The sequence below is a fragment of the Zobellia sp. OII3 genome, from assembly GCF_002211465.1.
Taxonomy (GTDB): domain Bacteria; phylum Bacteroidota; class Bacteroidia; order Flavobacteriales; family Flavobacteriaceae; genus Zobellia; species Zobellia galactanivorans.
The window spans coordinates 115343-173013 of record NZ_MWRZ01000007.1; the positions used below are offsets into that span (position 1 = coordinate 115343).

Consider the following 57671-nt stretch of genomic DNA (forward strand, 5'->3'; position numbering starts at 1 on the left):
TTTTCTTTGATGTCGTTGTAGACATCGGGTTCCGTATACTTAAGACTAAGGTCCTCAAGTTCCGTCTTTATATTGTAAAGTCCGATACGATGGGCCAAAGGGGCATAGATGTACAGGGTTTCCGAGGCCATCTGCACCTGTTTGTGCTCGGGCATGGCATCCATGGTGAGCATGTTGTGGTAGCGATCGGCGATTTTAATGATGATGACACGCACATCGTCGTTGAGGGTCAGCAACATCTTCCGGAAGTTTTCCGCCTGTTGCGAGGTGTTCATGTCCTTTTTAAGGTGGGCGATCTTGGTGAGTCCGTCAACTATACGGGCGACTACCTTGCCGAACATGCGCTCAATGTCATCTAGCGTATACTCCGAATCTTCTACAACATCGTGTAAAAGGGCCGAAGCAATGGAAGTGGCATCGAGGCCGATTTCCGAAGCCACTATTTTGGCCACGGCGATCGGATGGAATATATAGGCTTCCCCAGATTTTCTACGTTGGTTTTTGTGGGCGTCTACCGCTATTTCAAAGGCAGAGCGAATCAGTGTCTTATCGTCGTCCGATAAGTGTTGATAGCTTATGCGTAGCAATTCTTTATATTGCTTGGCTATCTGTTTGTTTTCTTTTTCTATAGCTTCCTGCGTCATAGTCAAATAAAAATAGCACAATCTTAGCAGCCTTACAACAAAAATTATACCTCTTTTTAAGCTGCGGACAATGTGTCCTTATATTGTAACGGCCATCATCCAGACTATCGTTTTAGGTTTTGAATGCGTTGCAGAAGGGTAGGGTGCGAATAATGCATAAAAACAAAGGCCGGATGGGGCGTAAGGTTGCTCAGACTGTTTTTGGATAACTTTTTTAAGGAGGTGATCAGGGGGGTGGCGGCATAGGTAGCCTTGGCATAATCGTCGGCCTGATACTCGAATTTTCTTGAAAAATGGTTCATAATTAAACCAGTGATTTCTGAGATAGGACTGTAGAGAATGGCAAAACCGATCAGGGCGGCATGAAAACTGGGCCGTGATACGCCAATGGCCATAGATACATCGGGGTTGTTGACGAATAGTGATAGTACGAACAAGGTAAGTCCGGTTAGCAAAATTGAAGCTATAAGGTTGAAAATGATATGCTTTTTTTTGTAATGACCGACTTCGTGTGCCAAAACGGCAACAATTTCTTCCTCCTCCAAGTCCTTGATCAGGGTGTCGTAAAGGGTGACCCGTTTTTCCTTACCAAAACCAGAAAAATAGGCATTGGCCTTGGTAGATCGTTTTGATCCGTCTATCACAAAGATGTTGTTGAGTTCAAAACCGACATTTTTGGCAAAGGATTCTATCTTGGTTTTGAGGCTTCCGTCTTCAAGCGGGGTCTGTTTGTTAAAGAGCGGTACGATCAGCTTGCTGTAGAAGAGATTCATGAATACCGTAAAAAGCGTTATGAGCGCCCAGGCATAGATCCAAAAGCTGGTGCCCGTCCATTGAAAGAACCAAATGATAACGGACAGTAGGAGCCCCCCTACCACCACGGTCATTGCCCATCCCTTTATCTTATCTAAAAAGAACGTACCCTTGGTGGTTTTGTTGAACCCGAATTTCTCTTCGATAACGAAGGTCGAATAATACGAAAGGGGAAGGGTTACCACATCGCTTCCTATCATGATGACACCAAAGAACAAAAGAGCCATGGGAATAGCTTGGTCGGTAATGGTGCGTACCCATTGGTCTATCCATTCAAATCCCCCAAAAATCAAAAAGCCTATGGTCAAAAGAAACGAGAAACTAGAAGTAATAAGTCCAAAACGATAGTTGGTCTTTTTATAGGCCTGTGATTTTTTGTATTCGGTTTCGTCGAATACGTCGTTGAGTTCTTCCGGTATGGGGTCGTTGTAGCGTTTGGAGTTTAAATAGTCCAGTACGGTCTCAATAATGAATTGAAGTACGAGAATGGTGATTATAATATAAAACAGCATGCTCATTGGATAGTGGTTTTTGGTAAAATGGTGTAGGTCTCCTAAAGAATAAAACAGGGATTATTTAAAATTCCGTTGTCTTTTTGCTTCAAAGATAAGAATAGCGGCCGAGACCGATACGTTCATAGAATCGATTTCACCCTGCATGGGTATGATGATGTTCTGTTTTGAGCTGTTGAGCCATTCTTCTGAGAGTCCGTCCGCTTCGGTGCCGACAACAATGGCCGACCCTGGCTTGAAATCGGTTTCGGTATAGGTTTCGGAGGCCGAAAGGGCCGCACAGTAAATATTGATGTTTTGGGCCTTGAGAAAATCGATGACCTCCGTGCTGCTGCCCATGGCTATGTTGTTCGTAAAAACGCAGCCCACACTGGAACGTATTATATTAGGGTTGTAGAGGTCGGTCTTAGGGTTGGCAATGAGCACGGCGTCAAGATTTGCAGCATCGGCGGTACGCAACAGTGCCCCTATGTTTCCGGGTTTTTCAGGTGCTTCCGCAACAAGGATCAAGGGGTTTTTCTTGCCTAGATTTAATTCACTTAACAGGGTAGGCTTACTTTGGGCAATGGCCAAGATACCTTCGGTAGTTTGCCTATAGGCCAACTTTTGATACACTTCCTTGCTGATCTCGATATAATCGGGTGTCGACGAACTACTTTCAAAAAGCGATAAGGTTTCTTTGAAGTCGATCAGCTCGGGTTGAAAAAGCACCGTATCAAAGTGGTAGCCCCCTTTCAGGGCCAATTGTATTTCCCTTTGGCCCTCCACAATAAAAAGTCCGGTTTTCTTCCGTTCCCTAGACTTTTCCTTTAAAAGCAGTATTTTCTTGACCAGCGTATTTTGAACGCTCGAGATTTGCTTAGATTTGTGCATACCGCAAATGTAAATAAAAGAGCCTTTGTGCGACCTATAGAGCTAAAACTAAAACAAACAGATGAAGCGAATTTTAACGATTGTATTGATTTTGGGACTATCGAGCTGTAAAGAGGTGGCCAAGAGTGAAAAAAAGGTAGAAACGGATGTAAAAACGGAGACGGTTGTAGCGAATGAGAGGTATCCGGAAGCCTTGGTCAAGGTGTTTGACGCCCATGGGGGATTGAAAAACTGGAAGGGCAAACGCACTTTGAGCTTTAGCCTGCCGAAGCCTAAATCGGTAGAGGTGCACACGGTAGATCTATATTCGAGAAGGGATAAGGTCGAAATTCCCCCGGTAACAATGGGTTTCGATGGGGGTGCGGTTTGGTTGCTCGACGAACAGGATTCCTATAAAGGCAATCCCGCACTATATCATAACCTGATGTTCTATTTTTATGCCATGCCCTTTGTTTTTTCCGATTCGGGAATCAACTATAAACCCGCCGAGGATTTAGTGTATGAAGGTAAGAGCTATCCGGGAATCCATATCAGTTACAACGATGGGGTCGGGGCTTCTTCAAAAGACGATTATTACTTGCACTACGATCCCGAAACCTATAAAATGGCTTGGTTGGGGTATACCTTTACCTTCGGTAGCAATGAAAAATCTGAAAATGTGCGTTGGATACATTACAATGATTGGATAGAGGTAGAGGGTATACAATTGCCGAAATCTATGACATGGCACAATTATGAGGGCCGTACGATCAAAGAGGCGAAAGAGCCTACCGTTTTTGAGAATATTAGTTTGGAAGAGACATCAAGGCCCGATTCGTTTTACGCGAAACCTGAAAATGCCAAAGTCGTCTTAAAGGACTAAGGAATGCTGTTTTTTTAAGTAAATTGTATCTTTAAACTTTTATTTGAATATGGAAGTATTGTTATTCGGGATTGCCAAGGATATTGTAGGTACGTCGTCATTTCGTTTTGAAGGGGGCGATGTCGTGCCACAATCGGTTTTAGAATTAAAGGAAAGGCTCAGTGAGACCTTTCCCGAGTTTGATAATCTCTCTTCTTTGGCAGTGGCCGTAAATAGTGAATATGCCGATGATAGCAAGGGCTTGAACCTTGGTGATGAAATAGCTATAATTCCCCCCGTAAGCGGCGGATGATCTTGAAATATGGTTGTAGAAATTGTAGATGAAATTGACCCTGGGCAGGTATATGCCGAGCTTTCACACCCCAATAGCGGAGGTATTTGTGTTTTTGTAGGGGCCGTTAGGGAATTCACCAATAACGAGGAGGTAACGGCACTTGAGTTTGAGGCCTACAAAAGCATGGCCCTCAAGGAAATGGGGAAAATAGCTGGCGAAGCGACCCAAAAATGGGAGCTGAACAAGGTGGTCATCCGTCATGCCGTAGGAAAAAAAGAGGTAGAGGAACCCGTTGTGGTAGTAGGGGCTTCGTCGGCACACCGCGAGGCCTGTTTCGAGGCCTGTCGCTATTTAATAGACACCTTAAAGGAACGGGTGCCGATTTGGAAGAAGGAAATTTTTAAGAATAAGACGGTTTGGGTTTCGGCCCATCCATAAATAGAAGGAAAAGTCGGGTTTTGTAAAAACGACTGGGGCGATAACGGTTGAATAAACCGAAACGAGAACGATAGATGTATGTTGATAGACAATCATAATAGAACCATTAATTACGTTCGCTTGGCAGTGACCGATCGTTGCAATTTGCGATGTAATTACTGTATGCCTGCCGAGGGGATCAATTTTGCCAAGAACGATAAGCTCTTCACTATTGATGAGCTTTCTAGATTGAGTGAGATCCTGGTGTCACAGGGCGTCGATAAAATACGGATTACGGGAGGGGAACCTTTTGTCAGAAAAGACCTGATGGTGCTCATGCGCCATTTGTCCCAACTCGAAGGGCTTAACGATATTTCCGTGACTACGAACGCTACTTTGATCGGCCCCTACATTGATGAACTCAAGGAATTGGGCGTAAAAAACATCAATGTTAGTATGGATGCCATCAACCGTGAGACCTTTGAAAAAATCACCCGTCGCGACCATTATGATACCGTACATAACAATATCATTAGACTGATTACCGAAGGTTTTAACGTAAGGATCAATTTCATTGCCTTGGAAGGACAGAATACCGAAGACATATTGCCGATGCTGGAGCTTACCAAGCATTATAAGGTTTCGGTACGCTTCCTTGAGGAAATGCCCTTTAATGGAGGAAGTAAGACCTTTGAAAGTATTGCGTGGGACTATAAGCGGATTTTGGCCTATGTAAAAGAACGCCATCCCGATTATTACGAGTTGCCATCGCCCAAAACATCAACATCCATCAATTATAAAATTCCGGTTTTTAAAGGAACCTTCGGGGTTATTCCTTCCTTTAGTAGAACGTTTTGCGGTTCGTGTAATCGTCTGAGAATTTCGGCTACGGGAGATGTCATTACCTGTCTGTATGCGCAACCGAGCATGAACATACGCGATATTTTACGGGGGGAAGGGTCAACGGAAAAAATAAAGGAAAGTATTTTGAAGGCCATAGGAAGCCGTTCTAAAACGGGCTTCGAGGCGCAACAAAAGTACAAAGGCGTTTTCGCCAATTCAATGACTTCAATAGGAGGCTAATTTCATGGAAAAAAAACTCTCACATATTGATGCCTCGGGTAACGCGGCAATGGTAGACGTATCCGAAAAAAAAGTAACGGCACGAATGGCAAGGGCCTCGGGCCAAGTAGAATTTCCCAAGGAGGTTTTTGAGACCTTGGCGGCCCAAGATTTTCTGGGTAAAAAGGGAAGCATTATCCAAACAGCGGTCATTGCCGGTATTCAGGCCGTAAAAAAAACGTCAGAGCTTATTCCGCTTTGCCATCAGATCAACCTGTCAAAAGTACAGATCGATATTGTGCCCCAAGGGCAGGCTTTAGAAATTAGCTGTACCGTAAAATGTACCGAAAAAACGGGAGTTGAAATGGAGGCGCTTACAGGGGTTTCGGTTAGTGCATTGACCATTTACGATATGTGCAAGGCCTTGTCACACGATATACGCATTACCAATGTTCAGTTAGAAGAAAAAACAGGAGGAAAGAATGATTATAGGTCCTAAAATATACGGTTTGGTGCTGGCCGGAGGAAAAAGTACCCGCATGGGAAAAGACAAGGGTTTGATTCCCTATCACGGTATGCCACAACGCGATTATCTCTATAAGCTGCTGGGCAGGGTTTGTGAAAAGACCTTTTTAAGTATCAGGCCGGAACAAGCTCAAGAGATAGCCGAAGACCTTGAAGTGGTTATTGACGAAAACAAGTATAGAGGGCCGTATAACGGACTCCTATCCGCGCATTTACAGCACCCTGATGTGGCTTGGTTGGTGTTGGCCTGCGACCTTCCCTTGATCGACCTTAAGGCCTTACAGGAATTGATTGCAGCTCGCGACCCGAATATGGTGGCGACTTCATTTGCCCAAAAAGAAAACCCTTTGCCCGAACCGCTCTGCGCTATTTGGGAACCCAAGGCTTTTAAGGAAAGCTTGGCCTATCTAGAAAGTGGAAACGGGACCTGTCCTAGAAAATATTTGATTAACAGCGAGGTGAAATTGGTTTTTCCCGATAACCCGAATGTGCTTTTGAATGCCAATTCAGAGGAAGAATATAAGGAAGCTATCGTAAAACTGGCGGTGGAATGAATGCGGAACGCTACGACCGACAAACGATTCTAAAAGAGTTTGGTATGGAGGCCCAGCTGAAATTACAGTCGGCCAAAGTACTGGTGATAGGCGCGGGCGGACTCGGAGTACCCGTGCTTACCTATCTTAACGCTATGGGGATAGGTACTTTGGGCATTGTAGACAATGATGTGGTATCACTTTCAAACTTGCACAGACAAGTACTGTATTCTGAAAAAGATGTGAATACGCCTAAAGTTGCTACTGCTGTTCATAAGCTAAAAGCGCAGAATTCGGAGACCGAAATAATTTCGTACGAAACTTTTTTGACCCAAGGGAATGCGCTTGAAATTATAGCGGATTATGATGTGGTCGTCGACGCTTCCGATAATTTTCCTACCCGATATTTGGTAAACGATGCTTGTGTTATTTTAGGAAAACCCTTTGTTTACGGTGCCTTGCACAGCTTTGAAGGCCAGGTAAGCGTTTTTAATTTTAAAGGGGGGCCAACCTATCGCTGTCTTTTTCCTGAAATGCCGAAGGCCGATGAGGTGCCCAACTGTGATGAAAATGGGGTTTTGGGTATTGTACCCGGAATCATCGGTAATTTTCAAGCCTTGGAAACCGTAAAAATGATAACGGGAATAGGGGGGACCCTTTCGGGGAAATTGTTGCTCTTTGATGGGTTGTTGAACAATTTTCAGAAAATTCGGTTTACGGTAAACCCCGAAAACCTAAAGATAAAAGCACTTCGTGAAAGCTATGATTTTGACTGTGGCCTGCCCATGGCATCCATTACTCCTGAAGCTTTCCAACAGCTCGTTGAAAAGGGCGAAGTAGAGCTTATAGATGTCCGTACTCCAAAGGAATTCGAAAGGAAGCACTTGTCTTTCGCTAAAAACATCCCACTTTCCGAACTTGATGAACGGCATGGTGAAATTTTAACCGATGGGCCGATCTATGTAGTCTGTCAATCTGGGGTGCGAAGCCGAAAAGCCGTGGAAAAACTCAAGGGAATCTACGCTAAGGCCCATTTGATCAATGTTGAAGGAGGAATGAACCAAATTACAAGGCATGCTCTTAAGTACTGAAAACTTGGTGCTCTTGTGTTTGGGTTTCTTTATTGTGGCCACCCTATACTCTTCGGTGGGTTTTGGGGGCGGATCTAGTTATTTGGCTTTGTTGACACTCTTTTTGGGCGGTTTTTTTGCTATTCGTTCCATCGCCTTGATCTGTAATCTGGTGGTGGTTTCCGGCAGTACCTATTTGTACTTCAAGAACGGCCATGCCAAGTTAAAGGATTTCTTGCCCTTTGTTTTGGCTAGTATTCCCATGGCATTTATAGGGGCTTCTTTTCGTTTGGAAGAACATGTTTTTTTTCTGTTGCTAGGCTTCTCCTTAGTGACTTCGGCCATTTTTCTGGCCTTGCAGACCTTTTCAAAAAGGGACCCCTCTGAAAAGGTGGCGGACTACCCGAAGTGGATGACCTATTTGCTGGGAGGTGGTATCGGTCTTTTGTCAGGACTCGTAGGTATTGGCGGGGGTATTTTTTTGGCGCCCATCCTCAACCATCTGAAATGGGACAAGTCTATTAAAATTGCGGCATTGGCCAGTTTTTTTATTTTGGTGAATTCAATTTCGGGACTTGCCGGTCTGGTTCAAGGGGGGATGTTAGACCTTCCTTGGAAGGAAACTCTGGCCCTTGTGGTATCGGTTCTTGTCGGTGGTCAACTTGGAATTCGCATCAGCTTAAAACGATTTACCCCTAAAGGAATCAAAAGAATTACCGCCTTATTGGTTTTTGTTGTAGGGGTTCGTATTTTGCTCAAATATATTCCTCAGGTATTCTGAACAAATAGTTTTTAAAAAGTAATAGCATTGAAGATTCTTTTGAACCCGGCCTATGTTCCGGATATAGCAAGTTTTTCGGTAATTGCCCAACACGAGGTTTGTTGGGAAATGGAAGATAATTTTCAGAAACAGACCTACCGTAACCGGGCCTACATTTGTAATGATTTGGGAAGACATATGCTCAGCATATCCATTCGCCATGTTGGGGGAAGCCAAGGCAGGCAGAAATACAAAGACGTTAAACTAGAAAACACGTATCAGTGGCAACGTCAGCATTGGAGAACCTTGCAAACCGCGTACAGAACCTCGCCCTTTTTTGAATTCTACGAAGATGAAATTGCGCCGCTTTACGAAAGGCCGTACGAGTATTTGTTAGACTTCAATCTTTTGAGCATACAGACCGTATGCGATTGCCTTCAGTTGGATATGCCCGAAGAAAAGACGGTTACGTACGAAACCACACCGGTAAGCATGGTAGACGGTCGATTTCTTGTGAATGCAAAAAAAAAGCTGGATTTCGCTCCCGAAACGTATACGCAAGTCTTTTCCGATAGAAATAGTTTTGTGGCCAATACCAGTATACTCGATTTGTTGTTTAATGAGGGAACCAATGCCTTGAGCTATTTAAAGGCGCAGGACTTAAGCTTTCTAAATGCTTAGGTTATTCTTGCACTATGGGATCCATTTTTTGGTTCCCGTTCTGGTAGGATGGTATTTCTATAAGGAATACCGAACGAAGGCCATATTTATACTATTGGCGGGTATAATTATCGATGTTGACCATTTGTTGGCAAACCCCACCTTTGATCCCGATCGTTGTAGTATCGGCTTTCATCCCTTACACAGTTATTGGGCCATAGCCTTATATTTTGGATTGCTGTATTTTAAAAAGACGAGAATTTTCGGCTGGGCCTTGTTGATACATATCTTGGCCGACGCTACCGATTGTTTCTTACTCTTTCAATCGGAATGAGGCCATAACCGGAAAGTGGTCCGAATACTTGTTGTCGTAGTTTTTGTGGGCCATAACTTCAAAGTTGGCATCGGCCATGATAAAGTCGATGCGAATAGGAATCTTTAAAAAATTGTACGTACGTCCGTAACCCGAGCCTTTTGCTATAAAGGTATCTTGCATATCGCCCTTGATGGTATGGTAGACCGAAGAGAATTGAGTGTTATTGAAGTCGCCGCAAACCAAGGTTTTATAGGGACTTTTGGACTTGTGTTCGGCTATGATCTGTGCTTGGTGCTGTTGGCGCTTGAAGGCGTTGGTTACCCTTCGGTACAAGCGATCTGAAGATTGCGAGCGCAACACGCCCGTGCCAGGGGTAATGCCCAATGACTGCATGTGTAGGTTGTAGAGCCGTATCGTGTCTTTTTTATAGAGGATGTCGGCATAGGAACCATTATTGATACTGTTCGGAAAATTAATGATTTCCGCATTGATTATAGGATATTTTGAAAATATGGCCATGTGCACCTTTCCACCTGTCGGGATTCGTTTTAGGAAGTGATAAGGGTAGTCTAAATAATCTACCTGCATATCATGGCCTACCTCTTGAAAACTGATGATGTCGGGCTTCTCTTGTTTGACCAAATTTTCGATCTCTTGCGGGATGTTGTCGTTGTCTAAAAAATGATATCGGTTGAAAGCCCGTACGTTATAAGTCATTACCTTTAGTTCGTCTTCTTGAAAATCAACTGATTTTGGGGCGATTTTGATAAAAGTGCCCAAGGTAAAATAGCCAAAGACCAAAACGAACAATGAGGTAAGCGCTTGCCATTTTTGGTTTAACAACCAGTAGAGAAAAAAGAGTCCGTTGACGACCACCAAAGCGGGCACGCCCAAACTCAAAATCGACAAAAACGGAAAAAGTTCAAGGGAAATGTAGGGTACCCCACAGGCCGCTAGAAGTACTAGGGCAAAAATTAGATTAAAGAAGTAAGCGATTTTATTGAAAAATGAAAGTCCCTTCATAAGCTAATCTTCCTTGCCGGCCTTGAAAAGAAAGTCCTTTTCCGCTTTAGAAAGACTTTCGTAACCCGACTTGCTGATCTTGTCTAAAATAGCATCTATCTTTTTTTGATGGGCCTGTTTGTCGTAATTGGCTTTTGAAGTTGTTGTGGTCGATTGCCTATTCTTGTAAACCGTTTTCAAGGGGGCTTTCTTTTCGGTTTTTTTGAAAAGGTTGGCTATGCCATCTACCATTTTTGAAAAACCTTCGCCGATGTCCTTTCCATTGTATAGCTGTTTGGCGTACATATAACCTAGAAGGGCACCGCCCAAATGCGCTATGCGTCCCCCAACATTGCCTCCCATGGGAATCTGTACCAAATCCATCAGAACAACGAACAGACCTATTTGCCAGAGTTTTACGTTAAAGAAAATAAGACGGACTTCTTGATTGGGTATGTAGGTGCACACAAATATAAGCACGGCCATGACCCCGGCGGATGCCCCAATAAGGGAAGCGTTAACGCCTATTAGTGTTGGGAAAATGTTATAGCTTAAGAGAAATAGGAGTCCACCTAAAATAACGCCCAAAAAATAGATGTTCAAGAATCGCCTGCCGTCAAAAAGGTTAAGTAAAATACGGCCCGCCACGTAGAGCACGTACATATTCCAGATAATATGGAAAATTCCACCGTGCAAAAAAGAGTAGGTCACAATGGACCAAGGCTGCATTAAGAAGTCGAAGAAATCTTTGGGCAGGGCGAACCATTCTTCAAACCTAGGGCTAATAAGCGCCGAAATAAGCCCCATAACGATAAAAACGATAACGTTAATTACTATGAGCTTTTCGGAAACGCTCAATCGGGCATACTGATATTTTAAGTCTCCGTTCGTCATCTTAGTTCCAGCGGTTGTTGTTAAACTGATTTTTTTTCCAATACCACATCATTAAAAAGCCGAATAAAGCACCGCCAATGTGGGCGAAATGGGCAATGCCTTGACCGAAAAGACTATATCCGGTCACTCCTGAAAATAAGTCCAATCCTATTAAAACGGGAATAAAGTATTTCGCTTTAATGGGGATGGGAAGGAAAATCAAGAAAAGCTCACTATTGGGGAACATCATTCCAAAGGCTACCAAAACGCCATAGATGGCCCCAGAGGCCCCTACGGCAGGAGTGCTATAGGCCGATAAGAAATTGTCTATGGTACTTTTTGATGCAATATTGTACCAATCGGGACTGTACTGGCCCGAAGAGATAATCTCCATGACGTTGGCTTCGGTCATACCACTATTTACCAAGGCTTGCATGCCTTCGCTAAAATAGTAATAATTGACCCCTGTATGGATCAGTGCCGAACCAAGGCCTGCGGAAAAATAGAAAAATAGAAACTTGTTACGCCCCCATAATTGTTCTAGGGGAGTACCAAAGGCCCATAAGGCGTACATGTTAAATGCAATGTGGGTGAAGCCACCATGCATGAACATGTGTGTAATGATTTGATAGATTTCAAAGTGCTCGTTCTTGGGAAACCACAAGGAAAACCATTGGTACATTTGGTCGCCGTACATAGAGGTAGCCACAAAAAACAGAATGTTGATTATGAGCAAATGCTTTATGGCTTCTGTAAGTCTTCCCATTTATATGAATTTTTTGTCGATGTCATTTTCGGTAATGGTAATATATACCGGTTTATTAAACGGACTTACCATAGATTCCTTACAGGCAAACAGGTCGTTTACCAAGGCAATTTGCGAGGCGTTGTCCAATGTTTCCCCGGTTTTGACCGCCAAAGTCTTTGCCAAGGTTTTTGAAAGTATGTCCGTATGCGAAAAACTATCGTCGGTCACCTCTTGTTGGTAATCCGATATCAGTTGGTCCAATATCATGCCAACTTCGCTTTCGGCCACTAATAGGGGTACTCCGGTAACCGTAATCGATTCACCTTCTATATTTTCGAAAATGAAGCCGATCGAGACCAAAATATCCTGAATTTCTTTAAGGGCATTGATTTCAGACTTTGAAAAAGAAAGGTGAAGTGGGAATAACAACTGCTGGCTTACTCCTTGTTTTACCGTACTGTTCTTTAAGAATTTTTCGTAGAGGACCCTTTGGTGTGCCCGACTTTGGTCTATGACCACCATTCCTGATTTTATCGTCGTTACAATGTACTTTCTTCTGATTTGGAAGGTGGTGGTAACCGCCTCTGTGGTTTCTTTTTCACCTTCAAAGATAGAGCCTGTAATCGTATCGGATTCAAAGCTGATACTACCGGGTTCGTCATCGGCGCCCATTTTTGACTCGAGGCCAACGTATAGGCTTTCCCAATTGCCGGAACTTGGCTTTTGATAGCTTCTTGAAGCGGGGGACGGTGATGGGCTTTTGGACTCTTGAAAAGGATTGAAGCCTGCATCTACAGTCACCTTGGGAGGCACGGCGGATTTGTTCTTGAACTCGTATGGGGTCTGTAAATTCGGGTCGTGCTCGAAGTCTAGGGCAGGGGCCACGTTAAATTGGCCCAAGCTGTGCTTTACCGTAGACCGTAAAATGGCGTACAGGCTGTGCTCGTCGTCAAATTTGACCTCCGTTTTGGTCGGGTGTATGTTGATATCTATAGAGCCCGGATCCACTTCTAAATAAAGAAAATAACCAGGGTAAGAGTCCGATTTTATCAGTCCTTCAAAGGCCGCCACTACGGCATGGTGTAAATACGGACTTTTAATGAATCTGTTGTTGATAAAGAAGAACTGCTCGCCACGGCTTTTTTTGGCGAATTCGGGCTTGGTAATAAACCCTTTTATCTTTACGATCGGGGTTTCTTCTTCTACCGGCACCAATTTCTGGTTGGTACGGCTTCCGAAGATATTCACGATACGCTTTCGGTAATTGTCCGAAGGAAGATTGAAAAGTTCATTCCCGTTATTGTAAAAGTGAAAGGCTATCGAAGGATGGGCCAAGGCCACACGGTGAAATTCGTCGGTGATATGCCTGAGCTCGACTTGATTGCTTTTTAGGAAATTCCGTCGGGCCGGAATGTTGAAAAACAGGTTTTTTACCGCCATAGACGTACCCTTGGGGGTAACGCTGGCTTCTTGAAAAATGATTTTACTGCCTTCAATTTTGATATGGGTACCCAATTCCTCGGTTTCGGGCCTGGTCTGCATTTCTACATGGGCAATCGCCGCAATGGAAGCCAAGGCCTCGCCGCGGAACCCTTTGGTGTTCAGGTTGAAAAGGTCTTCGGCCTTCTGTATTTTTGACGTAGCGTGACGCTCAAAACTCAAGCGTGCATCGGTCGCACTCATGCCCATACCGTCATCAACAACTTGAATGAGGATTTTCCCTCCTTCTTTAATGATGAGTTTTATAGTGGTGGCACCCGCATCAATAGCGTTTTCAAGCAATTCCTTGACCACCGAGGCAGGGCGTTGAACCACTTCACCCGCTGCAATCTGATTGGCAACATGGTCCGGTAAAAGTTTTATGATATCTGCCATTAGTTCGGAAAGAATATAGAAAGGTCAAAATCGATGATAAAAAGTACGATCAGTACTAAAATGGCCAAAATGATGGCCATCCGTATTTTTAGGTTGTTGTCACCTTGGCGTCTCATGTCGGCCATGGCATTACCGAATTTCCCTTTTAGTCCTCTTGGAGCATTGAGCGTACTTCTATATTGATCGAATTTTGGTTCAATTTTGAACGGACTGCCTTTTCCCTTATCGTCAAAATAACGAGGGGCGTATCCAAACTTCTTGTTTCGCTTTAAGCGCGTGAATTTACTTAGCATTCCCATGAACTCCAAAGTTACTTAAAATCAAAAAATATGCCGTCTTGCCAATGCCAAAATTTGTTAACAAGAGCCCGATAAGAGATGAATTAAAGAAAAACGAAGCAATCTACTCCTTGGTTTGCAGTGTTTTAAGTTGTTGCGGTCCGAATAGTTGGAGTTTTAAGATGTTGACCGTGCTAAAATAGGCCGACATACCCACAACGGTATACTTAAAAAGTTTGGGGCGCTTTAAGGCTTACTTGCCTAAGCTGGCCATTTGAATGGCGGCAATGGCGGCTTCGGTACCTTTGTTGCCGTGCTTTCCTCCACTGCGTTCCCGTGCTTGTTGCAAATTGTTGTCGGTCAGCACACAGAAAATTACAGGGGTGTCCAATTGAACGTTCAAATCTTTAATGCCCTGGGCGGTAGCACTACAAACAAAATCGAAGTGCTTGGTTTCGCCTTGAATAACGCTTCCTATGGCAATAACGGCATCGACCTCTTGTGTGGTGGCCATCTTTTTGCAGCCGTAAGTAAGCTCAAAGCTTCCGGGTACATCCCAGCGTAGTATATTCGACTCAAGCGCGCCGCAATCCAAAAGGGCTTCAATAGCCCCGGAGTACAGGCCTTCGGTGATTTCAGTGTTCCATTCTGAAACAACAATCCCAAATCGAAGATGCTTCGCATTTGGGATTTTCGTTTTATCGTAAACCGAAAGGTTCTTATTCGCCGTAGCCATTAATTGGTGGTTTTAGCCATTCCTATGAAAGCATCAACGGTACGGGCTTCATCAGAAGATGAATATTCATCTTTAATTTTCTGAAAGTATTTTAGGGCCTTATCGTTTTGCTTCAATTCAAGTGCCGTAACCCCGGCCTTGTATAAAAACTTAGGTCTGGTGTAATCGTTGTTGCTATGTGCGATCGCTTTGTCGTAATACTCCAAAGCATCTTCGGGTTGTCCCAATTGCATAAAGGCATCACCAAGTCCACCTTTGGCCAAAGCCCCTAGAATATCGTCTTCAGATTTGAAATCCTCAAGGTGCGAAATGGCTTCTTGGTACTTTTGCATGTTCAAATAGGCCATACCTGCGGAATAGTTGGCAAGGTTGGCGGCTTTTGTACCACTGTATTCATTAATGATATCGAGAAAGCCGTATTTGCCCTCTGCGCCGTTCAAGGCGAGGTTGTACAACGAGTCTTTCGCCGTCGGGCTGTTCAATGCCTGGTCAAAGTATTGTTGCGGGTAGTACATTTCATTGGCCGCATTCGACTCTTTTGGTTTTTCTACGAACTGTGCGTAGGCCAAATAGCCAAGAACACTGATTGCTACCACACCAATTACCCCCAAAATATAGTTTTGGTTACTGGCTACCCATGCTTCTGTTTTAGAGGCGCTTTCGTCAAGCGTACTAAAAACTTCTGCAGTTGCGCTTTCCTGTTCTGTAACTTCTTGCTCTTCTGCTTTGTCTTTCGGTTTGAAGCCCCGCTTTTTGTATGTTGCCATTTTATTTTTTATTGGTCGCGCAAAAATAATGGTTTTATCGAAAACCGAAAGGGTATTTATTCGTTATTTTTGATGTTTTCGAAACGAACCCTATTTTAATTCGAAATTTGGCACATGTTTTTACGCAAATTATCCCTTATAAATTACAAAAATTTTGACTCCAAAGATTTTGAGTTCGACTCAAAGATCAACTGTATGGTGGGGCCGAACGGGATAGGGAAGACCAATGTGCTCGATGCAATTTACCATCTTTCCTTCGGTAAAAGTTACTTCAATCCGGTGTCGACACAAAACATTCGTCACGACGAAGATTTTTTCGTAATCGAGGGAGAATTTGAAAAAGAAGACCGTCAAGAGAAAATAGTTTGCAGTTTAAAACGCGGATCTAAAAAAATAATCAAACGAAACGGCAAGGCATATGATCGGTTGTCAGACCATATCGGACTATTGCCGCTGGTAATTATCTCTCCGGCCGATAGGGATCTTATTATTGAAGGGAGCGATACCCGTAGGAAGTTTATTGACGGTGTTATATCGCAATCCGATAAGAACTATCTTCAAGACCTTCTGAAGTACAACAAGGTATTGGCCCAACGGAATTCCCTTTTAAAATATTTTGCGGCCAACCATACGTTTAATAAAGATACCTTATCGGTATATAATGAGCAGTTAAACGATTATGGCAGTAAGATTTTTGAAAAAAGGATAGGCTTCCTTGAGCGTTTTATCCCTATTTTTAAGGAACAGTATGTCGCTATTTCAGGAGGGCACGAAGAGGTCTCCCTACGTTATGAAAGCAAGCTGAAGGATCAAGGCTTGTTGGCACTTCTTGAAAGTAATGTGGAAAAGGACAAGGCCTTGCAGTATACCAGTGTGGGGATCCATAAAGACGACCTAGGTTTTGAGATATCGGGACACCCGATTAAAAAGTTCGGCAGTCAAGGTCAACAAAAATCTTTCTTGATCGCGTTGAAATTCGCGCAATTTCAATTTATAAAGATGCAATCGAAAACGACGCCCGTTTTATTGTTAGACGATATTTTTGATAAATTAGACGAGCATAGGGTGTCACATATTGTAGCTTTGGTGAACAATGAGAATTTTGGACAGATTTTTATAAGCGATACCCATGCCGATAGAACGGAAGATGTAGTAAAACAGATCCATCAGACCTATAAGTTGTTTCGATTGAATGATTAAGGTTAGGGTTATGGGTAAGTTGTAAATATTGATAGCATAGAGATGAAACAATTTTTTTTAATAGGATGTATTTTTTTGTTTTTAGGATGCTCTTCCAGGGTGTCGGTAGATGATTTGGGCAAGCTTAACGGCTATTGGGAAATTACCCGGGTAACTTTTGCAGACGGAAACACCAAGGAGTATAAGGTGAATACCAGTGTAGATTATATCAAGATCGAAGACCGGAAAGGGTTTAGGAAAAAAGTACACCCAAAATTGAACGGTACTTTCGAAACTTCCGATGATGCCGAAAGCTTTACCGTTGTCGAAGAAGAGAAGGGGCTTTCGATTCAGTACAAGACCGAACTTAGTGAGTGGTCGGAGCTATTGACCGAACTAGACGATGATGCCTTTTCGGTAGTCAATCCAGAGGGTATCCGCTACGATTACAAACGATTTGAACCTATTTCAATTCAATAAAAGATGGCAAAGAGAAGAAACGAGAACCTGAACATGAGCGAGGCTTTGCAAGAATTTATAAAGGAAAACCGCTTGCAGAAGGGTATGGACAAGGTAGATGCCCGAGAGGCCTGGCGTAAACTTATGGGTAACGGCGTGAATAATTATACCACCGACATTGAACTACGGGGAGACACCCTTTTTGTGGCGCTATCTTCGTCGGTTCTTCGTGAAGAGCTGAGTTTGGGCAAATCTAAAATCGTAACCATGCTCAATGAAGACTTGGGCAAAAACTTGGTAAAGAAACTCGTATTACGATAAAGGCCCGTAAACATCAAAGAATTGATGCTTCCGGGCCTTATATCGATAAGAAGTGTTCGGTTTTTTAGTAGATTTCCCTTCCTGAAAAATGAAACGAACCTTCTATAGCAGCATTTTCATCGCTATCGGAACCGTGTACGGCATTTTCTGCGATATCGGTAGCGAACAATTTTCTGATAGTACCTTCGGCAGCTTCGGCTGGGTTGGTAGCACCGATCAATGCACGGAAATCTTCAACGGCATTGTCTTTTTCTAAAATGGCCGCAACGATAGGGCCTCGGGTCATAAACTCTACCAATTCGCCAAAGAACGGACGCTCTTTGTGGATTGCATAGAACTCTTGGGCATCACGTATGCTCAATTGCGTATATTTCATGGCGACGATTTTGAAGCCAGCGGAACTTATTTTTTCCAAAATAGCGCCAATATGGCCATTTTCAACCGCATCGGGTTTAATCATCGTAAAAGTTCTGTTCGTTGTCATTTTAAAATTTTTTTGCAAAAATACGTTTTATTCATCAACAGGCAACTTTTAATAGGCTTGATGTAGTTCTCCCAATAGTTTTAGGCCGTCACCGAGCATTTGCATGTGTGTTTCCTTGGTTTTAAAGTTAAATCGGATGAGGCCGAAACTCTTTGTGGAGACGACTTTTCCGACCCTAAACGGATTGGACTCGTTCTTGAATCGGGTATACGAATGTGTAAGTCCACTACTCGTAAAATCGATAAGGGGGTAGGGCAGGCCTTCAATTTCCGTTTTGGAAAATTCCGAAATATGTCGATCTCCGGAGAGGATCATTACTCCTTTGGCCTTAGAATCTGCGATGAGTTTTTTAAGTTGGTCGACCTCATGGGGGAAGTTGCCCCAGGTCTCAAAGCCGTGTTCGTTCGATAGTATTTGTATGCTGCTTACCAGAACGTTGAAATCGGCTGTCGAATCGTGAAGCTCATTGGAAAGCCATGTCCATTGGCGCTCGCCCAAAACCGTGCCATCACCATAGGCGTTCGGTTTGGTGCGTTTCTTGGTCTTGGTGTCTGGCGTTAATGCTGTTCTAAAATATCGGGTGTCGAGTACGATTACTTTTATACTTCCTTGAGGGGTTTTATAGGTGTGTGAAGTATAAACGCCTTCCTGTGTTCTTCTGGGATCATTTTTTTCAACGCCCATAAAGTCTAAAAATTCTTGTTGGCTTTCCTTCTTTTTGTGAAAGTCTACACCGCCGTCGTTAAGTCCGTAATCATGATCGTCCCAAGTACCTATAACGGGAGTGTTTTCCTTTAGTTTCTTGTAGCCTTCTATGGCATTCTGTTGGTCGTACATGGCTCTTAACCGTTGCATGTTGTCGGTATCCGCATAAATATTATCTCCGCCCCAGACCCATACATCAGGTTGGGTTTTTAGGATGTCGTCCCAGAGAAAATTGGTTTCGTCCTGCTTGTTGCAAGAGCCGAAGGCCAAAGTAAAATCGGCCGTAACGGTGCTATCCAAATAGGTTGTGGGCGTGTCTTTTGAGGTGTGGCTTTGTGGTTTACAACCAAGGGTTATAAAAATCAAGCAAAGGGCAATGTACTTGTGGCTCATGGTTTCGTTTTGTACGTTAGCACAAAAATAAGCGATTGTCTTAAAAGGACTACGTTATTAAATTGTATATTTACAAGCATGAATTTGGAGTCTATAAAAGCGGTTAAGCAACTACTTTCCCAACCGCAAAAAATCGTAATCGTACCGCATAAAAATCCCGATGGTGATGCCATTGGTTCAACTTTGGCCCTATGGCATTACTTGGTCGATAGGGGGCAAGAGGCCGTTGTTATCGCGCCCAATGATTACCCAAAGTTTTTAAAATGGATGCCTGGAAACGAGAACATCTTGAATTTTGAAAGGGAAAATAGCCAGGCGAAGGAGAAAATAGCCGAGGCTACCGTAGTTTTTACATTAGATTTTAATCATTTGGGCCGAATAGGGCAGATGCAGTCGGTTTTGGAAGACTTGGCGGTGCCTTTCGTTATGATAGACCACCATCAGGCTCCTTCGGATTATGCCGAAATCATGTATTCCGATGTTTCAATGAGTTCAACCTGTGAAATGGTCTATAACTTCATTGAGTTTTTGGGTGACGTGGATAAGATCAGCCTTGAAATTGCCAATTGCCTGTACACGGGAATCATGACCGATACTGGTTCTTTTAAATTTAGGTCGACTACGGGAAGAACCCATCGTATAGTGGCCGATTTAATAGACAAGGGCGCAGAAAACACACAGATACACCATAGGGTATACGATACCAATACACCGGGGAGACTCCATCTTTTGGGGTGTGCCTTGAAGAATATGGTGATTTTGGATCAGTACAGAACCGCATATATTACCCTAAGTCAAGAAGAACTTGACGCCCATGAATACCAAAAAGGCGATACCGAGGGTTTTGTGAATTACGGACTTACACTTGAAGGTATTATATTTGCGGTTATTTTTATTGAAAACAAAGAAGAAGGCATTGTAAAGATATCTTTTCGCTCTATCGGCGATTTCTCGGTAAACGAGTTTGCCAGGGCCCATTTTGAAGGAGGTGGACATAATAATGCGGCAGGGGGGAAAAGTGACAGAAGCCTTAAGGAGACCACCTTGTTTTTTGAGTCTTTGTTGGTGAACTATAAAGAGCAATTGACGGCATGAGAATCGTAAGTATATTATTTTTAATCGTATTGGTCGGTTGTGGAGGCCCCGAAGCCCGAAGACCTGTAGAGGTAAAGTCGGGCAGTTTCTTTAAGCAATCGGTAAAACGGAGCAAAGAGCTTTTGGCCAAAGAAGAAAAGATGATCCAAGAAATTATCGAACGCGATACGGTACACGAATATGCCCATAGCGCCAGTGGCTCGTGGTTCTATTATGACGTTAAGAACGATACCGCCGAATATACGCCCCAAACCGACGATTTGGTGGTGATGGGCTATAACTTGGTCGGTTTCAACAACGATACCATTTATAGTATGGACGATATAGGTACCTTAAAGTATAAAGTAGATAAACAAGAGTTGTTTCCGGGCTTGCGAAACAGCGTTAAAATGCTGAAAGAGGGCGAGACCGCTACATTTTTGTTTCCATCGTCCTTGGCATACGGTTATCATGGCGATAACGATAGGATCGGAATCAACGTGCCGGTCAAGGCAACCGTTTCGGTAATGAAGATCGAAAAAAAGGAAGACCAAGAAGCGGCCGAGTAATCCCCATAAACATTAAATCACAAAAGAAATTATAAACAAAGAATTAAAACATGAGAAAATTCTATTACTTGATTACCCTAGCCGTATTGCTAGCCAGTTGTAAAAGTCAATATGCCGAATTGGGCGATGGTCTTTTTGCCGATATACATACCACTAAAGGTGATATTATCGTAAAATTGGAGTATAAAAAGACACCGGTTACCGTGGCAAACTTCGTTTCCTTGGCCGAAGGAAAAAACCCCTTCGTTACCGATAGCCTAAAAGGAAAGAAATTTTATGATAGCATCATATTTCATAGGGTAATCAAAGACTTTATGATTCAAGGGGGCGATCCGACGGGTACCGGAAGGGGAAATCCTGGCTATAAGTTCAAGGATGAGTTTAACGATTCTTTGGTACATGATAGAAAAGGGATATTGTCCATGGCCAATTCCGGACCTAAAACCAATGGGAGTCAGTTTTTTATTACCCATAAGGAAACTCCTTTTTTAAACGGTAGACATACCGTATTCGGTCATGTGATAGAAGGTTTGGATGTTGTGGATTCTATTGCCAATGTTGAAACTTCCCAAGACCGAATGACCCAAGACCGACCTTTGGAAGACGTGATTATGACCAGTGTGGAAATTGTGAGAAATGGTAAAGAGGCCAAAAAATTCGATGCCGTTAAGGTCATGACCGATTATTTTGCGGAAGAGGAAGCACTGATCGCCGCCTTTAATAAAATGAAAAGTGAATTCAAGGCCGAACTCGAAAAGCAAAAGGCCGAGGCTGAAGAATTGGCCAGTGGTCTCAAAATTATGAGAACCAAAGAAGGAGAGGGAGATACACCTAGAACTGGGCAACAGGTATTGGTTCGCTACGCCGGTTTCTTGGAAGATGGAACTCTTTTCGATAGCAATTATGAAGAAGTGGCTACAAAGTACAACCAATTCGACGAGAGAAGAAAACAAGGAGGAGGCTACGAGCCGATACCTATGGAATACAGTCCTGATGCCGCCCTTATTCCTGGATTTAAAGAAGGACTTTTAAATATGAAGATTGGAGACAAGGTCAGAATTTTCATTCCCTCACACTTAGGTTATGGGGAGCAAGGCGCAGGGCCGATCCCACCGAATTCTAATTTAGTGTTTGACCTGGAAATCACCGGTATAGCTGAATAAGCTGTTTTAAAGAAAAGTTAAAAACCCGCTTTATGCGGGTTTTTTTATGCTTTGAAAGTCCAAAAACATAAGTATATACGTACAACTATTGTGGTATTAAAGGCTAGTTGTAAGGTAACATCTTGGTCTTTAGTAATATGAACTTAACCTAATAATTTAAAAAGTAGAATTTATGAAAATGATTAAATTAATTTGTGCTGTGGTATGTATGGTTTTGGTAGGATGTGATCCGAATCCGGATACCGAGGAGGTCTTGGTAGAAGACGATGTTACGGTCAAGGCGGAGGATGTATCTTCTGAAGAAACCGATGATTGCCATGATGGGGACGATACTTCAAAAAACACGGTGGTAGCCGAATACGGGCAGCTTAGTGTAGATGGAAAATATATGGTAAACCAAGATGGTGAAAAAGTACAATTGAGGGGTATGTCTTTGTTCTGGAGCCAGTGGATGGGCCAATTCTACACCAAGGAGGCCGTGAAATGGCTCAAGGATGATTGGAACGTTAGCATTGTACGCGCCTCTATGGGAGTTGAGGACTCAGATGGTTATCTATCTAATCCAGATAAGGAAAAAGCAAAGGTATTTGAAGTGATAGATGCGGCCATAGAAGAAGGTATCTATGTCTTGGTCGATTGGCATAGCCATCATGCCGAAGACCATCTTGACGAGGCCAAACGATTTTTTGCCGAAGTGGCCGAGAAATACGGATCGCATCCGAATATTATTTATGAAACCTATAATGAGCCTTTGGGGGTTTCCTGGACACAGGTATTAAAACCATACCATGAAGCGGTAGTGGCTGAAATCAGAAAGTACGACCCTGACAATATAGTGGTATGTGGAACGCGAAACTGGTCTCAAGCTGTAGACGAAGTGGTAGGGAACGAACTTAATGATCCCAATGTGATGTATACCTTACATTACTATGCTTCTTCCCATAAAGAAGATTTGCGCAATGCGGCACAGGTAGCCATAGACAATAATATACCCTTGTTCGTAACCGAGTACGGTGTAACCGAATATACGGGCAATGGTTATATCGATGTTGAATCGGTAGAGCAATGGTGGAAGTTTTTAGACGACAATTCTATTTCTTGGTGTAATTGGTCTATAGCCGATAAAGAGGAAAGCTCGGCTGCACTTACACCAGGGGCGAGCGGTCAAGGTGGTTGGTCTGAAAGCCAGCTTACCCAATCAGGACGTATGGTCCGTGCCGAAATATTGGCGAAAAACCCTAAATTTTAAAAGGGCGCGGATTGAATCAAAGCATAGTAAGAAGGGCTTCCTTGTTGATTTATACCTGCGGGTTCAAAAGGGTAAGGTCCTATTCTTAAAGCTATAGTTGTTTATCGTCTTTAGTGGTTCAGGGACAAGGGGCTTAGGCACCTTGTCCCTGTTTTTTGTACTAACTACCACGTTTTTTTGTGTTTTATGTGCAGTTCGTCTAAAAATCATAATACTTCGCATAGATCTCCGTTTGTAGCATTTATAAACCCTTAATCTTATAACCTATGAATTGGTATTTAAAAGTTTTACAAAACTACGCTGGCTTTGGAGGTCGTGCGCGAAGAAAGGAGTATTGGATGTTCTTTTTGTTTAATACGCTTATCTCATACGGGCTGTTAATTTTAGCCGGTCTTCTTGAGATACCTGCACTTGGCTTCCTGTATATGATCTATGCCTTTGGTGTTTTGATTCCCAGTATTGCTGTGGCTATACGTCGTATGCATGATGTGGGTAAGAGCGGGTGGTTTATCCTAGTACCTATTTACAATTTGATTTTAGCCTGTACGGATAGTGAAAAGGGTGATAACCAATATGGTCCAAATCCGAAGGCGGAAGAAGTATCCGATTTACAGAAAGTTTAATTATGGTCGATATATAGTAAAAAGGGGCTTGTCAGACGACAGGCCCCTTTTTTTGTTTATGCTTTTGGAGTCTCTTCCAAAATGCTCAGTAAGAATTTCCAGAATTTCTGGACCGATGAAATACTAACGCGTTCATCCGGTGAATGGGCACCAAGAATGGTAGGTCCAAAACTGATCATATCCATGTCGGGATAATTTTGGCCTAAGATTCCACATTCCAGTCCCGCATGGCATGCGGCCACTTTTGGCTTTTCATTGAACAAGGCCGTGTATTTGTTTTCGGCCACTTTTAATATTTTTGAATTGGGGTTCGGGGTCCATCCCGGGTAGGTGCCGCTCAATTCAACATCGCACTTGGCGAGCTCAAAGGTAGACTTAAGGGCATTGGCTAGGTCCATCTTGGCCGAATCGACGGAAGACCGTGTCAAACATCCGATTTTAACCTCTCCGTCCTTGACCAAAACGCGGGCCACGTTGTTTGAGGTCTCAACAAGGCCTGGTATGGTGGCACTCATGGCGTAGACCCCGTTGTGGGCTGCGTAGATACCTTGTAAGAGCCGTTCTTGAGAACCGAGTCCCATTACCGTCTTTGGTAATTTTGTGGGTTCTATGGCGATATTTAGGTTGGGTTCTATGGCATTCAATTCTTTCTTTATGATCTCTGCCAATTCTTCTATAGTTGCTTCAAAAGCTTCACTTTGCTTTTTTAAGAGTACTATGGTGGATACGCTTTCTCGTGGAATGGCGTTTCTTAGGCTGCCCCCGTCAATTTCTGAAATACGTAGCATGTACTTGTTTCCAACGGTATACAGTACGCGGTTCATGATTTTATTGGCATTGCCCAGACCCTTGTGTATTTCAATACCACTGTGGCCACCTTGAAGCCCGTTGACCGTAATTTTATAGGCAACACTGGCGCGTGGTACCGGTTTTTCGCTGTATTGTCGGGTTGCTGTAATGTCTATTCCTCCGGCACATCCTATATCGAGCTCATCGTCTTCTTCGGTGTCGAGGTTCAATAAGATTTTCCCTTGTAATATCCCTCCTTTAAGTCCCATAGCCCCGGTCATGCCTGTTTCCTCATCTATGGTAAAAAGTGCCTCTAGCGGTGGATGGGCGATATCGGTACTTTCCAATAGGGCCATTATAGCGGCTACCCCCATGCCATTATCGGCACCGAGGGTGGTTCCCTTGGCCTTGACCCAGTCTCCATCAACGAACATTTCAATACCTTGTCTGTCGAAATCGAACTCGGTATCATTGTTTTTTTGGTGCACCATGTCTAGGTGGGATTGTAAGGTGATGGTCATTCGGTCTTCCATTCCCTTACTGGCAGGTTTTCTGATGATTACGTTACCGACTTCGTCCTTAATGGTTTCGAGATTTAGCGATGTTCCGAAATTGATCATAAAATCGATTACGCGCTCTTCCTTTTTAGAGGGGCGTGGTACCGCATTTAGGTCGGCAAACTTGTTCCAGACCGATTTGGGGATCAATTCTCTTATAGCTTCGTTCATACGTTGTTATTTTTTTGCAAAAATACATAGTCAAAAATTGGTATGGGCGATAATTGGTTAATTTTGATGCTTGACGAGCGATAAAGTGCCTATTTGGTAGTTCGGTAAAAATGTGTCGGCACAAAAATGGCTTTGGTAATCTTTAATTTGAATTTTTGAAGGATAAATTAAAAAACGGAATAGCTTTAAGTTTACTTCCGCAGATTCTTTTAGTTGCATGGTTGGGAGGGAGGCCTGATTTGGTCGAGGCCTATTACAGCAATGGTATTTATCCGCCCATAAGTCAATTTTTTCGCATACTCTTTGGGTGGCTTCCCTTTTCAATAGGCGAAATACTCTATGCCTTGCTCATTGTTCTTGGGCTGCGCTACCTTTACAAGAACCGATTAAAAATAAAGAAACGCCCCCTCTTGTTTCTAAGGAACGTAGTCGTGGTACTGTCGGTGTTTTATTTCACCTTTAATCTGGTCTGGGGCCTGAACTATTACCGAAAGCCCATTGCCGAAAACTTTGCCATACGTGACAGCGTACAAACCTCAGAAGTGGTCGACCTGGCCGAACGATTGATTTTAAGGACAAATCAACTTCAATTCGAACTAACAGCTGACAGTACAAAACGAGTGGAAGTGCCTTATAGTCGTGAGGAGATTTTTGATAAGACCGTTGAGGGTTATCGGCAATTGGAACTAGAATATCCTTTTTTGGAATATCGGCATAGCAGTCTAAAGGCATCTATGTTCAGTACGCTTGCCAGTTATATGGGTATCGGGGGCTATTTAAATCCGTTTACCAATGAAGCCCAGGTAAATGCGACTACTCCCTTGTTTCGGTTTCCGGTGGTCAGTGCGCATGAAGTAGGACATCAAGTGGGGTATAGTAAGGAGAATGAAACCAATTTTATCGGGTATCTGGTTACCCTAAGGAATGATGATACCTATTTTCAATATTCGGCTTCCGCTTATGCCCTGAGCCACTGTTTGAGTGCTGTAAGGCGTTCTGACGAAGCCCTGTTCCAAGAGCTTTACGCCAAATTGAATTTTGGGGTTCAAGAAAACTACCGGGAACTCTATGAGCATAGTTTAAAATACGTAAACCCCTTCGAACCTATATTCAAGTCGGTCTTTAATACCTTCTTAAAGGCCAACCAACAAAAAGACGGGATTAAGAGTTATGGCAAGATCGTTGAATTAATGGTCGGGTATCATGAGAAGCACCCCCTTTAAACCTTAAGCTTTTAAGCTTGTGGGTATGCCGAAAATGAGGGGAGTTAATTTATGAGGCCTGAAAGAAGTCCAATACACTTCCCTTGGCTATTTCTTTATCACCTACCGGTACGCAAACGAACCCGTCCGCTTGGGCCAAGCTTACCAAATCACCTGAGCCATTGCCTTTAATGGGGCGGGCCAAGGTTTGTCCTTGATCCCATTTTACGGTCACCTGAACGAACAAGGTGAGGGAAGGGTGGGGATCCAAGGGAGCCTCTAAGACAACGGTTTGCCTTTGGGGCTCTAGCGTCAAGCATTTATTGAGCCAGGGCAAGAAATACACGTGATAGTTGGCAAAAGTTGAAACGGGATTGCCGGGGAAGGAGAAGACAATTTTTTGTTTTTCCTTTTGGATTCCGAACCAAAACGGTTTTCCGGGGCGTTGGGCAACACGATGAAATATTTTCTCTACGCCCAAAGCTTCAAGTGTCTCGGGGATAAAGTCGAATTTTCCTTTTGAAACCCCTCCGCTGAGCATAAGAATGTCATGCGTCAAAAGAGCCTCGGCCAGTTTGGTTTCTATACTGTTTTTTTCATCGGCCAAATGAAGGAGGCTAGGTGTAATTCCTACCTTTTCAAGGGCTGATGCCAATGATAGAACGTTCGATTTTCGAATTTGATGGGGAAGGGGCTTTTCGTTTACTTCCACAAGTTCGTTTCCTGTAGAAACAACACAGATTTTTGGAAGTTTTTTAACCGACACCTCTGTTTTTCCTACCGAGGCCAACACCCCGATTACGGCTGCGGAAATGAGGCTTCCTTTTTTTAATAGGATGGCACCTTCTTGCTCATCGCTACCCTGTCGGTGTATGTTTTGTCCTTTTTTCGGTGTTTTGGTGAGGGTGGCCCATCCGTCATGGATTTCTATTTCCTCGTACATTACGATGGTGTCCGCCCCTTTTGGAAGTACGGCCCCCGTCATGATTTCGAGGCAATTATGGTCTGAAGAGAGGGTTTTTTGTGGCATACCCGCGCTAAGAACCCCTTCGAGCTTGAATCGATTTTCACCTCTTTCAACAGCTGAAAATGCAAGGGCAATGCCATCTTTGGTCGATCGGTGGAACGGGGGGAAATCCCTGTCGGCCCTAATATCCTCGTCAAGAATTCTTCCAGTACTGTGCGTGAGCGCTACCGTTTCGTTTCCGAAATCCGGTGTGTGCCGTAAAACATGGTCGAAAGCATTCTTAAAAGAAATCATCGCAAGCCTATTTTTTTGAAAAGGTGTTAAAAATCAAGCTTTGGCCTTCTTTTTATTCCATAACCAACTTCCTACAAAATAAGCGACCAATGCTATTAGGAAATATTTGAAATAAGAAACGGGTTCGCCTTCACCGTTTACCGTTGTAAAAATACGGTCCCATCTAGGTTTCCAGTTAAGAATGCCATCGTTAAAGTTGTCAACGCTCAGCCATATAAATATAGGAGTACCCACAATGTGGTTTTCAGGCACATAGCCCCAGGCCCTACTGTCTTCCGAGTGATCGCGGTTATCACCCATCATCCAATAGTAATCTTGTTTAAAGGTGTACTTGTCGGTTGCCTGTCCGTTTATAATGATTTGGTTTCCTGAAACGCTAAGGCTGTTGCCTTCATAGTCCCTTATAATTTTTTTATAAAGAGGTAAGGTTTTGAGGTTCAAGGACACCGTTGCTCCTTTTTCGGGAATGTAAATCGGGCCCATTTGATCGTAGTTCCAAGGATAGTCGGGACTCTGTGGGAAAATGTTCCCTCCGGCAACCCCTTTCGCTTCAACGATTCTTACGATGGAATCAAGGCTAGGTTCTTTTTTCAAAACTTCGACCATTTCATCGGTCAGGGGAACGATACGTTTCAGGGCGGTTTCCTCCACCATTGAAATGGCGTTTTTACGTGCCACCGACTGGGGGATACCGGTATATTTGGTGTAGACTTCTAGTTTACCGTCATTTCTTTGTCTGTAGCCTCTAACATATTTTTGAATGGCATTCAGTTGTTGTTGGTTCAGTGAGTTGATGATATACTTTCGGTCGTAACCGGTAGCATCTACTTTTTCCAGAAGCTTAGAGGAAACCCCTTTGCTAGAGTAGAGGGCATAGTCATATTGAGGTTTGGCCCTATCGGAAAGCTGCAGTTGCTTACCGTTGATGTAGACGTATCCGTCTATAACGGCGAGTGAATCGCCAGGGATGCCCACACAGCGTTTGACGTAATTCGACTTTTTATCGATAGGCTTTCTGACCCCTTTTTCCTTTTTGAAAAATTGGCGTACCGTATCCGCAGGCCAGCTGAAGACAACAATATCGTTTCGGTCGACCTTGGTAAAACCCGGAATCCTAAAATAGGGAAGCTGGGGTTTGTCGAGGTATGATTTTACATGGAGTAGGGGCAGTGTATCGTGTACCATGGGCGCTGCTACGGTGGTCATTGGGGTTCGGGCCCCATAATGGAACTTGCTGACGAACAAAAGGTCTCCTACCCGCAAAGTACGTTCCAATGAAGGTGTCGGGATCACGTAGGGCTGAATGAAATAGGTATGGACCAAGGTAGCCGCAATTATGGCGAAGGCAATGGAACTTACCCATTCGCCGGTAGCGGTCTGGGGGTGAAGGTTACGGTTTTCGATGTATTTTACATCTAGGGCGTAGTTGACGTAATAGATATAAAACCCAAGAGTTAGAATCACCAACCAAGTATCGGCCGTGCTATTGCGACCGAAACTTCGGATCGTTTCGATCCAAACTATTGGAAACATCAATAGGTTGATAATGGGGATGAACAAAAGTACGGTCCACCACTTCGGACGATTGATAATTTGCATTAGAACAATGGCATTGTAGACCGGTATTGCCGCCTCCCATGCCTTTCTACCTGCTTTTACATATAGTTTCCAAGTTCCTGCAAAATGGATGATCTGAACGATCAGAATAAAAAGTAACCATTGTATTGCGTCCATTTGTTTGTTTTATTAGTTCTATACTCGATCAAAATCGATGTAAAGTAATGAACAGTAAGTTTTTTTAAGCTAAATAAGCGTAATTAATTTTTGGTCCCCCTGTTGTTAACCAAGGTTGAGCACGTCTTTCATGGTAAAAATACCGGTTTTTCCAACAATCCATTCCGCAGCGGTTACCGCACCAAGGGCAAAGCCTTCGCGATTGTGGGCGGTATGTTTGATTTCGATGGAATCGACCGTACTGCTGTAATCAATGCTATGGGTGCCGGGTGTGGCGCCCACTCTTTTGGAAGTGATCGGAATTTCCATATCGCCGGCTCCCTCCAATTTCCAGCCCTTGTATTCGGTATTGTCTATTATGCCTTCTGCCAAGGTAATTGCCGTACCACTGGGTTCGTCAAGTTTTTGGGTATGATGGATTTCTTCCATCGACACTTTGTATTGGTCTAGGTTTTTCATCATGGTGGCCAAGTAACGGTTGAGTTCAAAGAAGACGTTTACGCCTAAGCTGAAGTTCGAAGCGTAGATAAAAGCCCCGTTTTTAGCTTTGCATAAAGCCACGGCCTCATCGTATTTGTCTAGCCAACCTGTGGTTCCACAGATAACGGGTACGCCGTGTTCAAAACATTTGGTGATGTTGCCATAAGCGGCCGAGGGCATACTGAAATCAATGGCCACATCCATTTCCGAAAAATCGATATCTACGGTGTCGACATCAACTTTGGCAACGATGGTATGATTTCTGTTAAGGGCGATCTGTTCGATCATTTTTCCCATTTTTCCGTATCCGAATAGTGCTATTTTCACTTTGTGTTCTTGTTAGGTTAATAAGATGTAACTGGTTTAAATTTAGAATTTTAAAATTTAATAATAAGTGCCATACCGTAATTGGGATTATTGGTTACGGGATCTAAATCTAAAAAGGGTTGCATATCGAAACTTAAGTCGTCATCGATATTAAATTGTTTTAGGTGCGCGTCTACATTGGCATCTACAATATTTAAGGCATATAGGGCAATGGATACGAGCAATAATAAATCACGATCTCTCTGGTATCTTTCCTGTTCGTTCTGCAGGTCGTCCAGACCAAAGGCGGGGGTAGTGCTCCCTGTGTTTTGAGGGTCGAAGAGTTCGTCGTCGGTAAAGCCGGCTTGCCGTCTTTTAAAAGCGGTCCGTACGCGTTGGTATTGATTGTTGTTCCAAGTGTAGCCGTATACAGCTGCCCCAATGGCACCGTAAACGATGGGGACTTTCCAATAACGTTTGTTGTAAACTTGTCCTAAGCCCGGAATAACGGCGGAATAGAAAGCCGCCTTGCTCGGGGCGAGCGGATTGATTTTTACTCTTTTCTTTTTCAGGGTGTCGACCACGACGATGCCTTGTTCTTTTAAGTCCGATTGAAGGGAGTCTACCTCTGTATTGGCGGGCGTTTCTTCTTGGGCACTGACGGCAAAGGACAAAAAAGCAATAAAAACAAGTGTTAAAAGGGATTTACTCACCTAAGATCAATTTTTTGATTCGTTGAAACTCTTCCTTTGAATGGAATGGAATGGTTATTTTTCCGTTGCCTTTCTCCGATGCGGAAATAGCGACTTTAACGGAAAGGTGGTCAGTAAATTTTTTGATATTGCCTTCGGCAAATTCAGGTATTTTAGTACTCTTTGGTTTTGGTTTTTCAGATGTTCCGCCTTCATGGTAGGCCTTTACGGCGCGTTCGGTCTCACGGACCGATAGGTTTTGGCCTATGATTTTTTCGTAAAGCGCTATTTGATCCGCCTTCTTTTCAATGTTTACCAAGGCGCGTCCGTGGCCCATACTTAAGAAACCGTCTCGCATTCCGGTTTGAATAATAGGGTCAAGGCGTAAAAGCCGCATGTAATTGGTAATGGTCGAGCGTTTTTTGCCCACCCTGTCGCTCAATTGCTCTTGGGTGAGTTGAATTTCGTCGATCAGGCGTTGGTATGAAAGCGCAATTTCAATCGGGTCAAGGTCTTGGCGTTGAATATTCTCGACCAGTGCCATTTCAAGGGATTCTTGGTCGTTGGCAATACGTATGTAGGCCGGTATTGTGGTAAGGCCGACCAAGCGTGATGCCCGGTACCTTCGTTCACCCGAAACAAGCTGGTACTTGTTGAACTCTAACTTTCTAACGGTAATGGGTTGTATCACCCCAAGTTGCCGTATAGACGATGCCAATTCCTTAAGGGCTTCGTCATTGAAATTTGAACGCGGCTGAAAAGGGTTCATTTCAATGGCCTCGACATCGAGCTCAACAATGTTGCCGACTACCTTGTCCGCATTCTTGTCAGTTGCCGATTGAATATCATTTTCTGGATCTTTTAGAAGTGCGGACAGACCGCGACCCAGTGCTTGTTTTTTGGTTGCTTTCGCCATTAAGCTATTTCTTTGTTTTTCTTGACGATTTCATGGGCCAGGTTCAAATAATTGGTCGCCCCCTTGCTACTCGCGTCGTATTTTATAATGCTTTCCCCATAACTAGGTGCCTCGCTCAGGCGTACATTACGCTGTATGATGGTATCGAAAACCATATCGGCAAAATGTTTACGGACTTCCTCTACCACTTGGTTAGAGAGTCTCAGCCTTGAATCGAACATGGTCAATAACATACCTTCGATGTCGAGGTTGGGGTTATGGATCTTTTGTACACTTTTTATGGTGTTCAAGAGTTTTCCAAGTCCTTCCAAGGCAAAATATTCGCATTGAATAGGAATGATGACCGCATCTGCCGCAGTCAATGCATTTAGGGTAAGTAAACCTAGGGAAGGGGCACAATCGATCAATACATAATCGTAGCTGTCCCTTAAGTGGGATATGGCCTTCTTCATCATATACTCCCGTTCATCCTTGTCTACCAATTCGATTTCAATGGCCACCAAGTCAATGTGTGCGGGAATAAGGTCTAGATTAGGGGAGTCGGTTTTAATAATGGCTTCTTGGGCGCTCATAGTGTGCTCGAGAAGTTGGTATGTGCCAAACTCTACACTTTCAACATCTATACCCAAACCCGATGTGGCATTCGCCTGTGGGTCGGCATCTATTAGCAACACTTTTTTTTCCAAAACACCTAAGGAAGCCGCCAAATTAACTGTTGTAGTGGTTTTACCCACTCCTCCCTTTTGATTCGCAATAGCAATAATCTTGCCCATTTTCAGTCTAAGTTAGGGAGTAAAAATACGATTATTTACAATGCTATTGAAACCATTTTGTTAACAGCGCGTGAATAATTGCCCCGTTTTTCGTTAAAGTTCGTTAATGCATCGGCCTATTTTTCGCCTCGTAGAAACGAAATGAAGCGAATATTTTTTACGATCGTATCAAGTGATATGGTAAAGCGGCGACGGAAAAAAATGGCCGAACCAAGAAGTTTTACAATTATGTATATGTATTTAACTTATTGATAATTAAGTGGTAATGTTTGTTGAGGTTCTTCCTTTGTCGAATGTCTATATTTGATGTTTTGTTAACCTTGGCTCTTCTTTTTCGTCCGAAATTCACTACCAGAACATACAGGAAATAGTTATCAACATTTCGACTGATCACACAAGTCTGGGATTGGTATTTACTCCTTTTTCTTCAGGTCGAGGCTGTCTTCGTATTCTATCAAATAGATTTCTTCATTCTTTTTTTTGAGGAAATATTGCTCTCGGGCAAACTTTTCAAGCTCATCTGGATCGGATAGCCTTTCAAGTATCCTTTTGTCATTGGCGATTTCCTGCCTTAGGAATTCTTGTTGCTTTTCAAGTTTCTTGATTTCCTTTTTCAATTCCAGATGGATAAGTAGGGAGTTCGTATCGAAAAAGACCATCCATATTACAAAAACGGTAAGTACCAATACGTACATATTGGTCAATAGGCCGAACCATTTTTTTTGTCTCAAATCTTTTAATCCCATTTTTAGGCCAGTTTTTCGTTGATGATGGTCCGTACAATATCGACGGCGACCGTGTTGTACTTATTGTTGGGAATGATGATATCGGCGTATTCTTTGCTCGGTTCTATAAATTGCAGGTGCATGGGCTTGATGTTCGATTGGTATTTTTCAAGGGTTTCGTCCAAGTTCCATCCGCGTTCGTTTACATCCCTCTTCAATCGGCGTATCAGTCGTTCATCGGAATCCGCATGTACGAAGATCTTAATGTCCATCATTTTTCTGAGTAGGGAATTGGTCAAGATAAGAATCCCCTCAACGATCAACACCTTGGTCGGGTGCACCAATACCGTTTTTTCCGTACGGTTACACTCCAAAAACGAATATACCGGTTGATGGATGGAATGCCCCGATTTTAATAGTTTTAAATGTTCTTCAAGTAAGGTAAAGTCAATAGACTGCGGGTGATCGAAATTGGTCTTTCTCCGTTCTTCCAATGATAGGTCCGATAGGTCGTTATAGTAGGAGTCTTGCGATATTACGCCTACTTCTCCATCCGGCAGTTCGTCAATGATCTGATTTACTACCGTGGTTTTTCCACAACCAGTGCCTCCGGCTATTCCTATTATCAACATGCTCTTCAATTTTTTGTCAAAAATACATATTTGTAACTCAAATTAAGGTTTATATCTAAAATGAACTTTTCGACCTCGGCTTTCATGGGGATATACCTATTTTTGTACCATGCAAAAAGAGAATGTAAGACCCAATTTCGAGTTCATCGCTTTGATGGCCTCATTGATGTCTATTGTGGCCTTGGCAATCGATGCTTTATTGCCCGCCTTATCACATATTGGTATAACCATAAACAGTTTGGATCCCCTTAAGAACCAGCTCCTTATCACCATGATCTTTTTGGGTTTGGGGGTAGGACAGTTGTTTTTCGGGCCCTTGTCCGATAGTTATGGCAGAAAGCCAGTGGTCTACGTTGGTTTTGGACTGTTCGCTATAGCTAGCGTAATCTGTGTGTTGGCCCCGTCCCTTGAAATTATGATCATTGGTCGGGTTTTACAGGGAATTGGCCTTTCGGCTCCCAGAACCATTGCTATATCCATTATCAGGGATACCTATAAAGGGGACTATATGGCGAAAATCATGTCGTTTGTCACCGCATTTTTTATCCTTGTTCCAGTGGTGGCGCCGGCTATAGGTAAATGGATTATGGACGCCTTTGGGTGGCAGTCTATATTTTATGTGCAATTATTTTTTGGCTTATTGGTCTGTATCTGGTTTTGGAAGCGCCAACCTGAAACCCTGAAACCACAGTTTAAGGTTCCTTTTTCCATGGGAGTGTTTGCCAGCGGATTGAAAGAGTTTCTTAAATACAGGGAAACCATAGCCTTTACTTTTGCTTCCGGTTTTGTAACGGGCGCCTTTTTGGTGTATTTGAGTTCTTCACAGCACGTCTTTGAGGATCAATACGGGCTAGTGGAAAATTTCCCATATATATTTGCCGGACTGGCGGGTTCCGTTGGTCTTTCCACGTTTTTGAACGGAACCTTGGTGCTTCGTTTTGGTATGCGAAAACTGGCCTTTATGGCCATGACGGCATTTTGTATAATAGCCTTGACCTATGTGGTTTTGTTTTGGGGAAGACCGAACCCCAGCGTACCGATTTTAGTGGCATTTCTGTTCGTACAGTTTTTATGTCTGGGCTTTCTATGGGGTAATTTCCGTTCCATTGCCATGGAACCTATCGGTCATATTGCCGGTATTGGAGCTGCGATCAACGGGTTTGTATCGACTATACTGAGCGTGCCTATCGCCAATTTTATCGGTGGGTTTGTGCAGGATACGGTTTGGCCTATGTTCGTAGGTCTTGCCATATGCGGACTCCTTTCCTTGGGTACCATGCTATTGGTGCGAAGGCCAAAGGTGGTGGTTACCGCTTGAGATAACGTACTTATTGATTTTTGAAAAATATAGTACAGGGGAGATAAAAACGGACTGAACCGTATATATTTCCCCTGTACTTTTTTTGTTTATAGGGAGTTCTCTATAATTTCTTCAACGACTTCGGGATTCAGGAGTGTGCTGGTGTCCCCAAGGTTGGAGATGTCTTTTGAAGCGATCTTACGCAAAATTCGGCGCATAATTTTTCCGCTTCGGGTTTTTGGCAGTCCTGTAACGAACTGGATCTTGTCTAATTTGGCGATAGGCCCGATGTGTTCGGTAATCTGTTGATTAATTTCCTTTCGTAGGTTTTCGCGGTCTCGGGTTTCCCCAAATTCTTTGAGAATTACATAGCCGTACAAGGCATTGCCCTTTATGTCGTGAGGGAAACCTACAATGGCACTTTCTGCCACGGCAGGGTGTTCGTTGATGGAATCCTCTATAGGGGCCGTACCCAGGTTATGGCCGGAAACAATGATAACATCGTCGACACGCCCGGTAATTCGGTAGTAACCTACGGCGTCGCGCAATGCACCGTCGCCTGTAAAATACATATTCTTGTAGGCTGAAAAATACGTGTCCCTGTACCGGTCGTGATCTCCCCAAATGGTTCGGGCGATAGAAGGCCATGGAAATTTAATGCATAACCTTCCCGATACCTGGTTTCCTTTGATCTCTTTTCCTTCTTCGTCCATCAAGGCCGGTTGTATGCCTATAAAAGGCAGGGTGGCGTATGTTGGGGTAGTAGGGGTGACGTAGGGTATGGGGGTGATCATGATACCTCCCGTTTCGGTCTGCCACCAAGTATCTACTATCGGGCTCATTTTTTTACCTACATTATTGTTGTACCAGTGCCATGCTTCTTCGTTAATAGGTTCTCCTACCGAACCTAGTACTTTTAAGGAAGAGAGGTCGTACTTGTCTATAAATTCGAGATTTTCCTTCGCTAGGGCCCGTATGGCCGTAGGTGCCGTATAAAATTGATTGACGTTGTGTTTTTGGACCACTTGCCAAAAGCGCCCAAAATCGGGATATGAGGGCACGCCCTCGAACATAACGGTCGTGGCCCCGTTGGCCAAGGGGCCGTAAACGATATACGAGTGTCCTGTAATCCATCCGATATCGGCGGTACACCAGTATACGTCCTCTTCCCTATATTGAAATGTGTTTTTAAATGTATATGCAGTGTATACCATGTAACCTGCGGTGGTGTGCACCATACCTTTTGGGCGACCGGTTGAACCTGAGGTGTATAAAATGAAAAGTGGGTCTTCGGCATTCATTATTTCGGCCACGCAATCGGCGTATGCCTCATCAAGTAAGGGTTGTAACCATTTGTCACGGCCTTCCTTCATTTCTACTTTACCGTTGATACGATTGGTGACAAGTACGGTATGTACGCCGGGACATTCTTCTAGGGCTTTGTCGACAAGGCCTTTCAGGTCTATGGTTTTTGAACCGCGGTAGGAACCGTCGGAAGTCAAAACTACCTTACAATCGGAATCATTGATGCGGGTGGCCAATGCGTTGGATGAAAAACCGGCAAAGACTACGGAATGTATCGCTCCGATTCGGGCACAGGCCAAAAGGGAAATGGCCAGCTCGGGAATCATGGGGAGGTAGATACAGACCCTATCGCCTTTTTTGACACCGTGGTCTTTCAGTACGTTTGCCATACGGCAGACCCTTTCGTGAAGTTGTCTATATGTAATATGCTGGGCTTCTTCATTAGGGTCGTTCGGTTCAAATAGAATGGCCGTCTTTTCGCCCCGCGTAGGGAGGTGCCGGTCTATGCAGTTCTCGGTGATGTTGAGTTTTGCGCCTTCAAACCATTTTATTTCGGGTTTGCTAAAGTCCCAGCTTAGAACGTTGTCCCACTTTTTTCGCCATACAAAGTGCTCTTCGGCGATTTCTTCCCAAAAGGCTTCGGGGTTTCTTACTGATTTTCTGTATACTTGATAATATTCCTCTAAGTGTTTAATGTGATAATTACTCATTATGCCTAACCTATTTTTATTTGAACGAATCTATATTAATGGCATCATCAGGACCGAGAATAAAATGGGGACGATGTTTGCCTAAAATTACAAAATTTAGTGGTTTATGGCTGTACCTGCCCCACTGGGAATTCGAATATCTTCAACAATTTCCTGAACATTTATGGGAGGTTCGGGTGTGAACTTCATAATTGCGATCGAAACGATAAAGTTGACCAACATGGCCACACTGCCGAAACCTTCCGGGGATATGCCGAACCACCAGTCTTTTTCAAGACTTGCTACGGCTTCTTTTCCTCCGTCGAATATGCCGAACTTGAACTTTAGCATATAGAACAACATCAAAGATATCCCCACGATCATTCCCGCGATTGCGCCTTCCTTGTTCATTTTTTTATAGAAAATACCGAGTATGATGGCCGGAAAGAACGAGGCCGCTGCCAGACCGAAGGCCAAGGCGACTACGGCGGCCACAAATCCGGGCGGGTTGATGCCGAAGTAACCGGCAATGACAACGGCTACGGTGGCGGCACCTCTAGCGGTCCAAAGTTCCCCTTTTTCGGAAATGTTCGGAACGAATATTTTTTTGATCAAATCATGCGATACCGAGGCGGAAATAACCAAAAGTAGCCCTGCAGCGGTAGAAAGTGCGGCGGCCAGACCGCCAGCAGCTACAAGTGCGATGACCCAAGCAGGAAGATTGGCGATTTCCGGATTGGCCAAAACCATGATATCGGGGTCGACGATTAATTCGTTTTTTGACCGGTCGGCAACATATTGAATTTTTCCGTCCCCGTTTTTGTCCTCAAAGTTCAACAGGCCCGTGGTTTCCCAGTTTTTGAACCACTCGGGCATTTTTGCATATTCTTGATTGCTGACGGTGTGGATCATATTGGTACGGGCAAATACGGCTACGGCCGGTGCCGCGGTATAAAGAATGGCAATAAGCAAAAGGGCGAACCCAGCTGATTTTCGGGCGTCTTTAACCCGTTTTACGGTAAAGAAGCGAACGATTACGTGAGGTAGGCCGGCGGTACCTACCATAAGGGCCAAGGTAATCATGAATATGTCGATGGTCGACTTTTTCCCTTCGGTGTATTCGGCGAAACCAAGCTCGGTTGACAGTCCGTTCAGCTTGTCCAAGAGAAACATGCCCGACCCATCGTTGAGTTTAGAGCCCATTCCTAATTGTGGAATAGGGTTTCCGGTCATTTGTATGGAGATAAAAATTGCGGGCACCATAAAGGCGAATATCAATACACAGAATTGGGCCACTTGTGTATAGGTGATGCCTTTCATTCCTCCTAAAACGGCATAAAAAAGCACAATGACCATACCGATGATTACCCCGGTATTGATATCGACTTCAAGAAATCGGGAAAATACCACGCCTACACCTCGCATTTGCCCCGCAACATAAGTGAAGGAAACGATCAAGGCGCAAATTACGGCAACGATTCTGGCGGTTTTCGAATAATAGCGATCCCCTATAAAATCAGGTACGGTGAATTTTCCGAATTTACGGAGGTAGGGGGCCAGAAGCAGGGCCAAGAGCACATAGCCGCCCGTCCACCCCATGAGGTATACCGAACCGTCATAGCCTGCAAAGGAAATAATGCCCGCCATTGAAATAAAAGATGCGGCCGACATCCAGTCCGCTGCGGTGGCCATACCATTGGCCAAAGGCGAAACACCTCCACCGGCTACATAAAAATCTTTGGTAGAACCCGCCCGCGACCAGATCGCGATACCAATGTAAAGGGCAAAAGTAATGCCGACTAATAGATAGGTCCATGTTTGAACGCTCATAGGGCTTGTTTTTTGGTTGGTTTATTCGTTGAAGCCGTATTTTTTATCCAGTTTGTTCATAAGGCGGACATATACGAATATGAGAATGACAAACACATAGATCGAACCTTGCTGCGCAAACCAAAAGCCGAGTTTGAATCCGCCTACTTTTATTTCGTTCAACTCATCTTTAAGCAAGATGCCCGCACCATATGATACACCGAACCATATCGACAAAAGAATGGCGAGGTATTTTATATTCTCTTTCCAGTATGCGGTGGCGTGTTTTTGCTTTTTTGACATGTTTGGTGGTTTATCGGTGTTGAAAATAGCGATTTTTAGGGGAATTTTTAAAGATTTTTAACTCGGTAGAAAAATTACTCCGCTAGAAGAGTCCGTTTTCGCCCCGGTAACCGAGCTAAGGACATTTATTTTTTGTTCGGCCCGTAGTGCCCCCATAAGGGCGAATACCAAGGCTTCCTTGAATTCAATGAGTTGTTTTGAGGGAACGACCAGTTCTGCCGTATTTCCAAGTTTTTCCCTTAAGGTTTCTATCAAGTAGTCGTTTAGGGCCCCGCCTCCGGTTATAAAGAGGGTGCTGCCTTCCTTTTTACTATTTTGCTTTACCTGCATGGCTACTTGGTCGCAAATATGGTGGACGCTTGTGCACAAAAGGTCTTCCATGCGATGGGGAAAGGTCTCTACTATAGGTACAACTTCTTTTATAAACCATTCATAGCCGATGGATTTCGGGAAGGGAAGTCGGTAGAATTCAAGGGCGTTTAACCTTGAAAGCATTTCAGGGATAATCTTGCCGCTTTTTGCCAGTTTTCCGCCTTTGTCGTATTCAAGGCCGTTTTTTCGGGTAATGTGGTTCAATATCATGTTCGCCAAGCCAATATCGTAGGCTATTCGCTGACCTCGGTGTTCGAACGAGACATTGCTGATGCCCCCTAGGTTGAGGCAAAAATCGTAGGTCCTGAAGAAAAGACGGTCGCCGATAGGTACGAGAGGAGCACCTTGTCCGCCGAGGGCCACATCGTTGGTTCGGAAATCACAGATGACCTTTTGTCCGCTGGCGTTGGCCAAATGCTGACCGCTGCCAATTTGAAAGGTGAGTCCGTTTTCAGGCTGATGATGGGTGGTATGGCCGTGACTGGCAATATAGTCGACTTCTAGGACGTTGGCCTCAATAAATTTTTTGGCCTGTTCGCCGAGCCAAGTGCCATATGAATTGTGGAACTTGAGTAGGGCGTCACTGGGGAGTAGGATCGCATCCTTAAGTCTTAACTGCATTTCATTGGTGTACGATATGCTATCAACGGCCTTTATTTCAAAAGTGTAGCGATTGTCTTTTTCTTGGATTAGGCAATAGGCCAAATCAAGCCCATCTAGTGATGTGCCCGACATGAGTCCAAGTATTTTATGTGTTTTTATCATGACGATATGCTTACGGGCAAGGAGCCTTGGGCGTCTAATTGGTTTAAAAAATGCCGGGCCGCCGTGGTCTGGAAAACTTCAAAATTTTGATATGCGAGAACAAGGGCCTTTGTCTTTTTATAATTGATAAGATTGAGTACATACGGATTTCCGAAGAGATAGAGCACTACCTTTTGAGTAGCGATAAGATGGTTTATATAGCTGATTTCCTCTTCGGTGAAACCAAAACCATGGGTCGGTTTAACCTGAGGGGGAAAGAGGACCAATAGAACATTGTTTTCGTTTCTAGGGGGTGTTTCCTTCCACCTGATGATACTTGGCTTTTTTTCTGAACGGAGGTGCTCTAAAAAATGATCTTGAGTATCCTTTATATTACAGATATAAGTAAAATTGGTTTTTGAAAATTCAGTTATGGTTTGGGGGCTACCTTGCAATAAGGTAAGGCTTTTTTCGGCTATTTTTAGGTTTAGGCTATCGGGTGGTGTTAGGTTCTTCGGTGCGGATGGCAAATGAAAGTCAATTCTTTCCTTTAGCTTCCAAAGGCGTTGAAAACTTGCTTCAATCTGTTCTTTGTCGGCATTTTTTAAAATGTATTCTATGCCTTCTTGAATATGTTCCGCAAAGCAGAGTACATCGTTTCCGGCATCGAAAGCCAGCCATTCGAGCTCCCCTTTTACAGGGTAGTTCTTTGAAACCGCATGCATGTTCAGGGCATCGGAAATAACAAGGCCATCGTATTTCATTTCTCTGCGAAGAACTCCCTTGATCATGTCTTTGGAAAGGCTGGAAGGGGTGTTCGAACCATTGGCAAGCGCAGGAACGGAAAGGTGGCCCGCCATAACGGAATCGATCTCTTGTCCGATCAATTTTTGAAAGGGGTACAATTCGTTGGCGAATAGGGTTTCTTTTGTTTTTTCTATAACCGGTAGCCCCAGATGCGAATCGGTAGCGGTATCGCCATGGCCGGGAAAGTGTTTGATGCTGCTTAGTACGCCTTCGCTTTGGGTACCCTTGATAAAGGCCAGGGCCTTTTTGGTAACCTTGTCTCGGTCTTGACCAAAGGAGCGGTAGCCAATGACGGGGTTGTTGGGGTTGTTGTTGATATCAATGCAAGGCGCTAGGTTCCAGTGTATTCCCGCGGTTTTGCAATCTTGGGCAATATGCTTTCCTACTTCATATATCAAAACCTCCGAGTCATCGGGAATGGCTCCCAAGGTAATCGCGTAGGGGTACTGTGGTGTATTTTCTATACGCATGGCCAATCCCCATTCGGCATCTATGGCGATCAATAAGGGGTGTTTTGCGGCCTTTTGGTAGCGGCGTATCAATTCTTGTAGGGTCTCGAAGCTTTTTTCGTTGGCTATTATTTTTTTCTTCCCTTCGAAGTTGGTAGCCGCACTGGCCCTACTATGAAAAAAACAGATGGAACCGATACAGTGTTCCTTGATCAGTGTTTCAAGCCGTTGTATTTCGATCTCGCTATCGTTTATAAAGGCGGCGGGCATGAACAATTGTCCTATTTTTTCTCTTAGGGCAAGGGTCTGCTTTGCTTCGATATAGGGTAGGGTACTACTCATTTTCAGTACTGCTTTTCTTTCCGAAATCTGCGGGGTATTTAATAAAGTTTAAAAGGAAGAGCGCCGGTAGCGCGGCAATGACCACCCATACAAAAAAACCGCCATAGCCTAACCATTGCTGCATAAATCCGCTTATCATTCCCGGAAGCATCATGCCCAAGGCCATAAAACCTGTTGCAATGGCATAATGGGATGTTTTTGACTTGCCCTCGGCGATGTAAATAAGGTACATGAGAAATGCGGCAAAACCGAATCCGTACCCGAATTTCTCGAGAATTACCGTACCGGTCACGGCGTAGATATTCGTGGTCTTGCTCATGGCCAATATGGCATAGAGCAGGTTCGGAAGGTTTAAAGAAAGTACCATGGGCAGCATCCATTTTTTGAGTCCGTCCCGAGAAATCAAGATACCTCCTAAAATACCACCAATGGAAAGGAAGATAACTCCAGCCGTGCCAAAAATCGTTCCCAATTGTTCGGTGGAGTAGCCTAATCCGCCCTTGTCGGGGGCGTCTAGCAGAAAGGGGGCGGCCATTTTTACCAATTGCGATTCGCCCAGCCGGTAGGTCAAGATAAAGGCCAGGGCCATGCCGATACCCGGTTTTTTAAAAAAGGAGGCGAACACTTCAAAAAAGCCTTTTGGACTCTCGGTGTCATCGTTCTGTTCCGCTTCGTACTTTGGGGCGGCAAAAAAGTTGGAGACCGTTAAGGCCAGCATCAAAAAGGCTGCAGCGGTCATCGTAAGGCTCCATGCTTTGGAGTTGTCGCCATATTTGTTTTCCAAAAATCCGGCCATGACCACGATAAGGCCTTCCCCGGTCACCATGGCCAAACGGTAGAACGTACTCCGCATCCCTACAAAAAAGGATTGTTTCTTTTCCGTCAATCCTAGCATATAGTATCCGTCCGAAGCAATATCGTTGGTAGCCGAGGCAAAAGCCGCCATCCAGAAGCAGGCTAGGGTAGCGGTAAGAAACATATTGCTGGGTATGGTAAGGGCGACCCCAAAAAGGGCCAAGGCAATTAAAAACTGCATGGCCAAGAACCATTTGCGCTTGGTGCTTTTAAGGTCGACAAAAGGACTCCATAGGGGCTTTAAGACCCATGGAAGGTATAATAGACTGGTGTAAAGACCGATGTCTTCATTGCTTACGCCAAGTTGTTTGTACATTATGACCGAGACGCTTACGACCAGTACATACGGTAATCCTTGGGTAAAATATAGAATGGGAACCCATATCCACGCCCCTTTATCTTTTTCTATCATGTAGCGAAATATCTTGCTTGAGGTTTAATTGTGCTTTAAAGCTACCATTTTTTTTGGATGATATTTTAGGAAGGATAAATACGGATAGGCGATATCCTTTTTGGTAATGTTTCTTTGTTTTTTGTGATTTTGCCCTTCTTTTCCATTAGGAAGTATTTGGTTTTCAGGTCAAAAACCTTCGTTTTCAATGGGATAAGGAAAGGGGCAATGAGGGTAAAAGTTAAAAAAGAGGCCCGTTCCAGTGAAGGAACCGACCTCTTTTTTATTGTAAACTATTCGAATTTGTGTCGTACAAAAGCTTCCATAGCGGCATAGTGCGAAAGACCTAGGGCCCGATAGCGCTCGGCCGTGTCTTTGTTGCGCTCTTCTGCACGCATCCAGAATTCACGGGAATCGTCTCCCTGAAACATCACCCCATCTTTTTGTGATTGGTGGCAGAATATGGCATAGCGTTTTTTAAGGACCTGATCCGGACTCATAGGTACGGCCATTTCTATTTCGTTGACATCCCATTCATGCCAAGCACCTCGGTAAAGCCATAACCAGCAATCTTTCATAAAAGGTTCTGATTGCAAGCGTTTCATGGCTTCAAAAACAGCGTCTAAACATACTTTGTGCGTTCCGTGCGGGTCGGCCAAATCACCTGCGGCAAAAATCTGGTGCGGTTTGATCTGGGCAATGATATCGATCATAATTTCAATATCGGCTTCGGAAAGATTGTTTTTCTTTATGGTGCCCGTTTCGTAAAAGGGGAGGTCTAAAAAGTGAACGTTCGAATCGTCAAGTCCTAAGTACCGTACTGCGGCATAAGATTCCCCTCGGCGAATATTTCCCTTGAGCTTTCTTACTTCCAGTGAATCGAAACTGCTGTCGTTTTTGTTTTTTATGCTATCGATGATCTTTTGCGCTTCTTCAGAAGGTGAAATCCGTTTTGAGATTTCCGCGTAGCGAAGGGCGTCGGTATCCGATACCGCAATGTTTCCTGAGGTTTGGTATACGACATGTACATCGTGGCCCTGTTCTACTAGGCGGTCGAAGGTACCTCCCATGGAAATGACATCGTCATCAGGGTGGGGACTAAAAATGATGACCCTTTTTTTGATCGGTTCCGCACGTTCGGGCCGGCTTGAATCGTCGGCATTCGGTTTTCCACCGGGCCACCCCGTAATGGTGTGTTGCAACCTGTTGAACATTTTGATGTTAAGGTCGTACGAATCTTCAAGGGCCAATAGTCCCGACATACCGTTATCGTTATAATCCTTGTCGGTCAGGCTTAAAATCGATTTGCCGGTTTCGTTACAAAGCCAAACAATGGCTTTTGCCGTGAGTTCTTCCGTCCATTCCAGCGATTCGTCAACCAACCATGGCGTCTTGTTTCGGGTCAATTCGCTTCCCGCTCCGGTGTCTAATACAAAGGTGCAGTTTTTGTGGTTTTGTAGGTAGGTGGCGGGTACTTGGGCCGAAATGGGGCCTTCTACCGTCTTTTTGATAATATCGGCCTTGTTTTGTCCCCATCCTAAAAGAACGATACGTTTGGCGCCCATTACGGTTGAGATACCCATGGTTATGGCCTTTCTGGGCACGTGGTCGATTCCTAAAAAGGCAGGGGCGGCATCAACACGGGTAATGTGGTCGAGCGTTATCACACGCGTGCCTGAATTGTAGTGTGATCCAGGTTCGTTAAAACCGATATGTCCGGTTCGGCCTATCCCTAAAAGTTGAAAATCGAGTCCCCCGTTCTTTTTGATTTCATTGTCATAGGCAATACAGTATTCAATTACCTTTTCACCGGCAATAGTACCGTCGGGAATATGTATGTTGTCTGTAGGAATGTCTACATGGTTGAAAAGATGTTCGTGCATAAAGTACCAATAGCTCTGCCGATTGTCTTTTTCCATGGGCAGGTATTCGTCAAGGTTGAAGGTGATTACGTTTTTAAAGCTGAGCCCTTCTTCTTTGTGCATACGGACGAGCTCTTCGTAGACCCGAATCGGCGATGAACCCGTAGCCAATCCCAAGACGCATTTTTTTCCGGCTTCCTGTTTTTTTTGTATCAAGTCGGCAATTTCTTCGGCCACCTTTATCGAGGCCTCGTTGGAATCGGAAAATATGACATTGTGTATCTTTTCGAATCGGGTTTCTTCAAATTGGCCCACCGGTCTATACTTGATGTCGGTTCCGTTTTTTTCTAGAATTGTTTTCATGCAGTTCGTTTTTTCTGTGTTCTTTGTGTTGAATCATGCAAATATAGGCAACAGGATGATATTTTGCTGTTTGTTGCTGTATTTTTTGCTGCTTTTTGCAACTTTTAATGATTATTTAACTTTAAGGTAGTATAAAACTGCATAATTCGTAAATTGCTATCTTTGTATTAAGAATATAATATATAGTTCTCATGTTAAAAGAAGAACGGCAGCAGACCATATTGAACGAAGTGGAGCTGCACAACCGGATTTTACTGACCGATATTGCCGAAACCTTGGACGTGTCTATCGATACGGTCCGAAGGGATGTAAAAGAGCTTGATGCCGAGAATAAATTGCGACGGGTCCATGGCGGGGCCATTTCTTTGGGCTTTACTACCAATAGTACCCGAAATAGCAATATCTACAAGCAAAAGGAAAAGATAAAAATAGCCGAAAAAGCCCTGAAACTGTTGAAAGACGGTGGGGTCGTTTTTATAGATGGGGGTACCACCTGTTTGGAACTGGCACATCTGGTTCCTTCAAATATTAGGCTCACCTGTTTTACCCATAGTTTGCCGGTGGCCATGGAGCTGCTTACAAAGCCGAATGTTACGGTTATAACCGTCGGTGGCCAGCTTTCAAGGGAATCGCAAACGGCTATAGGGGCCAATGCCATACACAACTTGGCCGAAATAAAAGTGGATTTTAGCTTTATCGGTACAGGCTATGTAGATTCCCATTACGGATTGACCGAATTCGATTGGGATATTGTACAAGTGAAAAAAGCGGTAATAAAATGCTCGAAAAAAACGGTACTTTTGTCCATCTCGGAAAAACTGAACTCGCAGCATCGTTATAAAACCTGTGATATTAATGCCATTAATACGATAATAACGGAGCTGGATCCCGAGAACGACTTGTTAAGCTCATTTAGAAACCACGATATTAGAATTCTCTAAGTACTATGGAGTATACCAAAATAACCGAAACCCCTTCAAACCATAATGATTTGGAGAAGATGGACAGTTTGTCCCTTTTACGAAAGATAAATGAGGAAGATCAAAAAGTGGCCGATGCGGTGGCCGAGGTCATTCCACAAATATCAAAACTTGTAGATGGACTCGCCGAACGTTTTGAAAAGGGCGGGCGCTTGTTTTATATCGGTGCCGGAACCAGTGGTAGGCTGGGTATTCTTGACGCATCTGAAATCCCCCCTACCTTTGGAATGCCCCATTCCCGGGTTATTGGACTTATAGCCGGAGGAGATACCGCAATAAGAAAGTCGGTAGAAAATGCGGAAGACGATATGGTACAGGCGTGGAAAGATATGATGGAACACCATATTACCGATAATGATGTTGTTGTGGGAATAGCTGCTTCGGGTACTACACCTTATGTGTTGGGAGGTATAGCAGATGCCAAGAAACACGGGGTGTTGACTGCAGGTATAACCAATAATCCCGGTTCTCCCTTAGCTTTGGCGGTAGATATCCCTATAGAAATTAACGTAGGACCCGAATTTCTAACCGGAAGCACCCGTATGAAAAGCGGTACCTCACAAAAATTGGCCCTCAATATGATTTCTACGGCCCTGATGATACGGATCGGACGGGTAAAGGGAAATAAAATGGTCAATATGCAACTGAGCAATAGCAAGTTGGTGGACAGGGGAACCAGGTACGTTTCGGAAGGATTGGGCATTGATTATGCCGAGGCCGAGAAATTATTGAAAAAACACGGTTCGGTAAAAGCGGCAATAGATGCCGGGAGCTAGCTTATTTTTCTATAGCGGCTACTTCGTCGACAGTTACCATTTTCTTTGAAGTGTTGCCCCAAGAATTCATTATATAATTCATGACATCGGCAATTTCTTCATCTTCTAGTCCCATGGAGGGCATGATATTGTTATAGGATATTCCGTTTACGGTCATTTTACCTTGTTGGCCATATTTTACCCCGCGAATACTGGCTTCTCGGTTTTGGACAAGATAATCGGAATTGGCCAAGGGGGGAAAGGTACTTTGGATGCCTTCTCCGTTTTCTAGATGGCAGCTAACACAAAAGTCGGCATAGATTTCACTACCCCGCATCATACTTTCCGCTAATACGGATTCCTGTGCATGGACGACCGATCCGAAAAGGAAAAGTGCAAGGGGCGTTATAAATGATTTTATACCAAAGGTTTTCATAGGGATGGATATAGGGTAGGAGGTTATGGGCTTGACACTAATTTATAGATGCCCTTTCCCTCTACGGCCACGTAAATCAGTCCGTCCGGACCTTCTTTAATGTCGCGGACGCGGCCTAGATCGGACAATAGTTTTTCGCGTTTGACCACTTTGTCGCCTTCCATCTGAAGCCGTTCCATATACTGAAATTTCAAAGAACCGATGAGAATACTTCCTTTCCAGCCTTTATAAGTGTCCGTGGTTACAAATGCCATTCCGCTAGGGGCTATACTTGGTACCCAATAGTGAATGGGTTGGGTCATTCCTTCCATTTCGGTTTTGTCGGTAATGGAGGTGCCACTGTAGTTTATGCCATAGGTGACCAAAGGCCAACCGTAGTTGGCACCGGCCTTTATGATATTGATTTCATCCCCGCCCCTCGGACCGTGCTCGTTTTCCCAAATCTCCCCAGTTTCGGGGTGTATGGCCAAGCCTTGCGGGTTTCTGTGCCCATAACTGTAAATGGCGGTTTTGGCATTTTTCTTTCCTGTAAACGGATTGTCTTCAGGAATTCTTCCATCATCGTAAAAGCGATAAATTTTTCCGCCATCACGGGTAATATCTTGAGGGTTTTCATCACGGGCCCCGCGCTCGCCAATTGACAAATAAAGGTAACCATCGTTATCAAATTCAATACGTGAACCAAAATGTTGGCCTTTGGTAGTGTTGGGAGATGCTTTATATAACAACTCCTTATGGCTTAGTGAGTTGTCTTTTAGTTTGCAGCGCATCAATGCCGTGTGTCCCCCCTTGCCTTCCCCTTCCTGAGAGGCGTATGAAATATAGATCCAACCATTGTTTTTGAAATCGGGATGTAGCTCAATATCCAATAGACCGCCTTGGCCACGAGCATAGACTTCGGGTACATTCTTAACTTTTGTTTTGTTTCCATCTTTGTAATGGATCAGTTCCCCTGATTTTTCCGTAATCAACAGTTCGTTTTTCCCTAGAAAAACAAATCCCCACGGAGTCTGCAGTTCATCGATCATAAGCTCGGCCGAGTAGGGGGTGTTTACGGGTGTATCTACCTTGTTTTCAGTGCTTTGCGCGCATGAGTAACTAAGTGTTATGGCAGCTAGGGTAATCGATAGTACACTATTTCGCATAATTTGACGTTAAATGATAATAATTTAAGGTACCTCGTTGTGGTTAAAGATAACGAGAATTTATAAGTTTAAAAGAATTAGACAAGAGAAAGTGATGCAGCCCAAATCGCTCATTTTCTTTTAAAAACGACTTAACCTATGCTCCCAAAAAAAACAAGGCATATTGTTTATGCCCTACTGTTAATGACATTTTCAGTAGTTTGTACTTCAGCAATTGCAGGCAAGAAGGCTTTCTCGGTTTACGAGGAGGTCGCTTCGGCAATCAAAGAGGCCACTTCTTCAAAGACTGGGGCCGTTGAAAAGACTGCGCTCAAGAATTCATCCATAACCGAGAAAAAAGAAACGGTGAGCGCTACCGCAGCTCCTATGTTCGCGACTATTATTCAAGGTTATGACGATGTCGATAACTGTACGAGCGATGGTTCTACTATTGCCCGTTTTATTCTTTGTGGTGATTCCGATGATAGGAACATCACCTTGTCAACTTCCGGAAGTGTTTCTTGGCAAAGATTAACGGGAGCTGCTCCAAATACAAACTTACCTTGTCCGAATACCAATGGAGGGGACTATACCGAAGTGTCTACCGCGTCGACTTTTAATTTAGATGCCAGTTCCATTTCAGCTGCAACAGGGGCCGAATATAGGGTTCAGGTAAACGGAGGTCAGTATTATTATTTTGAAGTAATAAAAAGTACGATTACCCAGAGTTATACGAAGAAAGATTTTGTTTGTAATAACCCGGGTCGAATCGAGATTACCGGCCTTCCTAATAGTTACCAATTTAGAATTCGCGAAGCGAGCGGAACCTTTGGGCCGTACCAATCTTCATCTATTTTCCCAAACCTTGACCCTGGGTTCTATACCGTTCAGGCGCGTTTGAACATAGCGGGCGAGGTTTGTGAATATTTATATGACGTTATCGAGATTAAGCAAGTAGATATCGAAATCGATGTCACCTATACCAATCCGGTATGTAGCGGTGAGACCGGTAGTATTGATGTAACCGTTAACTCCGAAGTTCCGGGGCCTTATGTGTATACCTTATTGGATGAAAATGGAGCGGAAATTGAATTTACCTCTACCATATCTAGTAATACCTATACTTTTGGGGCTGTTAGTGAAGGTACATATGCCGTTAAAGTTGAGACCAATGACTGTAAGGAAGATATTCCGAATGGGATAGCTGCGCCTATACAATATACCGATACCGGTGGTAATCCGATAAAAGTCGGTACGGGCTTGAGTCCGATCAGTGTAGTAACCGACACAAACGGTATGAGCTTTGGCTGCTCTACTATATCTAGTGTAGATATCGATGTAACTCCTTCGGGAGGTTCTGGCTCGTATAGCTATACGGTTAGTGATGGCGGTGATTCGGGCGGATTTTTCTCGGGTACGAGTTCGTATACCGTAACAAGTCCGGGAACCTATACCTTTTATATTACCGACGATCAGGGTTGTACGGCGGAAAAATCGGAGTATGTCGCCGAATTGACACCTCCAGACGTTACGGCCGCTCCTATTATAGGAACCTGTACCAATGGTGGAGGAAAAGTCGATTTTAATGTTGCTGATCCGAAAGGGTTTAACCTAGAGTTTAGGGCTACCAATAATGCAGGAGATCCCTTTACTTCTTCACCTACCATACCTGTTACGGATGATACCTACACTATTGTAGAAGTGCGTTACTCGCAAGGGGCGTTCAGTTGTGTTCTGTCTTTGCCTGCCGTTACCGTTACTTCCGCTGGGGGTCTCAGTGGTAGTGCATCGCTGACCCAAGATTATACGTGTATCAATGGCGGGGCTATTATTGATTTTACACCGGCTACAGGTGGATCGGGCTCAGGATATGAATATAGTCTAGATAATGTTACCTATCAATCGGGAACTACTTTTACAGGGGTAGCTCCAGGTACGTATATACCTTATGTTAAGGACGATGCAGGCTGTTTTCAGGCCCTTTCGCCGATAACCGTATCGGAACCGGTACCGCCCACATCCATAAATTTTGCACAAGATAATTTAGATTGTTCAACGGGCACGAGCAGGGTTACTATTGATGTGTTGCCAGCAGGTTTTGCTACTCAATATGAAGTGATTTCCGCTATTCCCGCAGCACCGCTTTCCGGACCGCAAGCGAGCAATGTTTTTAATGGATTAAGGTTGGATACATCTTACCAATTTGAGATTACCGATGCCAATGGTTGTACTTATACGGCCAGTTTTACCACGGGAGGTTTTAGTTCTATCCGTGCCAGGGTAAAATCGGGAGGGGATAGAAAGGTTTGTCCTGGTGCCACTGATGGTAACGGCGCCTTCTTGGTCGATGGTTTTGCTACGGATTATGACTATGCCGTGGTTCAATTGCCGGCTACACCTGTTGTGAGTGGAACGAGCAGTGATTTGGAAATTCCTATAACCGGTTTAGGTGCCGGTACCTACGAGATTACGGTAACCGATAACGATACCAATTGTACCTCTACCGCTTCCTTCGACGTCGAAGAAGCCGGTACCCCCTTGAGCGTTAATTACAGCCTAACCGATATGAGTTGTCAGAACAACAATATTGGTAGGGTCGTTGGAAGTGCCACAGGAGGTTTCGGTGGATACCGCTATGAATTGGAATGGCCTCCTTCCGATGGACGGACAGATGGGCCAAAAACAGGAGGGACATTCGGTAACTTGACCGAGGAAGGAACCTATACCTTAACGGTTACTGATTCTGAGGGTTGTAGTGCTTCTACAACGTTCACCCTTACCAGTGTTGATGCTCCGGCAATTAGCTTTGACTCGGCCGATTACTGTTATTCAACTACCAATACCGCAGAAATTACCGTTTCTTCTACTCCGGGCTCCGCAGCAATAGGTACGCATCAGTACCGAATTAATGGAGGGACCTTGGTGACCCCGGGCACGCCCGGAACCCATACGTTTACAGGCTTGGTTCCAGGTAACTATACTATTGAAGTCGTTGATGGAAACGGTTGTATCGCTTCTACTTCGGCAGTTCGAATACCGCCCCAGCTTCAGGTAAGTCTAAACCTTAATCGTGAAATTGATTGTGGTGGCGATGGTGAAATGCAGATTACTATTACAGGTGGGGATATTACTGATCTTTCTACTACTTCGTATACGATATACAGGGATGGAGCCGCGGTAGCTAGCCATACCGGACTTCCACTTCCGTCTGGCTCGTTTACCTATAATATGTTGTTTACGGAGTTTGGGGATTATACGGTAGAGGTAAGCGATAGTAATGGATGTAGCGCCATATCCGAACCCTTGACTTTTGTAGAACCGACCAATATTATCGCCACCCACCGAATAGTCGGCCCCAGTTGTGGCGATGCCAATAGTGGTTTTGTAGAAATAATTCCTACTGTGGCGTCGGGTGTACCTCCATTTGAGGTGGTATTTGCCCCGGCAGGTGAATTGCAGAACAATCCATTGGATCCCAACAATCCGGCAGGACCGGATACGATCGATTATGCTTTTTCTCCCCAAACCATTTATTCAGGTTTAGCGGCAGGAAGTTATGAATATGTAGTAAAGGATGCCAGAAACTGTACCACAGGGGTTATGGCGATTACGGTAGCCGAGGACACCGATCCGGCCCCGGATATTACGGTAATGCCAATCGATGCTACTTGTGCACCGGCACCGCTCTCTGGTGGGGTTGTTGTAAATTTACCCGGAGCAGGGAAGCCTGACTATACGGTTATAGTAGAGGATAATTTTGGGAATCCCCTTGTGACCTTAGATAACGTGGTACCAGGTGATTTTCCGTTGACCATAGAGGATGCAAGTTTGGAACCGGGAGATTATCAGGTGATTGTGTTGGATTCACGTGGATGTAGGGATATTGAGCCTTTTACGATCGATAGTGGCTCCCTTGATATCATCCCTGAACCGTTTCCAGGATTTACATGTACAGCAAGTGGAACTACGGTGTGTGTGAATATAACCGGAGGTACACTGCCTTTAGATTACAGTATCCGTTTAACGGATCCAGATCCGCTTGCAGGGTGGACTTCTCCGAGTAGTCCTCCGGACAGGCATTGTTTTGACAATTTGCTTTTTGGGGTAACGTATACCGTAGATGTTCGTGACAATAATACGGGATGTATTTATTCTGAAGAAATAACATTGCCAAGTGGCCTAGGTTTAGATGTTGCCTTAACAAGTGAATATCGTTGTGGTGTGGGGGAAGTAGAGTTGAGGTATATGATAAACTCGGGTCTTGCCCCGTTTGATATTGTAATAACCGATTTAGATACTGGTGCTGTCGTTCATACCGAAACTGGGGTGTCCCCGGTTTTAGGAACTGAAGTAATCGTACCTACTGGAGTAGATTTAGGGCGCTATGGAATTTCTATCGTAGATGCTAATGGTTGTACGGATGGGGCAACGGTAGATACTGTTATAAACCTACCTCGAGTAGATATTATTGACAATCAAAATGCCAACTGTAACGCCCTGGGCCAATTGACGGTCAGGGGAAGTGGAGGTACGCCTTTTGCTACGGGTAGTCCTTATCTATATGCTTTTATGCTTGCCGGAACACCACCGACGAATGCAGATTTTAGTGATGCCGCTACGGTAGCCTTGCCGGGATCTCTGCCACCGGGTACGGAATACGATATTTGGGTAAAAGATGCTAATGACTGTGCGTATCGTATTTCTGCGGCAATTATACAGCTGAACCCCGATTTACCTTTGTTGGATCCTGTGGTTGAGAATCAATGTGATGTAACCGCTACCGCTGCCGGCGGATTTGAAATCACCTTAAGTTTACCGGGCGATTTCGATACACCTACCTTTACCTTGAACGGTATTAGTCAGACAGTAGCCAATTCTGGTGATCCTGCTATCAATACCACGGCAACATTTATCGTTAACAGCGTTGGGGCCTATGATTACAATATCATCGATGCCAATGGGTGTGACATAGACGGCGTGGCCGAAGTATTTCAGGTTTTGTCGGCTTCGGGTGACTTTACCAGCGAACCGAGCTGTGAGGTAGACAATGGGATTATTACAATTACTGCCGATGGAGGTAGTGGTGACTTTACTTATAGACTTATCGGAACCGATATCTTTGGAGGGGCCGTAGATATAACCGACCCAGATGACGACGGTATTTTTGAAAATATCCCTGCGGGAGATTACGAAGTTGTGATAACCGATAACCTAGTGGATGATGGTATCGATAACTGTACCTTTACCGTAGATGGTATTGTGAGGTCTGCACCTACAAGTCCCGATATTGATGATACGGGCGAGAGCGACGTAAGTTGTAATGGAGCTGATGATGGAAGTATTTCCGCTTCATTGATTGCAGGCACCGACGTAGATGGTATTAAGGAATACAACCTGTATTCGGGTACTATAGGGGCGCTACCCTTAACCTTGGATACTTCAAGCCGAATCAACACTAATCTATCAGGTTCTTTTACGGGCTTGGCTCCAGGTACCTATGTAATAGAGGTAGTTACCGATAGGGATTGTTTCGATAGGGAAGAAGTGGTGATCAATGAACCGCCCCCATTTGAAATTGATGTGACCTCGGGTACCTTGGTCTGTAATCCGGCAGCCAACCAATACAGCACTACCATTGTCAGTGCCACCGTTGTACCCGGAAACGAGGGTAACGGGGCGCCATATGGATACAAAATAAATCTTGCGGATAGTTATCAGTCAAGCCCTGATTTTGAAATAGTCGATACGGGGTCTGATCAGGTCATTACCATTTACGCAAGGGATTCCAATGGTTGTGAGTTCTTTGACTCGGTAACGGTATTGGCGCCTAATACGGTAACCGCAACGATTACCCAAATATCGCCAATGGATTGTGAGAATCCGGAGCGTATTCGAATCGATGTTACCGGAACCACCAATTTTATCATCGAAGATCAAGGGTTCTCCGTAGCACCAGTGCCCGACCAGGTCCAACCTAGTGGCAGTTTTGTTGAGTTTGATCTGCCTATGGTGGCCGGGGAGTACAATTTACGGGTAAACGATATAGGGGGATGTTCGTATCCGATTGTCGCCTATGTGGTAGATGAGCCTGTTTTGCCTACGGTTTCCATCAGCCAGAATGAACCTGTTGGTTGTTTTGGTACTACCGATGGTATATTGAATATAGAAATAACCAATTTGGCCAGTTTGACCAACTTCTCCGGAGTGTATGAATATACGGTTTACGATGCGTCGGACCCAGGTTTTAGCGGAGGGGCCTTTGGTTCGCCAGTAGGAGGGAACTCTACGGGAACTATTGATGCCACCGTAAATAACCCGGCGACCATTACCGGATTGGAAGGGGGTAACTTAAGGGTGGTTATTCGTGAGCAGGGTAAATCTGCGACAACCTGTGATGTCTTTAGCAACATGAGTACGATAGAAATGCCTAACGAACAACTTCTTATTACGAACATGGAAGAAATCGGTCGTGTGGGTTGTAACGATAATCTCGGTGAAATTTTTGTCACTACACAAGGAGGATGGGATAGTTCGCCATATGAATATATGTTAGAGTATGAAAATCCCGTAGGTAGTGGTTTTGCGCCACATAGCAATGCGGCCTATGCCTCATTTGCCGCCAACGGAACCAATAACCGTTTTACCGGTTTGTCAAGTGGTAACTATAGGGTAACTGTTCGCGATATCGAAGGTTGTACCCATACCGCGGAACTCGAATTGCTACCTGTGCCTCCAATTGAGGCGGATGCTATTGTTACTCGAGAACTTGAATGTCCGACAGGAAACGATGCGGTAATTGTTGCCGTAGAACCTGGTACCACCACACCAGGGGCCATAGGGGGTGTACCTGGCGGTGGCTACCAATATAGGTTGTTACATTTGGGTAGTAACGATATTACCGATATAGAATCGAGCACTGGTTTGCAAACTAGTCCTGAATTTGTTGGAACCGCAGGTACCGGAGTGATTCCGGGAGGTTGGTATGCCGTTGAGGTGGTCTCTACTTTAAATTGTCGTGTGATAACCGCTCCGGTTCAGGTAATTCCGCCACCAGCGATCAATCCTGCCTTGATTCAAACTTCGGTTCCAGCTTGTGGTAACGAAGCAACAATGATGATTCGGGTGAACAACCCACAAGGGGGTACATATGAATATAGTGTCAATGGTTCAGGAGGGCCATGGTTGCCAATTGATGAGGTTGACGGAAATGGACTTCCTGTAAAAACTGGATTGCCCGGTGTTATTGGAAATTCGTATCGCTATGAGGTTCGTAAGGTGGGAAGTGCAAGTTCATGTCTCGCCCGGAAAACCAATGGTATTACCATTACCGATGCCGAACCTTTAAGTCTAGACCCGGCTTCGCCTACTTTTGATGTGTCTTGTGCCTATGAGGTTGATGGTAGGATAGAGGCGATTGCCAACGGAGGTACCGGTATTTATGAATTTAGAATTTATGACTATGATCCAGGTCCCGATGCCTTTGCGGCCGAAAGTATGCCGACCTATAGAAGTTTACCGGCTCAAGATTTCGGTACTTTTGAAAACTTAGATGCGGGTGATTATTGGATATCGGTAATCAGTCGTGCTACATGTGGACTCGTAGAAGGTCCGTTCACCATAGCTCCTGCAGTACCGGTTGTTCTATCGCCGACTTCGACACCGACAACATGTTATGGGGCTTCCGATGGAACCATTACCATGACGGTAGACAGTGGGGCATCAGGATTGGTGCAATTTGCCATAGAGCCGAATTTGAGCGAGTTCTTTAGCGACCCTGATAATCCAACGTCCTATACGTTTACCGATTTGCCGGCGAATACCCCGAGCAATCCATCGTATACCGTGTTGGCACAAGACGCCGAAGGTTGTCCGCAAACTTTTGAAATTATAGTAACGGCACCTGAAGAGTTGCAAATTGTAGACTTTAGCTCAACGCCCGAAACCTGTATCGGTTTTGAAGATGGTACGGCACGTTTGAACGTAACGGGAGGAACGCCTTTTGTGGATCCGGTGACTTTTGTAGAATACTACGAAACCCGATTAGTGGGGCCGAATTCAGACGGAACAGAGGTTTTCTTAAGAAATGATGACCTTTCGTTCGACAGTTTGATTGGTGGTGAAGGCTACATTGTCTATGTGCGCGATGCCAATATGTGTGAGACGAATGTGTTCATTCCTATAGAAATTGGGGTGGACCTTACGGCGGACCCATTGGTACAATATGGTTGTGAGGGTATTTTCCCAAATAGCACGGCCTCCGTACAGATGCAAGATGAAAGTCTATTGTCCGAATTGTTGTTCGCGTTAGATCCGATCGATCCTACGGATGCCATAACGGCCTTGGCCGGATCGGAACGCTCCTGGGGAGATTTACCGGCAGGAGACCATACGGTATATATCTACCATGAAAACGGTTGTACCAACTTTGTTGAATTTACTATAGAAGCGTACGATCCGTTAACATTGACAGCGGAAAAAACCGGACCGAACGAGATTACGGCCACTGCCGAAGGAGGTTTTGGTGGATATGAATTCTTCTTTGATGGCGTGTCTTACGGTAGTGAAGGTCTTTATACCACCACGGAAAGCGGTACGGTAGAAATTAAGGTAGTCGACCAAAATGGTTGTGAGGCTATAGCGGTGATTCCGTTCGAATTTACCGGAATGCTCGAAATACCCAATTTCTTTACGCCCAATGGCGATAATGAGAACGATTTCTGGGCACCGG

53 protein-coding genes (2 of these 53 running past the window's edge) are annotated in these 57671 nt (G+C 44.2%); 23 read left to right on the forward strand and 30 right to left on the reverse strand.

Features of this window, described 5'->3' with window-relative positions; all coding sequences use genetic code 11:
• The 3 genes from B4Q04_RS16835 to B4Q04_RS16845 all read right to left on the reverse strand — a co-directional run.
• A protein-coding gene (locus B4Q04_RS16835; RefSeq protein WP_013995004.1) for a RelA/SpoT family protein crosses the window boundary here: on the reverse strand, positions 1 to 644 show its 5' portion. It extends 1561 nt beyond the left edge of the window; only the first 644 of its 2205 coding nucleotides appear in the window; the start codon lies at positions 642 to 644; its stop codon lies beyond the left edge, outside the window.
• 104 nt (positions 645 to 748) lie between these two features.
• Positions 749 to 1975 carry a M48 family metallopeptidase gene (locus B4Q04_RS16840; protein ID WP_013995005.1) on the reverse strand — a complete coding sequence of 409 codons (1227 nt, stop codon included), beginning with the start codon at positions 1973 to 1975 and terminating at the stop codon, positions 749 to 751.
• 54 nt (positions 1976 to 2029) lie between these two features.
• Positions 2030 to 2842 carry a TrmH family RNA methyltransferase gene (locus tag B4Q04_RS16845; RefSeq protein ID WP_088697510.1) on the reverse strand — a complete coding sequence of 271 codons (813 nt, stop codon included), beginning with the start codon at positions 2840 to 2842 and terminating at the stop codon, positions 2030 to 2032.
• 61 nt (positions 2843 to 2903) lie between these two features.
• Between B4Q04_RS16845 and B4Q04_RS16850 the strand changes: the two genes are divergently transcribed.
• The 10 genes from B4Q04_RS16850 (at position 2904) to B4Q04_RS16895 (ending at position 9339) form a co-directional block, all read left to right on the forward strand.
• Positions 2904 to 3704, forward strand: a complete 801-nt coding sequence (locus B4Q04_RS16850; protein WP_088697511.1) for a DUF6503 family protein — start codon at positions 2904 to 2906, stop codon at positions 3702 to 3704.
• Between the two features lie 49 nt (positions 3705 to 3753).
• Positions 3754 to 3996: a MoaD/ThiS family protein gene (locus B4Q04_RS16855; protein WP_046287574.1), complete on the forward strand. Its 243-nt coding sequence runs from the start codon at positions 3754 to 3756 to the stop codon at positions 3994 to 3996.
• A gap of 9 nt (positions 3997 to 4005) precedes the next feature.
• The gene (locus B4Q04_RS16860; protein WP_013995008.1) at positions 4006 to 4416 is read left to right on the forward strand and encodes a molybdenum cofactor biosynthesis protein MoaE; all 411 of its coding nucleotides are present in this window, start codon (positions 4006 to 4008) and stop codon (positions 4414 to 4416) included.
• A gap of 78 nt (positions 4417 to 4494) precedes the next feature.
• On the forward strand, positions 4495 to 5478 hold the full coding sequence (moaA, locus tag B4Q04_RS16865) for a GTP 3',8-cyclase MoaA (RefSeq protein WP_088697512.1): 984 nt from the start codon (positions 4495 to 4497) through the stop codon (positions 5476 to 5478).
• 4 nt (positions 5479 to 5482) lie between these two features.
• Positions 5483 to 5956 carry a cyclic pyranopterin monophosphate synthase MoaC gene (gene moaC, locus B4Q04_RS16870; RefSeq protein ID WP_013995010.1) on the forward strand — a complete coding sequence of 158 codons (474 nt, stop codon included), beginning with the start codon at positions 5483 to 5485 and terminating at the stop codon, positions 5954 to 5956.
• Positions 5940 to 6536: an NTP transferase domain-containing protein gene (locus B4Q04_RS16875; protein WP_013995011.1), complete on the forward strand. Its 597-nt coding sequence runs from the start codon at positions 5940 to 5942 to the stop codon at positions 6534 to 6536. Before moaC ends, B4Q04_RS16875 begins: the two co-directional genes overlap by 17 nt.
• Positions 6533 to 7606, forward strand: coding sequence for a HesA/MoeB/ThiF family protein (locus B4Q04_RS16880; protein ID WP_088697513.1), 1074 nt, complete (start codon positions 6533 to 6535; stop codon positions 7604 to 7606). The genes B4Q04_RS16875 and B4Q04_RS16880 overlap by 4 nt, the downstream gene beginning before the upstream one ends.
• Complete coding sequence (locus tag B4Q04_RS16885; RefSeq protein ID WP_088697514.1) at positions 7590 to 8366, forward strand: sulfite exporter TauE/SafE family protein; 777 nt, start codon at positions 7590 to 7592, stop codon at positions 8364 to 8366. Before B4Q04_RS16880 ends, B4Q04_RS16885 begins: the two co-directional genes overlap by 17 nt.
• Before the next feature lie 27 nt (positions 8367 to 8393).
• Complete coding sequence (locus B4Q04_RS16890) at positions 8394 to 9026, forward strand: WbqC family protein (RefSeq protein WP_088697515.1); 633 nt, start codon at positions 8394 to 8396, stop codon at positions 9024 to 9026.
• Complete coding sequence (locus B4Q04_RS16895; RefSeq protein ID WP_088697516.1) at positions 9019 to 9339, forward strand: DUF6122 family protein; 321 nt, start codon at positions 9019 to 9021, stop codon at positions 9337 to 9339. Before B4Q04_RS16890 ends, B4Q04_RS16895 begins: the two co-directional genes overlap by 8 nt.
• On the opposite strand, the gene B4Q04_RS16900 is transcribed toward B4Q04_RS16895, so the two are convergent.
• From B4Q04_RS16900 to B4Q04_RS16930, 7 genes are all read right to left on the reverse strand, one after another.
• Positions 9319 to 10344: an endonuclease/exonuclease/phosphatase family protein gene (locus B4Q04_RS16900; protein WP_088697517.1), complete on the reverse strand. Its 1026-nt coding sequence runs from the start codon at positions 10342 to 10344 to the stop codon at positions 9319 to 9321. The two genes, B4Q04_RS16895 and B4Q04_RS16900, sit on opposite strands and share 21 nt — an antisense overlap.
• Positions 10345 to 10347: 3 nt before the next feature.
• On the reverse strand, positions 10348 to 11217 hold the full coding sequence (locus B4Q04_RS16905) for a rhomboid family protein (RefSeq protein WP_088697518.1): 870 nt from the start codon (positions 11215 to 11217) through the stop codon (positions 10348 to 10350).
• A gap of 1 nt (position 11218) precedes the next feature.
• Positions 11219 to 11962, reverse strand: coding sequence for a rhomboid family intramembrane serine protease (locus tag B4Q04_RS16910; protein ID WP_013995018.1), 744 nt, complete (start codon positions 11960 to 11962; stop codon positions 11219 to 11221).
• Positions 11963 to 13819 (reverse strand): DNA mismatch repair endonuclease MutL, encoded by a 1857-nt coding sequence (mutL, locus tag B4Q04_RS16915; RefSeq protein WP_013995019.1) that lies wholly within the window; start codon positions 13817 to 13819, stop codon positions 11963 to 11965.
• A complete protein-coding gene (locus tag B4Q04_RS16920; protein ID WP_013995020.1) occupies positions 13819 to 14118 on the reverse strand; it encodes a hypothetical protein in 300 nt (99 codons plus the stop codon). Before B4Q04_RS16920 ends, mutL begins: the two co-directional genes overlap by 1 nt.
• Before the next feature lie 232 nt (positions 14119 to 14350).
• Positions 14351 to 14833, reverse strand: a complete 483-nt coding sequence (gene ribH, locus B4Q04_RS16925) for a 6,7-dimethyl-8-ribityllumazine synthase (protein WP_013995021.1) — start codon at positions 14831 to 14833, stop codon at positions 14351 to 14353.
• Positions 14833 to 15600, reverse strand: a complete 768-nt coding sequence (locus tag B4Q04_RS16930) for a tetratricopeptide repeat protein (protein WP_088697519.1) — start codon at positions 15598 to 15600, stop codon at positions 14833 to 14835. Before B4Q04_RS16930 ends, ribH begins: the two co-directional genes overlap by 1 nt.
• A 114-nt stretch (positions 15601 to 15714) precedes the next feature.
• On the opposite strand from B4Q04_RS16930, the gene recF reads away from it, so the two are divergent.
• The 3 genes from recF to B4Q04_RS16945 are packed head-to-tail and all read left to right on the forward strand — an operon-like array spanning position 15715 to position 17559.
• On the forward strand, positions 15715 to 16800 hold the full coding sequence (recF, locus tag B4Q04_RS16935) for a DNA replication/repair protein RecF (protein ID WP_013995023.1): 1086 nt from the start codon (positions 15715 to 15717) through the stop codon (positions 16798 to 16800).
• A gap of 42 nt (positions 16801 to 16842) precedes the next feature.
• Positions 16843 to 17259, forward strand: coding sequence for a hypothetical protein (locus B4Q04_RS16940; RefSeq protein WP_088697520.1), 417 nt, complete (start codon positions 16843 to 16845; stop codon positions 17257 to 17259).
• Between the two features lie 3 nt (positions 17260 to 17262).
• A complete protein-coding gene (locus tag B4Q04_RS16945) occupies positions 17263 to 17559 on the forward strand; it encodes a DUF721 domain-containing protein (RefSeq protein WP_013995025.1) in 297 nt (98 codons plus the stop codon).
• Between the two features lie 64 nt (positions 17560 to 17623).
• On the opposite strand, the gene B4Q04_RS16950 is transcribed toward B4Q04_RS16945, so the two are convergent.
• Both B4Q04_RS16950 and B4Q04_RS16955 read right to left on the reverse strand, forming a co-directional pair.
• Positions 17624 to 18043: a nucleoside-diphosphate kinase gene (locus B4Q04_RS16950; RefSeq protein WP_088697521.1), complete on the reverse strand. Its 420-nt coding sequence runs from the start codon at positions 18041 to 18043 to the stop codon at positions 17624 to 17626.
• 48 nt (positions 18044 to 18091) lie between these two features.
• Positions 18092 to 19141, reverse strand: a complete 1050-nt coding sequence (locus B4Q04_RS16955; protein WP_088697522.1) for an alkaline phosphatase D family protein — start codon at positions 19139 to 19141, stop codon at positions 18092 to 18094.
• 78 nt (positions 19142 to 19219) lie between these two features.
• Here B4Q04_RS16955 and B4Q04_RS16960 point away from each other — a divergent pair, with 78 nt between their 5' ends.
• From B4Q04_RS16960 to B4Q04_RS16980, 5 genes are all read left to right on the forward strand, one after another.
• The gene (locus B4Q04_RS16960; protein WP_088697523.1) at positions 19220 to 20236 is read left to right on the forward strand and encodes a DHH family phosphoesterase; all 1017 of its coding nucleotides are present in this window, start codon (positions 19220 to 19222) and stop codon (positions 20234 to 20236) included.
• Positions 20233 to 20784, forward strand: coding sequence for a gliding motility-associated peptidyl-prolyl isomerase GldI (gene gldI / locus B4Q04_RS16965; RefSeq protein WP_088697524.1), 552 nt, complete (start codon positions 20233 to 20235; stop codon positions 20782 to 20784). The genes B4Q04_RS16960 and gldI overlap by 4 nt, the downstream gene beginning before the upstream one ends.
• Before the next feature lie 50 nt (positions 20785 to 20834).
• Positions 20835 to 21947, forward strand: coding sequence for a peptidylprolyl isomerase (locus B4Q04_RS16970; protein ID WP_013995030.1), 1113 nt, complete (start codon positions 20835 to 20837; stop codon positions 21945 to 21947).
• 172 nt (positions 21948 to 22119) lie between these two features.
• Positions 22120 to 23196 carry a glycoside hydrolase family 5 protein gene (locus B4Q04_RS16975; protein WP_013995031.1) on the forward strand — a complete coding sequence of 359 codons (1077 nt, stop codon included), beginning with the start codon at positions 22120 to 22122 and terminating at the stop codon, positions 23194 to 23196.
• A 266-nt stretch (positions 23197 to 23462) separates the two neighbouring features.
• Entirely contained in the window at positions 23463 to 23819 is a 357-nt protein-coding gene (locus B4Q04_RS16980; RefSeq protein WP_013995032.1) for a DUF805 domain-containing protein, read from the forward strand.
• 56 nt (positions 23820 to 23875) lie between these two features.
• Here the strand turns inward: B4Q04_RS16980 and B4Q04_RS16985 are convergent, their stop codons facing one another.
• The gene (locus tag B4Q04_RS16985; RefSeq protein ID WP_088697525.1) at positions 23876 to 25336 is read right to left on the reverse strand and encodes an aminoacyl-histidine dipeptidase; all 1461 of its coding nucleotides are present in this window, start codon (positions 25334 to 25336) and stop codon (positions 23876 to 23878) included.
• A 155-nt stretch (positions 25337 to 25491) separates the two neighbouring features.
• On the opposite strand from B4Q04_RS16985, the gene B4Q04_RS16990 reads away from it, so the two are divergent.
• Positions 25492 to 26559, forward strand: coding sequence for a DUF3810 domain-containing protein (locus B4Q04_RS16990; RefSeq protein WP_013995034.1), 1068 nt, complete (start codon positions 25492 to 25494; stop codon positions 26557 to 26559).
• 49 nt (positions 26560 to 26608) lie between these two features.
• Here B4Q04_RS16990 and B4Q04_RS16995 read toward each other — a convergent pair whose 3' ends face one another.
• The 8 genes from B4Q04_RS16995 to udk all read right to left on the reverse strand — a co-directional run bounded on the left by B4Q04_RS16995 (position 26609) and on the right by udk (position 34057).
• The gene (locus B4Q04_RS16995) at positions 26609 to 27799 is read right to left on the reverse strand and encodes a molybdopterin molybdotransferase MoeA (protein WP_088697526.1); all 1191 of its coding nucleotides are present in this window, start codon (positions 27797 to 27799) and stop codon (positions 26609 to 26611) included.
• A 33-nt stretch (positions 27800 to 27832) separates the two neighbouring features.
• Positions 27833 to 29533, reverse strand: coding sequence for a signal peptidase I (lepB, locus tag B4Q04_RS17000; RefSeq protein WP_088697527.1), 1701 nt, complete (start codon positions 29531 to 29533; stop codon positions 27833 to 27835).
• A gap of 105 nt (positions 29534 to 29638) precedes the next feature.
• Positions 29639 to 30340 (reverse strand): 4-hydroxy-tetrahydrodipicolinate reductase, encoded by a 702-nt coding sequence (gene dapB, locus B4Q04_RS17005; RefSeq protein ID WP_088697528.1) that lies wholly within the window; start codon positions 30338 to 30340, stop codon positions 29639 to 29641.
• 50 nt (positions 30341 to 30390) lie between these two features.
• On the reverse strand, positions 30391 to 31032 hold the full coding sequence (locus B4Q04_RS17010; RefSeq protein WP_013995038.1) for a DUF5683 domain-containing protein: 642 nt from the start codon (positions 31030 to 31032) through the stop codon (positions 30391 to 30393).
• On the reverse strand, positions 31025 to 31927 hold the full coding sequence (locus B4Q04_RS17015) for a ParB/RepB/Spo0J family partition protein (RefSeq protein ID WP_088697529.1): 903 nt from the start codon (positions 31925 to 31927) through the stop codon (positions 31025 to 31027). Before B4Q04_RS17015 ends, B4Q04_RS17010 begins: the two co-directional genes overlap by 8 nt.
• Positions 31927 to 32700, reverse strand: coding sequence for a ParA family protein (locus B4Q04_RS17020; RefSeq protein ID WP_013995040.1), 774 nt, complete (start codon positions 32698 to 32700; stop codon positions 31927 to 31929). The genes B4Q04_RS17015 and B4Q04_RS17020 overlap by 1 nt, the downstream gene beginning before the upstream one ends.
• Before the next feature lie 413 nt (positions 32701 to 33113).
• On the reverse strand, positions 33114 to 33446 hold the full coding sequence (locus B4Q04_RS17025; protein WP_013995041.1) for an FtsB family cell division protein: 333 nt from the start codon (positions 33444 to 33446) through the stop codon (positions 33114 to 33116).
• Between the two features lie 2 nt (positions 33447 to 33448).
• Positions 33449 to 34057, reverse strand: a complete 609-nt coding sequence (udk, locus tag B4Q04_RS17030) for a uridine kinase (protein ID WP_013995042.1) — start codon at positions 34055 to 34057, stop codon at positions 33449 to 33451.
• 109 nt (positions 34058 to 34166) lie between these two features.
• Here udk and B4Q04_RS17035 point away from each other — a divergent pair, with 109 nt between their 5' ends.
• Complete coding sequence (locus B4Q04_RS17035) at positions 34167 to 35375, forward strand: multidrug effflux MFS transporter (RefSeq protein ID WP_013995043.1); 1209 nt, start codon at positions 34167 to 34169, stop codon at positions 35373 to 35375.
• Positions 35376 to 35464: 89 nt separating this feature from the next.
• Here B4Q04_RS17035 and acs read toward each other — a convergent pair whose 3' ends face one another.
• From acs to nagB, 7 genes are all read right to left on the reverse strand, one after another.
• Positions 35465 to 37372: an acetate--CoA ligase gene (gene acs, locus B4Q04_RS17040; RefSeq protein ID WP_088697530.1), complete on the reverse strand. Its 1908-nt coding sequence runs from the start codon at positions 37370 to 37372 to the stop codon at positions 35465 to 35467.
• A 96-nt stretch (positions 37373 to 37468) separates the two neighbouring features.
• Positions 37469 to 39181 (reverse strand): sodium:solute symporter family protein, encoded by a 1713-nt coding sequence (locus tag B4Q04_RS17045; RefSeq protein WP_013995045.1) that lies wholly within the window; start codon positions 39179 to 39181, stop codon positions 37469 to 37471.
• Between the two features lie 21 nt (positions 39182 to 39202).
• Complete coding sequence (locus tag B4Q04_RS17050) at positions 39203 to 39463, reverse strand: DUF4212 domain-containing protein (RefSeq protein ID WP_013995046.1); 261 nt, start codon at positions 39461 to 39463, stop codon at positions 39203 to 39205.
• 57 nt (positions 39464 to 39520) lie between these two features.
• Positions 39521 to 40600 (reverse strand): anhydro-N-acetylmuramic acid kinase, encoded by a 1080-nt coding sequence (locus B4Q04_RS17055; protein WP_317042125.1) that lies wholly within the window; start codon positions 40598 to 40600, stop codon positions 39521 to 39523.
• On the reverse strand, positions 40597 to 42177 hold the full coding sequence (locus B4Q04_RS17060; protein WP_088697531.1) for a glycoside hydrolase family 3 protein: 1581 nt from the start codon (positions 42175 to 42177) through the stop codon (positions 40597 to 40599). The genes B4Q04_RS17055 and B4Q04_RS17060 overlap by 4 nt, the downstream gene beginning before the upstream one ends.
• Positions 42170 to 43444, reverse strand: coding sequence for an MFS transporter (locus B4Q04_RS17065; RefSeq protein WP_013995049.1), 1275 nt, complete (start codon positions 43442 to 43444; stop codon positions 42170 to 42172). The genes B4Q04_RS17060 and B4Q04_RS17065 overlap by 8 nt, the downstream gene beginning before the upstream one ends.
• A gap of 272 nt (positions 43445 to 43716) precedes the next feature.
• Complete coding sequence (nagB, locus tag B4Q04_RS17070; RefSeq protein ID WP_088697532.1) at positions 43717 to 45648, reverse strand: glucosamine-6-phosphate deaminase; 1932 nt, start codon at positions 45646 to 45648, stop codon at positions 43717 to 43719.
• A 191-nt stretch (positions 45649 to 45839) separates the two neighbouring features.
• Here nagB and B4Q04_RS17075 point away from each other — a divergent pair, with 191 nt between their 5' ends.
• Both B4Q04_RS17075 and murQ read left to right on the forward strand, forming a co-directional pair.
• Positions 45840 to 46589 (forward strand): DeoR/GlpR family DNA-binding transcription regulator, encoded by a 750-nt coding sequence (locus B4Q04_RS17075; RefSeq protein ID WP_013995051.1) that lies wholly within the window; start codon positions 45840 to 45842, stop codon positions 46587 to 46589.
• A gap of 5 nt (positions 46590 to 46594) precedes the next feature.
• Positions 46595 to 47404, forward strand: a complete 810-nt coding sequence (gene murQ, locus B4Q04_RS17080) for an N-acetylmuramic acid 6-phosphate etherase (RefSeq protein ID WP_013995052.1) — start codon at positions 46595 to 46597, stop codon at positions 47402 to 47404.
• Between the two features lies 1 nt (position 47405).
• On the opposite strand, the gene B4Q04_RS17085 is transcribed toward murQ, so the two are convergent.
• Together B4Q04_RS17085 and B4Q04_RS17090 are read right to left on the reverse strand one after the other, a co-directional pair.
• Entirely contained in the window at positions 47406 to 47819 is a 414-nt protein-coding gene (locus tag B4Q04_RS17085; RefSeq protein ID WP_088697533.1) for a c-type cytochrome, read from the reverse strand.
• A gap of 23 nt (positions 47820 to 47842) precedes the next feature.
• Complete coding sequence (locus B4Q04_RS17090) at positions 47843 to 48964, reverse strand: PQQ-dependent sugar dehydrogenase (RefSeq protein WP_088697534.1); 1122 nt, start codon at positions 48962 to 48964, stop codon at positions 47843 to 47845.
• Positions 48965 to 49102: 138 nt separating this feature from the next.
• Between B4Q04_RS17090 and B4Q04_RS17095 the strand changes: the two genes are divergently transcribed.
• A protein-coding gene (locus B4Q04_RS17095; RefSeq protein ID WP_088697535.1) for a T9SS type B sorting domain-containing protein crosses the window boundary here: on the forward strand, positions 49103 to 57671 show its 5' portion. 200 nt of this gene lie beyond the right edge of the window; only the first 8569 of its 8769 coding nucleotides appear in the window; the start codon lies at positions 49103 to 49105; its stop codon lies beyond the right edge, outside the window.

Bases quoted from the DNA above. Each gene is read 5' to 3' on its own strand.
- B4Q04_RS16840 (WP_013995005.1), bottom strand. From the start codon at position 1,975: ATGAGCATGCTGTTTTATATTATAATCACCATTCTCGTACTTCAATTC.
- B4Q04_RS16845 (WP_088697510.1), bottom strand. From the start codon at position 2,842: ATGCACAAATCTAAGCAAATCTCGAGCGTTCAAAATACGCTGGTCAAG.
- B4Q04_RS16850 (WP_088697511.1), top strand. From the start codon at position 2,904: ATGAAGCGAATTTTAACGATTGTATTGATTTTGGGACTATCGAGCTGT.
- B4Q04_RS16855 (WP_046287574.1), top strand. From the start codon at position 3,754: ATGGAAGTATTGTTATTCGGGATTGCCAAGGATATTGTAGGTACGTCG.
- B4Q04_RS16860 (WP_013995008.1), top strand. From the start codon at position 4,006: ATGGTTGTAGAAATTGTAGATGAAATTGACCCTGGGCAGGTATATGCC.
- moaA (WP_088697512.1), top strand. From the start codon at position 4,495: ATGTTGATAGACAATCATAATAGAACCATTAATTACGTTCGCTTGGCA.
- moaC (WP_013995010.1), top strand. From the start codon at position 5,483: ATGGAAAAAAAACTCTCACATATTGATGCCTCGGGTAACGCGGCAATG.
- B4Q04_RS16875 (WP_013995011.1), top strand. From the start codon at position 5,940: ATGATTATAGGTCCTAAAATATACGGTTTGGTGCTGGCCGGAGGAAAA.
- B4Q04_RS16880 (WP_088697513.1), top strand. From the start codon at position 6,533: ATGAATGCGGAACGCTACGACCGACAAACGATTCTAAAAGAGTTTGGT.
- B4Q04_RS16885 (WP_088697514.1), top strand. From the start codon at position 7,590: ATGCTCTTAAGTACTGAAAACTTGGTGCTCTTGTGTTTGGGTTTCTTT.
- B4Q04_RS16895 (WP_088697516.1), top strand. From the start codon at position 9,019: ATGCTTAGGTTATTCTTGCACTATGGGATCCATTTTTTGGTTCCCGTT.
- B4Q04_RS16900 (WP_088697517.1), bottom strand. From the start codon at position 10,344: ATGAAGGGACTTTCATTTTTCAATAAAATCGCTTACTTCTTTAATCTA.
- B4Q04_RS16905 (WP_088697518.1), bottom strand. From the start codon at position 11,217: ATGACGAACGGAGACTTAAAATATCAGTATGCCCGATTGAGCGTTTCC.
- B4Q04_RS16910 (WP_013995018.1), bottom strand. From the start codon at position 11,962: ATGGGAAGACTTACAGAAGCCATAAAGCATTTGCTCATAATCAACATT.
- mutL (WP_013995019.1), bottom strand. From the start codon at position 13,819: ATGGCAGATATCATAAAACTTTTACCGGACCATGTTGCCAATCAGATT.
- B4Q04_RS16920 (WP_013995020.1), bottom strand. From the start codon at position 14,118: ATGGGAATGCTAAGTAAATTCACGCGCTTAAAGCGAAACAAGAAGTTT.
- ribH (WP_013995021.1), bottom strand. From the start codon at position 14,833: ATGGCTACGGCGAATAAGAACCTTTCGGTTTACGATAAAACGAAAATC.
- B4Q04_RS16930 (WP_088697519.1), bottom strand. From the start codon at position 15,600: ATGGCAACATACAAAAAGCGGGGCTTCAAACCGAAAGACAAAGCAGAA.
- recF (WP_013995023.1), top strand. From the start codon at position 15,715: ATGTTTTTACGCAAATTATCCCTTATAAATTACAAAAATTTTGACTCC.
- B4Q04_RS16940 (WP_088697520.1), top strand. From the start codon at position 16,843: ATGAAACAATTTTTTTTAATAGGATGTATTTTTTTGTTTTTAGGATGC.
- B4Q04_RS16945 (WP_013995025.1), top strand. From the start codon at position 17,263: ATGGCAAAGAGAAGAAACGAGAACCTGAACATGAGCGAGGCTTTGCAA.
- B4Q04_RS16950 (WP_088697521.1), bottom strand. From the start codon at position 18,043: ATGACAACGAACAGAACTTTTACGATGATTAAACCCGATGCGGTTGAA.
- B4Q04_RS16955 (WP_088697522.1), bottom strand. From the start codon at position 19,141: ATGAGCCACAAGTACATTGCCCTTTGCTTGATTTTTATAACCCTTGGT.
- B4Q04_RS16960 (WP_088697523.1), top strand. From the start codon at position 19,220: ATGAATTTGGAGTCTATAAAAGCGGTTAAGCAACTACTTTCCCAACCG.
- gldI (WP_088697524.1), top strand. From the start codon at position 20,233: ATGAGAATCGTAAGTATATTATTTTTAATCGTATTGGTCGGTTGTGGA.
- B4Q04_RS16970 (WP_013995030.1), top strand. From the start codon at position 20,835: ATGAGAAAATTCTATTACTTGATTACCCTAGCCGTATTGCTAGCCAGT.
- B4Q04_RS16975 (WP_013995031.1), top strand. From the start codon at position 22,120: ATGAAAATGATTAAATTAATTTGTGCTGTGGTATGTATGGTTTTGGTA.
- B4Q04_RS16980 (WP_013995032.1), top strand. From the start codon at position 23,463: ATGAATTGGTATTTAAAAGTTTTACAAAACTACGCTGGCTTTGGAGGT.
- B4Q04_RS16985 (WP_088697525.1), bottom strand. From the start codon at position 25,336: ATGAACGAAGCTATAAGAGAATTGATCCCCAAATCGGTCTGGAACAAG.
- B4Q04_RS16995 (WP_088697526.1), bottom strand. From the start codon at position 27,799: ATGATTTCTTTTAAGAATGCTTTCGACCATGTTTTACGGCACACACCG.
- lepB (WP_088697527.1), bottom strand. From the start codon at position 29,533: ATGGACGCAATACAATGGTTACTTTTTATTCTGATCGTTCAGATCATC.
- B4Q04_RS17015 (WP_088697529.1), bottom strand. From the start codon at position 31,927: ATGGCGAAAGCAACCAAAAAACAAGCACTGGGTCGCGGTCTGTCCGCA.
- B4Q04_RS17020 (WP_013995040.1), bottom strand. From the start codon at position 32,700: ATGGGCAAGATTATTGCTATTGCGAATCAAAAGGGAGGAGTGGGTAAA.
- B4Q04_RS17025 (WP_013995041.1), bottom strand. From the start codon at position 33,446: ATGGGATTAAAAGATTTGAGACAAAAAAAATGGTTCGGCCTATTGACC.
- udk (WP_013995042.1), bottom strand. From the start codon at position 34,057: ATGTTGATAATAGGAATAGCCGGAGGCACTGGTTGTGGAAAAACCACG.
- B4Q04_RS17035 (WP_013995043.1), top strand. From the start codon at position 34,167: ATGCAAAAAGAGAATGTAAGACCCAATTTCGAGTTCATCGCTTTGATG.
- acs (WP_088697530.1), bottom strand. From the start codon at position 37,372: ATGAGTAATTATCACATTAAACACTTAGAGGAATATTATCAAGTATAC.
- B4Q04_RS17045 (WP_013995045.1), bottom strand. From the start codon at position 39,181: ATGAGCGTTCAAACATGGACCTATCTATTAGTCGGCATTACTTTTGCC.
- B4Q04_RS17050 (WP_013995046.1), bottom strand. From the start codon at position 39,463: ATGTCAAAAAAGCAAAAACACGCCACCGCATACTGGAAAGAGAATATA.
- B4Q04_RS17055 (WP_317042125.1), bottom strand. From the start codon at position 40,600: ATGATAAAAACACATAAAATACTTGGACTCATGTCGGGCACATCACTA.
- B4Q04_RS17060 (WP_088697531.1), bottom strand. From the start codon at position 42,177: ATGAGTAGTACCCTACCCTATATCGAAGCAAAGCAGACCCTTGCCCTA.
- B4Q04_RS17065 (WP_013995049.1), bottom strand. From the start codon at position 43,444: ATGATAGAAAAAGATAAAGGGGCGTGGATATGGGTTCCCATTCTATAT.
- nagB (WP_088697532.1), bottom strand. From the start codon at position 45,648: ATGAAAACAATTCTAGAAAAAAACGGAACCGACATCAAGTATAGACCG.
- B4Q04_RS17075 (WP_013995051.1), top strand. From the start codon at position 45,840: ATGTTAAAAGAAGAACGGCAGCAGACCATATTGAACGAAGTGGAGCTG.
- murQ (WP_013995052.1), top strand. From the start codon at position 46,595: ATGGAGTATACCAAAATAACCGAAACCCCTTCAAACCATAATGATTTG.
- B4Q04_RS17085 (WP_088697533.1), bottom strand. From the start codon at position 47,819: ATGAAAACCTTTGGTATAAAATCATTTATAACGCCCCTTGCACTTTTC.
- B4Q04_RS17090 (WP_088697534.1), bottom strand. From the start codon at position 48,964: ATGCGAAATAGTGTACTATCGATTACCCTAGCTGCCATAACACTTAGT.